Origin of the sequence: Pseudomonas sp. ADAK7 (assembly GCF_012935675.1) — a bacterium.
In the GTDB taxonomy this organism is placed as follows: Bacteria; Pseudomonadota; Gammaproteobacteria; order Pseudomonadales; family Pseudomonadaceae; genus Aquipseudomonas.
This window is the reverse complement of sequence record NZ_CP052861.1, coordinates 6752469-6810139: the sequence shown is the minus strand read 5'-3', so window position 1 is coordinate 6810139 and position 57671 is coordinate 6752469. Positions and strand designations below refer to the sequence as shown.

At 61.9% G+C, this 57671-nt stretch carries 45 protein-coding genes and 3 pseudogenes (2 of these 48 cut by a window edge); 26 read left to right on the top strand and 22 right to left on the bottom strand.

Translation table 11 applies throughout. The features are described from left to right. Positions 1-691, bottom strand: partial view of a sulfite exporter TauE/SafE family protein gene (locus HKK53_RS31100; protein ID WP_169373924.1) — the 5' portion only. Its footprint begins 95 nt before the window's first position; the window shows 691 of its 786 coding nt (coding positions 1-691); it begins with the start codon at positions 689-691; the stop codon falls past the left edge of the window. Between the two features lie 217 nt (positions 692-908). Beyond that, entirely contained in the window at positions 909-1646 is a 738-nt protein-coding gene (locus HKK53_RS31095) for a hypothetical protein (RefSeq protein WP_169373923.1), read from the bottom strand. Positions 1647-1884: 238 nt separating this feature from the next. Between HKK53_RS31095 and HKK53_RS31090 the strand changes: the two genes are divergently transcribed. The 3 genes from HKK53_RS31090 to HKK53_RS31080 all read left to right on the top strand — a co-directional run bounded on the left by HKK53_RS31090 (position 1885) and on the right by HKK53_RS31080 (position 4642). Beyond that, entirely contained in the window at positions 1885-3033 is a 1149-nt protein-coding gene (locus HKK53_RS31090; protein WP_169373922.1) for an aldose epimerase family protein, read from the top strand. Positions 3034-3320: 287 nt separating this feature from the next. Further along, positions 3321-4142, top strand: coding sequence for an aldo/keto reductase (locus HKK53_RS31085; RefSeq protein WP_169373921.1), 822 nt, complete (start codon positions 3321-3323; stop codon positions 4140-4142). Positions 4143-4171: 29 nt separating this feature from the next. After that, on the top strand, positions 4172-4642 hold the full coding sequence (locus tag HKK53_RS31080) for a DUF1810 domain-containing protein (RefSeq protein WP_169373920.1): 471 nt from the start codon (positions 4172-4174) through the stop codon (positions 4640-4642). Here HKK53_RS31080 and HKK53_RS31075 read toward each other — a convergent pair. Continuing rightward, positions 4607-6967, bottom strand: a complete 2361-nt coding sequence (locus tag HKK53_RS31075) for a DNA polymerase II (protein ID WP_169373919.1) — start codon at positions 6965-6967, stop codon at positions 4607-4609. The two genes, HKK53_RS31080 and HKK53_RS31075, sit on opposite strands and share 36 nt — an antisense overlap. 218 nt (positions 6968-7185) lie before the next feature. On the opposite strand from HKK53_RS31075, the gene HKK53_RS31070 reads away from it, so the two are divergent. Continuing rightward, positions 7186-7626 carry a CBS domain-containing protein gene (locus HKK53_RS31070; RefSeq protein WP_169373918.1) on the top strand — a complete coding sequence of 147 codons (441 nt, stop codon included), beginning with the start codon at positions 7186-7188 and terminating at the stop codon, positions 7624-7626. A gap of 49 nt (positions 7627-7675) precedes the next feature. Here HKK53_RS31070 and HKK53_RS31065 read toward each other — a convergent pair whose 3' ends face one another. Beyond that, a complete protein-coding gene (locus tag HKK53_RS31065) occupies positions 7676-8299 on the bottom strand; it encodes a glutathione S-transferase N-terminal domain-containing protein (protein WP_169373917.1) in 624 nt (207 codons plus the stop codon). 147 nt (positions 8300-8446) lie between these two features. Here HKK53_RS31065 and HKK53_RS31060 point away from each other — a divergent pair, with 147 nt between their 5' ends. The 13 genes from HKK53_RS31060 (at position 8447) to HKK53_RS31000 (ending at position 23557) form a co-directional block, all read left to right on the top strand. Then, positions 8447-9241, top strand: coding sequence for a DUF4349 domain-containing protein (locus HKK53_RS31060; protein WP_169373916.1), 795 nt, complete (start codon positions 8447-8449; stop codon positions 9239-9241). A 14-nt stretch (positions 9242-9255) separates the two neighbouring features. Then, positions 9256-9855, top strand: coding sequence for a GNAT family N-acetyltransferase (locus HKK53_RS31055; protein WP_169373915.1), 600 nt, complete (start codon positions 9256-9258; stop codon positions 9853-9855). A 1148-nt stretch (positions 9856-11003) separates the two neighbouring features. Further along, positions 11004-11813: a TonB family protein gene (locus tag HKK53_RS31050; protein ID WP_169373914.1), complete on the top strand. Its 810-nt coding sequence runs from the start codon at positions 11004-11006 to the stop codon at positions 11811-11813. 50 nt (positions 11814-11863) lie between these two features. Continuing rightward, the gene (locus HKK53_RS31045; protein WP_169373913.1) at positions 11864-12571 is read left to right on the top strand and encodes a MotA/TolQ/ExbB proton channel family protein; all 708 of its coding nucleotides are present in this window, start codon (positions 11864-11866) and stop codon (positions 12569-12571) included. Beyond that, on the top strand, positions 12571-12972 hold the full coding sequence (locus HKK53_RS31040) for an ExbD/TolR family protein (RefSeq protein WP_169373912.1): 402 nt from the start codon (positions 12571-12573) through the stop codon (positions 12970-12972). Before HKK53_RS31045 ends, HKK53_RS31040 begins: the two co-directional genes overlap by 1 nt. 208 nt (positions 12973-13180) lie before the next feature. Then, positions 13181-15904 (top strand): TonB-dependent receptor, encoded by a 2724-nt coding sequence (locus HKK53_RS31035; protein ID WP_169373911.1) that lies wholly within the window; start codon positions 13181-13183, stop codon positions 15902-15904. 113 nt (positions 15905-16017) lie between these two features. Beyond that, positions 16018-17889 carry an extracellular solute-binding protein gene (locus tag HKK53_RS31030; RefSeq protein WP_169373910.1) on the top strand — a complete coding sequence of 624 codons (1872 nt, stop codon included), beginning with the start codon at positions 16018-16020 and terminating at the stop codon, positions 17887-17889. A 1-nt stretch (position 17890) separates the two neighbouring features. Beyond that, on the top strand, positions 17891-18958 hold the full coding sequence (locus HKK53_RS31025; protein ID WP_169373909.1) for a microcin C ABC transporter permease YejB: 1068 nt from the start codon (positions 17891-17893) through the stop codon (positions 18956-18958). Further along, positions 18958-19980, top strand: coding sequence for an ABC transporter permease (locus HKK53_RS31020; protein ID WP_169373908.1), 1023 nt, complete (start codon positions 18958-18960; stop codon positions 19978-19980). The genes HKK53_RS31025 and HKK53_RS31020 overlap by 1 nt, the downstream gene beginning before the upstream one ends. 1 nt (position 19981) lies before the next feature. Continuing rightward, on the top strand, positions 19982-21586 hold the full coding sequence (locus tag HKK53_RS31015; protein ID WP_169373907.1) for an ABC transporter ATP-binding protein: 1605 nt from the start codon (positions 19982-19984) through the stop codon (positions 21584-21586). A 109-nt stretch (positions 21587-21695) separates the two neighbouring features. After that, positions 21696-22217: a DUF3455 domain-containing protein gene (locus HKK53_RS31010; protein WP_169373906.1), complete on the top strand. Its 522-nt coding sequence runs from the start codon at positions 21696-21698 to the stop codon at positions 22215-22217. 105 nt (positions 22218-22322) lie between these two features. Continuing rightward, positions 22323-22853 carry a sigma-70 family RNA polymerase sigma factor gene (locus tag HKK53_RS31005; RefSeq protein ID WP_169373905.1) on the top strand — a complete coding sequence of 177 codons (531 nt, stop codon included), beginning with the start codon at positions 22323-22325 and terminating at the stop codon, positions 22851-22853. After that, positions 22850-23557: an anti-sigma factor gene (locus tag HKK53_RS31000; RefSeq protein ID WP_169373904.1), complete on the top strand. Its 708-nt coding sequence runs from the start codon at positions 22850-22852 to the stop codon at positions 23555-23557. The genes HKK53_RS31005 and HKK53_RS31000 overlap by 4 nt, the downstream gene beginning before the upstream one ends. Before the next feature lie 5 nt (positions 23558-23562). Here HKK53_RS31000 and HKK53_RS30995 read toward each other — a convergent pair. Together HKK53_RS30995 and HKK53_RS30990 are read right to left on the bottom strand one after the other, a co-directional pair. Continuing rightward, positions 23563-24032: pseudogene (locus tag HKK53_RS30995) on the bottom strand (isochorismatase family cysteine hydrolase); the annotation flags it as partial. Positions 24033-24053: 21 nt separating this feature from the next. After that, positions 24054-24191, bottom strand: a complete 138-nt coding sequence (locus tag HKK53_RS30990) for a hypothetical protein (protein ID WP_169373903.1) — start codon at positions 24189-24191, stop codon at positions 24054-24056. Here HKK53_RS30990 and HKK53_RS30985 point away from each other — a divergent pair. Further along, a complete protein-coding gene (locus HKK53_RS30985) occupies positions 24190-24552 on the top strand; it encodes a hypothetical protein (RefSeq protein ID WP_169373902.1) in 363 nt (120 codons plus the stop codon). The two genes, HKK53_RS30990 and HKK53_RS30985, sit on opposite strands and share 2 nt — an antisense overlap. A gap of 79 nt (positions 24553-24631) precedes the next feature. Here the strand turns inward: HKK53_RS30985 and HKK53_RS30980 are convergent, their stop codons facing one another. Next, positions 24632-25723, bottom strand: a complete 1092-nt coding sequence (locus HKK53_RS30980; protein ID WP_169373901.1) for a DUF1615 domain-containing protein — start codon at positions 25721-25723, stop codon at positions 24632-24634. A 387-nt stretch (positions 25724-26110) separates the two neighbouring features. Here HKK53_RS30980 and HKK53_RS30975 point away from each other — a divergent pair, with 387 nt between their 5' ends. Both HKK53_RS30975 and HKK53_RS30970 read left to right on the top strand, forming a co-directional pair. Next, positions 26111-28309, top strand: a complete 2199-nt coding sequence (locus HKK53_RS30975) for a TonB-dependent receptor (RefSeq protein ID WP_169373900.1) — start codon at positions 26111-26113, stop codon at positions 28307-28309. Positions 28310-28403: 94 nt separating this feature from the next. Continuing rightward, a complete protein-coding gene (locus HKK53_RS30970; protein WP_169373899.1) occupies positions 28404-29927 on the top strand; it encodes an FAD-dependent oxidoreductase in 1524 nt (507 codons plus the stop codon). An 82-nt stretch (positions 29928-30009) separates the two neighbouring features. Here the strand turns inward: HKK53_RS30970 and hemB are convergent, their stop codons facing one another. The 3 genes from hemB to HKK53_RS30955 all read right to left on the bottom strand — a co-directional run bounded on the left by hemB (position 30010) and on the right by HKK53_RS30955 (position 32666). Then, entirely contained in the window at positions 30010-30984 is a 975-nt protein-coding gene (gene hemB, locus HKK53_RS30965; RefSeq protein WP_169373898.1) for a porphobilinogen synthase, read from the bottom strand. Positions 30985-31101: 117 nt separating this feature from the next. Beyond that, complete coding sequence (locus HKK53_RS30960) at positions 31102-31944, bottom strand: PhzF family phenazine biosynthesis protein (protein WP_169373897.1); 843 nt, start codon at positions 31942-31944, stop codon at positions 31102-31104. A 23-nt stretch (positions 31945-31967) separates the two neighbouring features. Then, positions 31968-32666 carry a glutathione binding-like protein gene (locus HKK53_RS30955; RefSeq protein WP_169373896.1) on the bottom strand — a complete coding sequence of 233 codons (699 nt, stop codon included), beginning with the start codon at positions 32664-32666 and terminating at the stop codon, positions 31968-31970. A 305-nt stretch (positions 32667-32971) separates the two neighbouring features. Between HKK53_RS30955 and HKK53_RS30950 the strand changes: the two genes are divergently transcribed. Both HKK53_RS30950 and HKK53_RS30945 read left to right on the top strand, forming a co-directional pair. After that, positions 32972-33646 carry a histidine phosphatase family protein gene (locus tag HKK53_RS30950; RefSeq protein WP_169373895.1) on the top strand — a complete coding sequence of 225 codons (675 nt, stop codon included), beginning with the start codon at positions 32972-32974 and terminating at the stop codon, positions 33644-33646. Positions 33647-33738: 92 nt separating this feature from the next. Continuing rightward, positions 33739-34794, top strand: coding sequence for a permease (locus HKK53_RS30945; RefSeq protein ID WP_169373894.1), 1056 nt, complete (start codon positions 33739-33741; stop codon positions 34792-34794). Between the two features lie 111 nt (positions 34795-34905). On the opposite strand, the gene mnmH is transcribed toward HKK53_RS30945, so the two are convergent. The 3 genes from mnmH to HKK53_RS30930 all read right to left on the bottom strand — a co-directional run bounded on the left by mnmH (position 34906) and on the right by HKK53_RS30930 (position 47863). Next, positions 34906-36009 carry a tRNA 2-selenouridine(34) synthase MnmH gene (gene mnmH, locus HKK53_RS30940; protein WP_169373893.1) on the bottom strand — a complete coding sequence of 368 codons (1104 nt, stop codon included), beginning with the start codon at positions 36007-36009 and terminating at the stop codon, positions 34906-34908. Continuing rightward, the gene (gene selD, locus HKK53_RS30935; RefSeq protein ID WP_169373892.1) at positions 36009-37043 is read right to left on the bottom strand and encodes a selenide, water dikinase SelD; all 1035 of its coding nucleotides are present in this window, start codon (positions 37041-37043) and stop codon (positions 36009-36011) included. The genes mnmH and selD overlap by 1 nt, the downstream gene beginning before the upstream one ends. Positions 37044-37411: 368 nt before the next feature. Further along, positions 37412-47863, bottom strand: a complete 10452-nt coding sequence (locus HKK53_RS30930) for an autotransporter-associated beta strand repeat-containing protein (protein ID WP_442962297.1) — start codon at positions 47861-47863, stop codon at positions 37412-37414. 516 nt (positions 47864-48379) lie between these two features. Between HKK53_RS30930 and HKK53_RS30925 the strand changes: the two genes are divergently transcribed. Together HKK53_RS30925 and HKK53_RS30920 are read left to right on the top strand one after the other, a co-directional pair. Beyond that, complete coding sequence (locus HKK53_RS30925) at positions 48380-49336, top strand: nucleoside-specific channel-forming protein Tsx (RefSeq protein WP_169373890.1); 957 nt, start codon at positions 48380-48382, stop codon at positions 49334-49336. 9 nt (positions 49337-49345) lie between these two features. Beyond that, positions 49346-50380, top strand: coding sequence for a purine-nucleoside phosphorylase (locus HKK53_RS30920; protein WP_169373889.1), 1035 nt, complete (start codon positions 49346-49348; stop codon positions 50378-50380). A 94-nt stretch (positions 50381-50474) separates the two neighbouring features. Here HKK53_RS30920 and HKK53_RS30915 read toward each other — a convergent pair whose 3' ends face one another. From HKK53_RS30915 to HKK53_RS30905, 3 genes are all read right to left on the bottom strand, one after another. Beyond that, on the bottom strand, positions 50475-51431 hold the full coding sequence (locus tag HKK53_RS30915; protein WP_169373888.1) for a quinone oxidoreductase family protein: 957 nt from the start codon (positions 51429-51431) through the stop codon (positions 50475-50477). Positions 51432-51463: 32 nt separating this feature from the next. Beyond that, positions 51464-51637 carry a DUF1427 family protein gene (locus HKK53_RS30910; RefSeq protein ID WP_133840606.1) on the bottom strand — a complete coding sequence of 58 codons (174 nt, stop codon included), beginning with the start codon at positions 51635-51637 and terminating at the stop codon, positions 51464-51466. Between the two features lie 130 nt (positions 51638-51767). After that, positions 51768-52538: an AraC family transcriptional regulator gene (locus tag HKK53_RS30905; RefSeq protein ID WP_169373887.1), complete on the bottom strand. Its 771-nt coding sequence runs from the start codon at positions 52536-52538 to the stop codon at positions 51768-51770. A 145-nt stretch (positions 52539-52683) separates the two neighbouring features. Between HKK53_RS30905 and HKK53_RS30900 the strand changes: the two genes are divergently transcribed. After that, complete coding sequence (locus HKK53_RS30900; protein ID WP_133840608.1) at positions 52684-52911, top strand: DUF6555 family protein; 228 nt, start codon at positions 52684-52686, stop codon at positions 52909-52911. Positions 52912-52987: 76 nt separating this feature from the next. Here HKK53_RS30900 and HKK53_RS30895 read toward each other — a convergent pair whose 3' ends face one another. The 3 genes from HKK53_RS30895 to HKK53_RS30885 form a co-directional block, all read right to left on the bottom strand. Further along, positions 52988-53152 carry a metallothionein gene (locus HKK53_RS30895; protein WP_169373886.1) on the bottom strand — a complete coding sequence of 55 codons (165 nt, stop codon included), beginning with the start codon at positions 53150-53152 and terminating at the stop codon, positions 52988-52990. A 244-nt stretch (positions 53153-53396) separates the two neighbouring features. Then, positions 53397-53852 carry a DMT family transporter gene (locus HKK53_RS30890; protein WP_169373885.1) on the bottom strand — a complete coding sequence of 152 codons (456 nt, stop codon included), beginning with the start codon at positions 53850-53852 and terminating at the stop codon, positions 53397-53399. A gap of 2 nt (positions 53853-53854) precedes the next feature. Beyond that, positions 53855-54349 (bottom strand): DMT family transporter, encoded by a 495-nt coding sequence (locus HKK53_RS30885; RefSeq protein WP_169373884.1) that lies wholly within the window; start codon positions 54347-54349, stop codon positions 53855-53857. 112 nt (positions 54350-54461) lie between these two features. On the opposite strand from HKK53_RS30885, the gene HKK53_RS30880 reads away from it, so the two are divergent. Further along, positions 54462-55397 (top strand): LysR family transcriptional regulator, encoded by a 936-nt coding sequence (locus tag HKK53_RS30880; protein ID WP_169373883.1) that lies wholly within the window; start codon positions 54462-54464, stop codon positions 55395-55397. Positions 55398-55553: 156 nt separating this feature from the next. On the opposite strand, the pseudogene HKK53_RS33145 reads toward HKK53_RS30880, so the two are convergent. The 3 genes and pseudogenes from HKK53_RS33145 to HKK53_RS30870 form a co-directional block, all read right to left on the bottom strand. After that, positions 55554-56066: pseudogene (locus HKK53_RS33145) on the bottom strand (methyl-accepting chemotaxis protein); the annotation flags it as partial. 393 nt (positions 56067-56459) lie between these two features. Beyond that, positions 56460-57230 (bottom strand): annotated as a pseudogene (locus HKK53_RS33140) (cache domain-containing protein); the annotation flags it as partial. Positions 57231-57363: 133 nt separating this feature from the next. Continuing rightward, positions 57364-57671: the end of a Na+/H+ antiporter family protein gene (locus HKK53_RS30870; RefSeq protein ID WP_169374322.1), read on the bottom strand. It continues 1009 nt past the right edge of the window; 308 of the gene's 1317 nt are visible here — the last part of the coding sequence; its start codon lies beyond the right edge, outside the window; its stop codon occupies positions 57364-57366.

Genomic DNA, 57671 nt, shown 5'->3' with positions numbered 1-57671 from the left:
GCCAGATCCCCGGCAGCGAACCGATCAGCAGGAAACCCAGCACATGCCAGTCCATGTTGCCCATGCTCGCATGGCCCAGGCCAGCGACCAGGGTCAGGGGCACGGCGTGGGCGATTTCGGTGCCGACCAGACGGCGGGTCGGCAGCAGTGGATAGAGGATAAACAACGCCACCGTGCCCAGGGCGCCGGCGCCGATGGACGTCAGGGCGACCATGGTGCCGAGGATCAGGCCGGTGATGACGGTCAGCACGTTGAGGCGCGTGCCGCTGGGGTTGTAGTTGCCACCGGCGCGTTTGTGGGCGAAGTCGAGCAGGCGCTTCTTGAAGAAAATCGCCAGGGCCGTGGCGAACAGCACGAAGCCCAGGGCCTGCTTGATGATCGCGTTCATCGCCTCAGGCGCAGTGTGCAAACTGCTGAGGAACCACAGCGTCATGGCTACCGCCGGCACGCTACCGAGGGTCAGCCAACCGGTAATCGCCCAATCGATGTTCTTGTTCTTGCGGTGCACCAGCACGCCGCTGGATTTGGTGATGGCCGCGTACAGTAAGTCCGTGCCCACCGCCGTCGCCGGGTTGACGCCAAACCACAACAGGATCGGCGTCATCAGCGAACCGCCGCCCACGCCGGTCATCCCGACGATAAAGCCCACCACCAACCCAGCAACGACTAACCCGAAATTACCGAAATCCATTAACACGCCCACAAAAACCGCATGAAAAATCTGGCCCGCAGCATAGCGATTTTTCTTATAACCACTTATATCGATACGGTCTATCGTTATGCCCAAGACACCGCATTCCTGTAGGAGCGAAGCTTGCTCGCGAAGAGGCCGGCACGTCCAACATCTCTGTTGCCTGACACACCGTCTTCGCGAGCAAGCTTCGCTCCCACAGGGGAGATCCGGGGGTTTACTGGACGGGGAGGAAATTGAGGAACAGCAGGCTCTGCGCGTAATTCAACCCAATGCGCCGATAGCGCTCATCCAGCATCTGCGTCAGCAAATCCAGCCTCGCCACAATCTTGCCGAACTCCACGGCGAAACTCAGGTTGCTGCCCTCCTCCGAAATCTCATTGGAGAACAGCAAGGGCTCGCCATTCTTGTTTTGCCGTTGGCTGAGAATCCACGTGGCTTTCTCGATGTTGCGCGCGGCGTTGCTGACGAACACCGGGTTGATCGCATCGGTCATGTAGAACTCCAGCCGATTGCCATGGGCGGTGACCAGCATGCTGCCGATGGCATAGATGAAGGCGCCGACCCGATCCCCGAGAAACTCCGGGCTCATGGCGTAGCTCAGCGCCGCCAGGTCTTTCTTGCCGCCCAGGGTGGGCAGCGGTTGCTGCATTTCGATGGCCTCGCGCACTTGCTTTTCGGCGGTGCGGGCATCGAGGAAGCCGGATTTTTTCAGCTCCTGGGGATTGCGCAGGTACAGCTTGCTCATCAGCAGGTACAGACTTTCCAGGTTGTCGTGCATCGCCAACGTGGCCATGCGGTCGACGCTGGTCTGGAGGAATTCCTGGGGTTTGCCTTCGCGGAACTGGCTGACGATGTCGCTGCCCTGCTGCTGGCTGCAACCGCTGGCGAACAGCAACGTCAGGCACGCCAGCAGGCGAATTCGGGTTTGAAACGGGGATGACACTCGAGCCATGGGTTCTTGGGCTGACACATTCCTGTGCGGCGGGAGTCGCCGCAGCCTGGCCATGGATAGAGCCGGTTAATCCGAAAAAGTGCAGTGCTGACGGTGCTCGACCGATCACCGGCACCGGGACCTCCTTCATTTAGTCCGACTTTATTCTGGAATAAATCGACTAATAGACTATAAATCTTCTTCCGATCTATATTTAGTATGACTACTTACCAAAACAACAAAAAAAGGAAGATCAACCATGCTTCAATCCCGCTACCTGCTCTCCGGCCTCGGACTGTCCCTGATGATCGCCACCCTTCCCGCCCACGCTGCCGGCCTGTCCAGCGAACACAAAGCCTTCGGCAAAACCAATGACGGCACGCCCGTCGAGCAATACATCCTGCGCAACAGCCATGGCCTGCAAGCCACGGTCATTACCTACGGCGCTACCTTGCAGTCGCTGAAGGTGCCGGACAAGAACGGCAAGGCTGAAGACATCGTCCTCGGTTTCGATGACGTCCAGGGCTATCAGGCTGGCACCGCGTACTTCGGCGCGACCATTGGCCGCTACGGCAATCGCCTGGCCGGTGGCGCGTTCAAACTGGATGGCAAAAGCTACCAGGTGCCGAAGAACGACGGCCCCAATTCCCTGCACGGTGGCACCCAGGGCTTCGACAAGCATGTGTGGAAAGCGCAGCCGAGCAAAGGCAAGGATTCGGTGGGCGTAACCCTGACGTACCTGTCGAAGGACGGTGAAATGGGTTTCCCTGGCAACATGAAAACCGAGGTCACCTACAGCCTCACCGAGAACAATGAACTGCGCATCGAATACAAGGCCAGCACCGACAAACCCACGGTGCTGAATCTGACCAACCACAGCTATTTCAACCTCGCCGGCGCCGGCAATGGCGACGTGCTGCAACAGCTCGCCACCCTGCACGCCAGTCATTACACGCCAATCGATGGCACGTTGATCCCCACCGGTGAACTGGCACCGGTGGCCGGTACGCCGATGGACTTCACCCAACCGACCGCCATCGGGCAAAACATCAAGGCCGATCACCCTCAGTTGAAATTCGCCGAGCCGAAACAGGGTGGCTTCGACTTCAACTGGGCGCTGGATGCCAAGGGTGACGTGAGCAAAACCGCTGCCGATGTCAGCGATCCGCAGTCCGGCCGGCGCTTGCAGCTCTACACCAGCGAGCCGGGCGTGCAGTTCTACACCAGCAACTTCCTCGACGGCACCGTCAAGGGCAAGGCTGGCAAGGTTTACTCGCATTGGGGCGCGTTCACCCTGGAAACCCAGCACTATCCCGACTCGCCGAACCAGGCGAACTTCCCGAGCACGCGGCTGGATCCGGGCAAGACCTACACCCAGCACACCGTGTTCAAGTTCTCCACCAAATAAAACACTTCCCCTGTAGCAGCTGCCGAGGCACGAGGCTGCGTTCGGCTGCGATGCAGTCGTGAAATCAGGCGGCGCGGTGTTTCAGGAAGACCGCGTACTCAGGTTTTACGACTGCTTCGCAGCCGAACGCAGCCTCGTGCCTCGGCAGCTGCTACAAGCGAACGCAGCCTCGTGCCTCGGCAGCTGCTACAAGCTGCGATCTTCTGATTTTGGCCATCATTTGAACCCCGCACGCTATCCTGCTGCCCAAAAGGAACACAGATCGCATTTCACACAGGAGGTTTTTCATGCGAACCCTTGAACTGGCCGGCGTTCAGGTACCGATCATCGGCCAGGGCACCTGGCGCATGGGCGAGGATCGCTCGGCGCATCGCAATGAAGTCGCGGCCCTGCGCCAGGGCATCGAGCTGGGCATGACCCTGATCGACACCGCCGAAATGTACGCCGAGGGCGGCGCCGAAGAGGTGGTGGGTGAAGCCATCGCCGGGCTGCGCGACCAGGTCTTCCTGGTGAGCAAGGTTTACCCGCACAACGCCAGCCGCAAAGGCATCCCCCAGGCTTGCGAGCGCAGCCTGCGGCGCTTGAACACCGATTACATCGATTTGTACCTGCTGCACTGGCGCGGCCAATACCCTCTGGAAGAAACCGTCGAAGCCTTCGAACGCCTGCGCGAAGAGGGCAAGATCGGGCGCTGGGGTGTGTCCAATTTCGACGTCGACGACCTGCAGGAACTCGCCGCCCCAGCCTGCGCGACCAATCAGGTGTTGTACAACCTGGAGGAGCGCGGCATCGAATTCGACCTGCTGCCTTGGTGCGAACAACAGCAAATGCCGGTCATGGCCTACTGTCCCATCGGTCAAGGTGGGCATATGCTGGTCAACTCGACGCTCAAGCAGGTGGCCGCCCGTCACGAGGCGACACCGGCTCAGGTAGCACTGGCATGGATACTGCGTCAGCACAGTGTCATTGCCATTCCCAAAGCGGTCCGACCCGAGCACGTGACGCTCAATGCGCAAGCCGCGCAGTTGCAGCTGGAAGCTACGGATCTGGAGGCGCTGGACCAAGCGTTTCGTGCGCCACAACGTAAGCAGCGATTGGCCATGGTCTGAGCCATCGCGCCCTGTCAGAGGGCTTCGGAATGAGAAGCACCGATCCGCTCGACGCGTTCAATCTGCCCCGCTTTGTCCAGGCACAGGACCCGGTGTTCGAAAGAGTTCAAGAGGAACTGCGCGCCGGCAAGAAGCGCCGGCACTGGATGTGGTTCATTTTTCCGCAGATTGGCGGGCTGGGTGGCAGCGAGATGTCGCGTTACTTCGCCATTCGTTCCGCCGAAGAAGCGGCGGCGTACCTCAATCACCCTCTGCTGGGTCCACGCCTGCGCGCCTGCACCCAGTTGGTGTTGAACCTGGAAAACCGCTCGATCGCCGAAATCTTCGGCCACCCCGATGACCTCAAGTTTCACTCTTCCATGACCCTGTTTGCCCAGATCGCCCCCGAGGGCAGCCTGTTCCATCAAGCGCTGGAGCGCTATTTCCACGGCATACAGGATGACTGGACGCTGTCGCTGCTGGACTTAAAACAAGCCAAGCTGCCCACCGATCAGGGTTGAGAAGTCGTCATCGACAAAGGGCAGGATCGCGTCGGCCACCGGTTGCAGTTGCCGTGTCACATAGTGGTCGTAGTCGATGGGCGCACTGCGGATCTCCAGCGGTTCGGGCCCGGCGACGGTGATCACGTAACTGATCCAGCCGCCATTCTGGTATTGCCGCGGACGCCCCTGCTCATCGTTATAGGCGTCGGCCATCCGCGCCGCCCGCACATGCGGCGGCACGTTGCGCTCATAGTCGTCGAGGGTGCGACGCAGGCGCTTGCGGTAGACCAGGCGCTCGTCGAACTCACCGGCCAGGGTCTTGCGCACGTAATCGCGGACATAGTCCTGATACGGCTGGCGATGGAAGATCCGCGTATACAACTCCTGCTGAAATTGCCGGGCCAGCAACGACCAGTCGGTGCGCACGGTCTCCAGGCCTTTGTAGATCATTTCGTCGGTGCCGTCGGCGCGGGTGACCAGCCCGGCGTAGCGCTTCTTGCTGCCCTCCTCTGCCCCACGAATGGTCGGCATCAGGAAGCGTTTGTAGTGGGTTTCGAACTGCAACTCCAGCGCACTTTCCAGGCCGTATTCTTGCTTTACATGCTCGCGCCACCACTGATTGACGTGATCCACCAAGGCGCGGCCGATTTGCGCCGCTTCTTGCTGGCCGTGGGCGCGGCGCAGCCAGACGAAGGTCGAGTCGGTGTCACCGTAAATCACCGCGTGGCCCTGGGCTTCGATCAACTGCCGGGTGCGCAGCATGATCTCGTGGCCACGCAAGGTAATCGACGAGGCCAGCCGCGTATCGAAGAACCGGCAACCACTGGAACCGAGCACGCCGTAGAAGGCGTTCATGATGATTTTCAGGGCTTGGGACAGCGGCGCGTTGTGTTCACGCTTGGCGGTTTCGCGCCCTTCGGCGACCCGGGCGACGATGGCCGGCAGGCAATGCCTTGTGCGGGAAAACCGGGCGCCGCGAAAACCTGGCACTGATTCGCTGTCATCCGGATGTTTGAGGCCTTCGATCAAGCCCACCGGGTCAATGAGGAAGGTGCGGATGATCGATGGATAAAGACTCTTGTAGTCGAGCACCAGCACTGACTCGTACAAACCCGGTTGCGAGTCCATCACGAATCCGCCGGGGCTGGCCTCGGGTGGCTTGCCGCCGAGGTTCGGCGCGACGAAGCCCTGGCGGTGCATCAGCGGCATATACAAATGGGTGAACGCCGCCACCGAGCCGCCGCTGCGGTCCGCCGGCAACCCGGTGACGCTGGCCCGTTCCAGCAGGAAGGTCAGCAACTCGGTCTTGGCGAAGATCCGCGTGACCAGTTCGCAGTCCTTGAGGTTGTAGGTGGCCAGCGCCGGTTTGTCCTCGGCGAACATGCGGTTGATTTCGTCCATGCGCTGGTACGGCGTGCTGATCGCCTTGCCTTCGCCGAGCAGGGTTTGCGCGACGTTTTCCAGGCTGAACGAAGGGAAACTCCAGGTCGCCGAACGCAGGGATTCGATGCCGTCGATGATCAAGCGCCCGGCGGCCGCGGCGAAGTAATGGTTACGGCTGCCGTGTTCGCGCCACTGCATTTCTTCGCCGCCACGCCCCAGCTTCAGCGGCACCGCGAGGCGCCGGGCGTGTTCGTGCAGCACTCGCAGGTCGAACTGCACAACGTTCCAGCCAATGATCGCGTCGGGGTCGTGGCGGGCGAACCAGTCGTTGAGTTTTTTCAGCAGCAGGGTTCGGCTGTCGCAGTATTCGAGCTGGAAATCCACCGCGCTAGCGTCACCGTTGGGCGGGCCGAGCATGTACACCTGACGCTCGCCGCAGCCTTCCAGGGCGATGGAATACAGTTCGCCCTGGGCGGTGGTTTCGATGTCGAGGGAGACCAGGCGCAAATTCGGCCGGTAGCCGGGAGCCGGTTTCATTTGCGCGTCGAGCAGCAAACCGTCGGCGCTGGGCGTGCCGCCGAATTGCACGGGGGCGGTGATGAAGCGTTCCATCATGTAGCGCTCGGGCGGGCGCACGTCGCCTTCGAACATCTCGACGCCGGCCTTGCGCAGCGCGGTTTCCAGGCGCATCAACTGACCGTGTTGCTGACAGTAGAGGCCGAGCACCGGGCGATGTTCGAAGTCGAGCAGGGCCAGGGGCCGCAGTTCGACGTTCTTTTCTCCACGCAGCACGGTTTCGGCCTGCTCGCGCTGCTCGGCCGGGATGAAGGCTACCGACGGCTGATGAGGCAGGCGGATGCGCCGGGGACCGGCATCGGTCGCCAGCCAGAACTCGACTTCCGTGCCGGCCGGGGTGTCGCGCCAATGCCGGGTCAGGACGAAGCCCTGCTGTAAATCCACCACTGCAACCTCGAAACTGATTCAGAGGGGGATTCTACGCGTGATTGACGACCGATAGCCCCCTCGCCACTAGTCAGTTTTCGTGCGGTGACACGAGGATTACCGAAGAAAAACCAGCAAATGGCGCTTTTTGCGTGTTATCTGCCGCTTTCTGCCTTGCCCTGCGCGTCTGCGTCTACGATTCTTCAAGAACAACGACAACACCTAGAGAAGCTGCCATGAAAACCGTCGCCCAACTGCTCAAGTTAAAGGCCCAGCAAAATCAGGAAGTCCACACCATTGCGCCGCATCAAATGGTGCTCGAAGCGCTGATGGTCATGGCCGCGAAGAACGTCGGCGCGTTGCCGGTGCTGAGGAATGGCGAGGTCGTCGGCATCATCAGCGAACGTGACTATGCGCGCAAACTGGTGCTCAAGGGCCGCTCCTCGGTCGGCACGCCGGTCGAAGACATCATGGTCTCGCCAGTGATCACCGTGGACACTCACCAAACCGTCGAAACCTGCATGGGCATCATGTCCGACAAACGCCTGCGCCACTTGCCGGTGGTGGAAAACGGCCAGTTGATCGGTTTGCTGTCGATCGGCGACCTGGTCAAGGAAGCGATTGCCGAACAGGCGGAATTGATTCGCCAGTTGGAGCAGTACATTCGCGGGGAATAATGTTCCCCCCGTAGGAGCAAAGCTTGCTCCTACGGGGGTTGCGGTAGATTCAGGTAGGCCAATGCCGGGCGAAGACTGGCGCCAGCGTCGGATGCCGATCAATACGCATCAACCAGGCGAAAAAACCCGGCCGTGCATGGCGCAAATGTTCCCGAGTCCCGGCCCAGCGCGTCACTACCGCCGCCAGCACATCCAGCGCGCCGGGCGTCTCATCGTTCAGGTACAGCTCACCGGAAAACTGATCGGCAAACACTTCCCAACTCCAGTGCAGCCGGGCGCGGGCGCCGGCCATGAGGTTTTCCCTCGACGACTCGTCGGCCCCGGCCAGCCAGCGCTCGGGGTAATCGATGATGCCGATGGCCGCATAACAATTGCTGACGATGTACACCAGGCCGCGAATCGCCTGATCCCGTTCTGCCGGGTCATCCGGCAGCAGGCCCGACGAGGGAAACGTCAGCCCCAGGTGAATCAGGATCGCCGCGCTCTCGGTGAGGATGCTGCCATCGGGCAGCTCCAGGGTCGGAATTTGCTTGAGCGGGTTGAGTTTTTCCAGCGCATGAGTGGCCTCGGCCGCGGCGGCCACGTCGATGAAGCGATAAGGGATCGCGCAGAGTTCGAGGGCCGCTTCGATGGCCGCCGCGCCGGAATTCTGATGTCCGTAAAGCTGATACATGTCGCGCCCTCCCGGCGAACAAACAGTCAGTCGGTAGACGGCTGGCCACGGGCGCATGTTCCCTGCCATTTGACCCATTGAAGCAGGTAAGATGCGCACCCCGGGACGCACTGTTGACGTCCCGCTGCACACTTCAAGGGAAAGAACATGCGCCAACCGGATGGCAAACCTGCCTCAATGCCTCGCGTCTATTGGTTTGTACTGGCCTGCCTGGCCCTGAGCGGCTGCTCGCCGAGCGAACGGTCGTCATCGGCCAGTCTAGCCGGTGAACAGGGACGCGGCGGCGCGATGCTCGCCTATGAGCATGATGTGCAATTCATGCTGCCACAAGCGCAAATCGTGCCGCGCCTGCAAGCCACCCGCGAGGCCTGCGAAACCGCTCGTTTCGGTGCCTGTAACGTGTTGCGCATCGAGCAAGGCGCCGGCCGCGCCGAGATCACCTTGCGCATCGCCCCTGCCGGCGTCGAGCCGTTGGTCGCCATGGCTGCCGAGGGCGGCGAAATGGGCCAGCGGATCACCAGCGCCGAAGACCTGGCCGATGCCGTGGACGACACCCGCCGCCGTCAGGAACGGCTCAAGGCCCAGCAACAGCGCCTGGACCAACTGGCCAGCCGCAAAGACATCAGCGTCACCGACCTGATCGCCCTGAGCAAGGAACAGGCCGGCATCGAGAACGACCTGCAAGCCCTGGCCCAGGTTGCCGCCGGGCATCAGCGCCGACTCGACACCAACCGAGTCACGCTATCGTTCCAGCCGACTGGCGCCAGCAGCCGCTCGTCGCACCTGAGCGAGGCGTTCAGCAACGTGCTGGATAACCTGGCCGATGGCGCCGTCGATGCATTGGAGAAAGGCAGTTATGCCTTGCCGTTCCTGATCCTCGCCTTCCCGCTGGTGATGCTGTGGGTGTGGCTGTGGCGCAAATTTGTGCGTCGTCGCGTGTGAGCCGGGAGTCGAAAATGTCCGAATTATCAACTCCAACCTGTTCGGTGGCCGGTCTCGGCGTCCGCAAACTGACCCTGGAAGATGCCCCGCTTCTGTACGCATTTTTCGAGGCTAACCCAGACTACTTTATGCTCGTGGAAGGTGGACCGGCCACCCTCGAACAGGCGGAAGAGGAATTGCTCGGCGAGCTGCCGCCAGGCTGGAACTACAGCGAAAACTGGATGCTGGGCTATCAACCCGCCGGCGCGCCGTTGGTGGCAGTGCTGCAATTCGTAACGGACTTGGTGGCGCCGAAGTTGTGGCACATCGGCAGGTTACTCGTGGCCACAGATCTGCACGACTCCGGCATCGCGCAGGCGCTCTATCACGACTTTGAAACCTGGGCCCGCTCACAGGGCGCCGACTGGTTGCGCGTGTGTGAAGTGCATAACAACCCCCGAGACGGGCACTTTTGGCGTGAACAGGGTTTCAAGCACGTTCGAACGAACGAAGGCGTACAGGTGGGCTGGCTGATCCATACCGCGGACATCCTGTTCAAACCGTTGAATGGCGGCACGCTTGAACAGTATTTGGCGGTGATCGAACAGAATCATCCCAACCAAAGCGATTTCTGACGCTCTTTGTGTAGGTAGCAGCTGTCGAGCACCGCGAGGCAGCTGCTACGGGCACAGGGCGTTGGGCACCCTTGTAGAAAATTTCTTACCTGTGTATCAGCGTTGGCACGTCTTTTCCATGCACCCGCTGCTTGCGAATACCTAACCTCGCAAAACAGCGCTTGCGGTGCTCACCCCGCACCAAGAGCAATCATTGGACGCTATCCGCGTTCTTATAAGGTGCGATGCCGAACCAGAAGTTCGTGCGTCCAGGCTGGCAATAAGGAAATCACAGCGTGAATCTTCAAACGTCATCAAGGCCTGTCCTGGCCAACCGCTCCAGCGTTATGCCGCGTTTCCCTCTCAGTACTCTTCGCGATTACTTTATTACCTGAATTGCGTCACCGCGCTCCTTGTTTGGCGATTGCACTCGCCGACAGGGCAGTGCTAATTATTTTTTAAATATTACATACCTGGCAAGTTAATGATCGATCGCTGGATATTGTCCGACAATAACTTGCCCGAACCATTTACATACCGCCGTCGCGCTTAAAAGTTAGTTTTAATAAACGCACCAAAAGTGTCCCTGCGCGTTTAACTCATGTTGCTGGCAGCTACCGATTTCATTTGGACAAAAACGAGGAATAGCCCGGTGACCCGCTAAAACACTGACACGCACCAAATCAAACCGTCGCGCACCATTGCGTGCATTGACGCACAGGCCCGCAGCCGCTCTGTTCCGCTGATTAACGGAACATGGCGACCGGCAACACTCGCCCCTGAAAAAGCACAGCTTTTAGAGGTGAACGGCCAGGCTTTGTCAGCAATAAGCGAGTCACCTCGTAAAACTTATATAAATGCGACATGGGTAACGTTGCTGAAATAATCGTCCAACCGGACAGCAATATTTGGCACAGCGGTTGCTATGTAACGAACATGAGACAGCGTCGATACATTAGCCGCCTCACCCAATAAGAGATCAATCAGGGAAATGATAATGAACAGACGAAGTCGATGGCGCTGAGCCAGTAATCTGCGCAAACCGTTTCAATAGATAGTCCAACTATCGGCTTGCGCACACCCTTGAAAAGGTTGAAATAAAACACTCGAACATTGCACCAATGTTCGCACGGCACCTTATTGCCCTTCATCTACCCGAGGGAGCTTTAATGAACGATGCGGTAAAGCACAGAACCCTGCCGGGGCCGTTACGGGATGATCCGATCTTGCCGGCATCGGGCAGTCTTCCCTATAAAAGCAACACCTCGAAACCCGGTGGGTTGAGCAAGCAACAGGTGCTGTTGCTGGTGGCGGTATCAGCGCTGATACATGGCGGTGCCTGGTGGTTTTTCCAGCAGGCCAAGGCCGAACCGCTGCCCACGCCTCCCGAAATTCCAGAGATGACCGTCGAGCTCACCAGCCCGACGCCTCCCGCGCCGCCGACCCCGGAACCGCCGCCTCCGCCGCCTGAACCCGAGCAGCCGGTGGAGGATGAGGATGCGCTCAAGCCGCCGCCCAAACCGGTGGAGAAACCCAAGCCCATCGAAAAACCGAAACCGGTGGAAAAGCCCAAACCGGTGAAAAAAGTCGAGCCGCCGAAAGCCCCACCCGCCCCCGCTCAACCGGCAGCACCCGCCGCTCCTTCGACGCCGAGCGCGCCACCGGCACCCGCCGCCGCCCCCGGCCCGGTGAAAGAGTCGGCCGCCGTTTCCGGCCTCGCCAGCCTCGGTAACCCGCCGCCGCAATACCCGTCCCTGGCGTTGCGCCGGAGCTGGGAAGGCACCGTTGTACTGCGTATTCAGGTGCTGGCCAACGGACGTGCCGGCGCGGTGACGGTGACCAAATCCAGCGGCAAGCCCCAACTGGACGAGGCAGCGGTCGCGGCGGTGAAAGCCTGGAAGTTTATCCCGGCCAAACGCGGCGACACGCCCATCGACGGCTTCGCTACCCAAACCATCGACTTCAAATTGCCCCAGTAACGGCGCAACGAACTGAACTCATAACCGATTAATGCAAGCGAGGTGTAGCCATGAACGATTCACTCTCTTCGATGATTGTCCCCGGCGTGCTCTGGGGCCTGGTGCTGTTTTCCGTGGTCAGCTGGGCGATTTTGCTGGTCAAGTCCGCGCAATACCTGCGGCAGAAATCCCAGAACAAACAGTTCAGCAAAGCCTTCTGGGGCGCGCCGGATCTGCTCACCGCCGCCGAGCACGCCAGCCAATACCCGGGCTCTTTGGCGCGGATCGCCAGCAGCGGTTTTGAAGCCTTGCTGGTCGACGAATCGCCGCGTACCACCCAGCAACTGGCCCACACCATCAACCGCTCTGACCGTCTGGAACGCAACCTGCGCCAGCAGATCCAGAAGGAACGCCGCTCCCTGGAAAACGGCCAGGCGATTCTCGCCAGTATTGGCAGCACCGCGCCGTTCATTGGTTTGTTCGGCACCGTATGGGGGATTATGGAAGCCCTGCAAAGCATCGGTGCCAGCGGTTCCGCCAGCCTGGAAACCGTGGCCGGGCCCATCGGTCACGCGCTGATCGCCACCGGCGTCGGCATCGCCGTCGCGGTGCCGGCGGTGCTGATTTACAACTTCTTCCTGCGCCGCTTGAAACTCGCCTCGGCGGACATGGATGACTTCGCCCACGACTTCGACGCCCTCGCCTCGCGCAGCGCGTTTTCCATCACTCGCCAGGCCATCGCCAGCAAAACCACAGCCGCCGTGCGGGAGGCCAGCTAATGTCCTTTTCCACTCAAGACAGCGATGAAGTGCTCAGCGAAATGAACGTCACGCCGCTGGTGGACGTGATGCTCGTGCTGCTGGTGGTGTTCATCGTCACCGCGCCGCTGATGACCAACGCGATCAAGGTCAACTTGCCGAAAACCGATGCCGTGGCCCCCGCCGAAAAGAAAGACCCGGTGGTGGTCAGCGTCGATCAGGACGGCAAGTTTTACCTGGCCAAGACCGAGGTCGCGCCCGAGTCCCTGGAGGCCAGCCTCAAGGAGGTCAAGGCCAAGGACAGCGAGGTCCGCGTGCAGTTGCAGGCCGACTCCGCGGTCAATTACGGCCAGGTGGCCAAAGCCATGGCCTCGATCGAGCGCTCGGGCATTACCAAGATATCGGTGATGACCACCCGCTGAGTCCGGTGCCGGGCGTGCAGTGAGGGTGTCGCCCGGCACCGTTCGTTGATTCCCGTCGCAATCAGCCGACCGAAAAAACGCACCGCGTCTTCGGAGGGGATCGGCTTGCTTGAAGAAAGTGGTTTTCCGCGCGCGGTACCACCGATGCCGGAGCAATGAGGGCTCACAAGGCCATTTCGATAAACGTCTAATAAAGTCGGAAATAACCATGCTGATGAACACTCCGCGTTTCACGCTCAAGCCGTTGGTGGCGATGATTCAACGTCACCGTTTTGTTCCGTTGTACCTGGTGGCCATGGGGATGAGCGCCGGGTCGTTGCATGCCGCAGAGGCCGGCACCGAGGACGACAGCAGTAAAGTCGTCCCGGCCGCCGTGGCACCGGCCACCACGCAGCTGCAACGGGTGGAAGTGACGGGCTCGGCGATTCGCCGGGTCGATGCGGAAACGGCGGTGCCGATTACCGTGCTACGCGCCGATGACTTGCGCAAACAAGGCGTGAGCACCACTGCCGAGTTGCTGCAACGGGTCACGGGCAGTCAGTCGGTAATCAATAGTTCCAGCTCGGTCGGTTCGGGCAGTGGCGGCGCGTCCTATGCCGACATGCGCGGCATCGGTGCGAACAAGACGCTGATCCTGCTCAACGGCCGACGCCTGGCGAACAACGCCCTGTCCGGCACCAACACCTCCAATGGCGCCGGGGTCGATCTGAACCTGATCCCCTTCGCGGCCATCGACCGGGTGGAGGTCCTGCGCGACGGCGCCTCGGCCCTTTACGGCACGGACGCCATCGGCGGCGTGATCAACTTCATCACCAAAAAAGCCATGACCGACGGCCAGTTGACCTTCGGCGGCGAAACCCCGACCCACGACGGCGGCGGCAACAGCAAGGACATGAGCGCCAGTTGGGGCTTCGGCGATCTGGAGCAGGATCGCTTCAATGTGCTCGGGGTGTTCAACTACAACAAGCAGGAAAACCTGCAAGCCAAGGACCGCAGCTTCGCCACCTCTTACCGGCCTGAACGTGGCCTGGATCAAACGTCCGGCACCGCATTCCCCGGTAACTACAGCCAGGGTGACAACGCCACCAACCCGTTGGCCAACAGCAACTGCAACGGCCCCAATCTGGTGTCGCGCCAAGGCGTGTGCCGCTTCGCGACGTCTTCCTACATCGACCTGATTCCGCAAACCGAGAAGACCTCGTTCTTCGGCAAGGCCACCGGCAAACTGGCGGACGATCACAACGTCAACCTCGAATATTTCTGGGCCCGCAACAACAACGCGACCGCCGTCGCGCCGGCGCCATTGACCGGCCAGACGCTCGACTCATCGTCGCCCTACTACCCGGGCAACGGCATCACCCCCGGGCCAACCGACTTCACCCTCGACCCGACGCAACCGGTCGACGTGAACTGGCGCGAAACGGCCGCAGGGGCTCGGGAATCCAAGGATCAGAACACCGCCCAGCGCTTCATCCTGAGCTTCGACGGCCTGGTCGGCGGCTGGGATTACAACGCGGGCGCCTCGTACAACCAGAACAAAGTCATCTCCAGCGTCACCAGCGGTTATGTCAGCGACTCGGCGATGACCGCCGGCCTGGCCAGCGGCCTGCTCAACCCGTTCGGCCCGCAAAGCAGCGCCGGGCAGGAATACATCGACCAAGCGATGTACCACGGACCGTATACCTCGGCGGTCGGTCGGGTGGTCGGCTTCGACGGTCGGGTCAGCCGCGAAATCGGTGACTGGTTTGGCGCGGGGCCTTCCGGCCTGGCGCTCGGTGGTGAATACCGCAAGGAAAAATTCCACCAGGACTACGAACAATTCGTCGACGATATTTCCAGCCTCGGTGCCGACTCGGCCGCCAGCGTTTCCGGCGATCGCAGCGTGAAAGCGGCATATGCCGAAATCAACGTGCCGGTGCTCGACAGCCTTGAACTGTCCGCCGCCGTGCGTCACGACAAATACAGCGATTTTGGCAGCACCACCAACCCGAAATACTCGTTCCGTTATCAGCCACTCAAGGAACTGGTGGTCCGTGGCGCCTACAGCGAAGGCTTCCGCGCACCGTCGTTGTACGAGTTGTACGCCCCGCAAAGCCTCTCCTTCACCCAGGCCAACTACAACGACCCGGTCCTGTGTACCGGCGGTGTGTTGCAAGCGGGCGGCAACGCCGGTCGCGACTGTGGCCAGCAGTTCCTCGCCAAGGGCGGCGGCAACCAGAGCCTGGCCCCGGAAAAGGCGCGTAACGTGACGTTGGGCTTTGTCTATCAACCGGTCCGTGACCTGTCGGTGGGCCTCGACTTCTGGTGGATTCACATCTCCAACCAGATCCAGCCATTCCCTGAATCCACCGTGTTTGATCAATCCGGCGCCTACACCGACCGCTTCGTGCGCAACGCCGACGGTTCACTGGACTACATCGTGACCGGCAATGCCAACCTGGGCATCGTCAAGACCAGCGGTGTCGACGTGTCCCTCGACTATCGCTTCCCGAACACACCCTATGGTCAGTTCGGTCTGGGGCTGCAAGGCACCTATGTCGACCGCTATGACTTCCAGAGCACCATCAAAGGCCCGTACACCGACAAGGTCGGCGACTTCCAAGGCGATGGCGTGATTGCGCGCTGGAAGCATGCCTTGAGCGGCACCTGGACCCTGGGCGCGGCACGTGCCTCGTTGGTCAACCGCTTCACCACCGGCTACAACGACTATGACCGCACCACCTATGACCGCGTCGCTTCGTATTCGCTGTGGGACCTGTCGGCCGGTTACACCTTCAACAAGGTGCTGGACCTCGACGCCGGGGTGAAGAACGTGTTCGACCGCGATCCGCCGTTCACCAACCAGGCCTACACCTTCCAGAGCGGTTATGACCCGCGTTACGCCGACCCGATGGGCCGCACGCTGTTCGCACGCATGACGTACCACTTCTGAGTCAGGGTCGGGGGAGCGCAATACTCCGGCCTTCCCCGACCTCATTGCGAATTCGCGCCCCACGGTGGTCCCGCCGGCCGCCGTGGGTTTTTCAGGCTTTGAGGAAAGATTTCATGACATTCACGCGCAACGTGGCGGGTCTGCTGCTCGGTGCCGCCCTGCTCTGCAACGCGGCGTCCGCGCTGGCCGCCGGCAGCTACGCGATGACGGTGTACGGCGAGCAGCCGAAGTACCCGGCCAATTTCCAGCATTTCGATTTCGTCGATCCCAAAGCACCCAAGGGTGGATCGCTCAGCCGCGCGTCCATGGAGATCGGCCAGTACAACTACATCACGCCGTACGCCGACCAGGGCATTTCGGTGGTGCAGGTCAACGATTGGGTGTACGCGCCCCTGGCCTTTCGCTCACTGGACGAGCCCTACACGGTCTACGGCCTTGTAGCCCAGCAAATGGAACGCGACCCTGACGGCCTGTGGGTGCGTTTCATCCTCAACCCAAAGGCCCGTTTCGCCGACAACACGCCGATCACTGCCGAGGACGTGCGCTACACCTTCGAGTTGCTGATGACCAAGGGCAGCCTGAGTTATCGCCAGCAATACGCCGACGTCCAGGACGTGGTGATCGAAGGCCCGGAAACGGTTCGCTTCAACTTCAAGAACAACCTCAACCGCACACTCGCGCTGGATCTGGCGACGATGCGCGTGGTGCCCGAGCATTGGTGGAAAACCCGAGACTTCGCCAACGGCGGCGGTTTCGAGCCACCGCTGGGCAGCGGCCCGTACACGGTCAGCAAGGTTGACGCCGGGCGCAGCATCAGTTTTGCCCGCGACCCAAACTGGTGGGGCAAGGACCTGCCGGTCAGCCGCGGGCTGTACAACTTCGACAGCCTGACGGTGAATTTTTACGGCGACACCGATGTCGCCCGCCAGCTGTTGCAGGCCGGCGCATTCGATTACAACCGCGAGTTCTCGTCGTCCGGTTATGTGGTCGGTTACGACAGCCCGGCCCTACGCGACGGTCGTTTGCAGCAGTCGATCCTCGCCCCGGCCAAACCCACCGCCGCCCAAGGCTTTGTGTTCAACCTGCAAAACCCGATCTTCCAGGACCGCCGCGTGCGCCAGGCCCTGACCCTGCTGTGGGATTTCGAGTGGACCAACAAGCAGATGATGCGCGGCTTCTACGTGCGTCAGAACAGCTATTGGCCGAAAAGTGAAATGGCCGCCACCGAACTGCCCGATGCCCGGGAACTGGCGATTCTCGAACCCTTGCGCGGACAGGTCCCGGACGAAGTGTTCACCCAGGTTTATCAGGCGCCGAAAACCGATGGCAGCGGCTACATCCGTGACAAGCAATTGCAGGCCCTTCAGCTGTTGGCCGAGGCCGGATGGACACCAAAAAACAATCATCTGGTGAACGCCGCCGGCGTGCCGTTGGAATTCACCTTCCTCGACGGCCAGGGCGGTTTCGACCGCATGTTGCTGCCGTTCAAGCGAACCCTGGCGCAGATCGGCATCACCCTGAACCTGCGACGCATCGATTCGGCGCAGTACGTCAACCGCCTCAACGCCCGGGACTACGACATGATCGTCACCAGTTTTCCACGCAGCGGCGACCCCATCGTCTCCCCCGGTCGCGAGCTCTACAGCCTCTACGCCTCGCAAAGTGCGACCCAGGTCGGCAGTTCAAATTCCATGGTGCTGGCCAACCCGGCGGTGGATCGGCTGATCGATGGCCTGGTCCAGTCCAACTCCCGGGACGACATGGTGCATTACGCCCGCGCCCTCGACCGAGTGCTGCAATGGGGTTACTACATGATTCCCAACTACTACTCCAAAGGCACGCCGACGGTGTATCAAAACCGTTTCGGCATGCCTGCGACTCAACCGGCGTTCGACGAAGGCCTGAATACGTGGTGGGAAGTGGCCGCCAAACCTTTGGATAACCAACAGATGAGCGCCCTGCGCCAACTCGCAGGGGTGCAGTGACATGTGGCGCTATATGAGTCGTCGCTTGCTGCTGATCATCCCGACATTGCTGTGCATTCTGGTGGTCAACTTTTTGATCGTGCAGGCCGCGCCTGGCGGTCCGGTGGAACAGGCCATCGCCCGCTTGCAAGGCTTTGGCGGCAATGTCATGGGTGGCAGCGGCGGCGAGCTGTCCGCCGTCGGTGGTGCCGGGCGCAGCAGCCGTGGCCTCGACCCGGCACTGATCGAGGAGATCAAGCACCACTACGGTTTTGACAAACCGATACACGAACGCCTGTGGCTGATGCTCAAGAACTACGCGCAACTGGACCTGGGCAACAGCTTCTTTCGCGGGGCCAAGGTCACCGACCTGATCCTGCAAAAACTGCCGACATCGATCTCCCTCGGGCTCTGGGCAACCCTGATCACCTACCTGATTTCGATTCCCCTGGGGGTGCGCAAAGCGATCAGGAATGGCAGCGCGTTCGACGTCTGGACCAGCACCGCGATCATCATCGGCTACGCGATGCCCGCGTTTCTGTTTGCGATTCTGCTGATCGTGGTGTTTGCCGGCGGCAGCTACGTCAACTGGTTCCCGGTGCAAGGACTGGTCTCGGACAACTTCGACAGCCTCAGCCCCTTGGGCAAGGTCGGCGATTACCTGTGGCACCTGGTGTTGCCGGTGACGGCGTTGGTGATCGGCGGCTTCGCCACACTGACGATCCTGACTAAAAACAGTTTCCTCAACGAGATCAGCCGCCAATACGTGATTACGGCGCGAGCCAAGGGATTGACCGAGCGCCGCGTGTTGTACGGCCATGTGTTTCGCAACGCGATGCTGCTGGTGGTGGCCGGGATCCCTCAGGCGTTGATCGAGGTTTTTTTCGCCGGTTCGTTGTTGATTGAAACCATCTTCAACCTCGATGGCCTCGGGCGCATGAGCTACGAAGCCGCCGTGTCCCGGGACTACCCGGTGGTGTTCGGCGCGCTGTTTCTGTTCACCCTGTTCGGGCTGCTGATCAAGCTGATCGGCGACCTCTGCTACACCCTGCTCGACCCGCGCATCGACTTCTCCGCGAGGACTGCCTGATGTTCAAATTGTCTCCTTTGGGCAAACGGCGTATCGCGCACTTCAAGGCCAACCGCCGTGGGCGCTGGTCGTTGTGGCTGTTTATCGGTCTGTGCCTGGTGTGCCTGGGCGGCGAGTTGATTGCCAACGACAAGCCATTGATCGTGCATTACCACGGCGCCTGGTACTTCCCGATCATCGAGGACTACGACGAAATCACCTTCGGCGGCGAGCTGCCGTTCCAGCCGGATTACGCCAGTGCCTACGTGCACAAGCTGATCGAAGGCCAGGGTGGCTGGATGCTGTTTCCACCGATTCCGTTCAGCTACGACACGGTCAACTATGACCTGACCGAACCGGCCCCCAGTCCGCCGTCCGCCAGCAACTGGCTGGGCACTGATGACCAGGCCCGGGACGTGTTGGCGCGGGTGATTTTCGGCACACGGATTTCGATTCTGTTTGCCTTGGTATTGACCGCCATCAGTGCGGTGGTCGGCATCGGCGCCGGGGCGTTGCAGGGTTATTACGGCGGGTGGGTCGATCTGATCGGCCAGCGATTGTTGGAGATTTGGTCGGGGTTGCCAGTGCTGTACCTGCTGATCATCTTGTCGGGTTTCGTCTCGCCGAGCTTCTGGTGGTTGCTGGGGATCATGGCGTTGTTTTCCTGGCTGGCGCTGGTGGACGTGGTGCGCGCCGAGTTCTTGCGCGGCCGCAGCCTGGAATACGTGAAAGCTGCGCGGGCCCTGGGCCTGACCGACAGCGAACTGATGCGCCGGCACATCCTGCCCAACGCCATGACCTCGACCCTGACCTATCTGCCGTTCATTTTGACCGGTGCCATCGCCACCCTTACCGCGCTGGATTTTCTCGGCTTCGGCATGCCGGCCGGCACCGCGTCCCTGGGCGAGTTGATCGGCCAGGCCAAGCGCAATTTGCAAGCGCCGTGGCTGGGGCTGACGGCGTTTTTTGCCTTGGCGCTGATTCTTTCATTGCTGGTGTTTATCGGTGAGGCCTGCCGCGATGCGTTTGATCCAAGGAACTGAGATGAACGACAACCTGATCGAAATCCGCAACCTGCGCATCGCCTTCGGCGACCGTGAAGTGGTGCATGGGCTGGACCTGGATATCCGTCGCGGCGAATGCCTGGCGCTGGTGGGTGAATCGGGCTCGGGCAAGTCGGTGACGGCGCACTCGATCCTGCGGCTGCTGCCAGGTAAATCCGTCGCCACCTCGGGCAGCATTCGCTACAACGGCGTGGATCTGGTGCACGCCAGCGAAGCGCAATTGCGTGGCTTGCGCGGTAACCGCATCGCAATGATTTTCCAGGAGCCGATGACCTCGCTGAACCCATTGCACACCGTGGAAAAACAAGTCAACGAAGTGCTGGAAATCCACAAGGGCTTGAAGGGCCGCGCCGCTCGGGCACGGACGCTGGAGTTGCTGGAACTGGTGGGCATTCGCGAGCCGCACAAACGGCTCAAGGCCTACCCGCATCAGTTGTCCGGCGGCCAGCGCCAGCGGGTCATGATTGCCATGGCGTTGGCCAACGAGCCGGAACTGCTGATCGCCGATGAACCAACCACCGCGCTGGATGTGACGGTGCAGCAGAAGATTCTGGAGCTGCTGATCGAGTTGCAGCAACGCCTGGGCATGTCGTTGTTGCTGATCAGCCATGACCTGAATCTGGTGCGGCGGATTGCCCAGCGAGTGTGCGTGATGCGCGAGGGTGAAATCGTCGAGCAGGCGGATTGCGAAACGCTGTTTCGGGCGCCGCAACATCCCTACAGCCGCTTGTTGATCGAAGCCGAGCCGACCGGGGCGCCGGTGCCCAGCGAGTACAACCATAACCTGCTGGAAGTGGACAACCTCAAGGTCTGGTTTCCCCTGCCCAAAGCCTTGTTCAGCCGCACGCAGGAGTACATCAAAGCGGTGGACGGTGTCAGCTTGAGCCTGCATCGCGGCAAGACGCTGGGCATCGTCGGTGAGTCGGGGTCGGGAAAATCCACCCTCGGCCAAGCGATATTGCGCCTGGTGGAGTCCGAGGGTGGCATCCGCTTCGGCAACAAGGAGTTGAGCATCCTCAATCAACGGCTGATGCGGCCGTTGCGCCGGCAGATGCAAGTGGTGTTTCAGGACCCGTTCGGCAGCCTGAGCCCGCGTATGTCGGTGGAGCAAATCATCGCCGAAGGGTTACTGACCCATGGCATCGGCACAGCGGCGGACCGTGAAGCAGCGGTGATCCGGGTGTTGAAGGAAGTCGGCCTCGATCCGCAAAGCCGTCATCGCTATCCGCATGAGTTTTCCGGTGGCCAGCGCCAGCGTATTTCCATCGCCCGGGCACTGGTGCTGGAACCGGCGCTGATCCTGCTGGATGAACCGACCTCGGCACTGGATCGCACGGTGCAAAAGCAAGTGGTGGCATTGCTGCGTGAATTGCAGATTCGGCATGGGCTGACGTATTTGTTCATCAGCCATGACCTGGCGGTGGTGCATGCCCTGGCCCATGACTTGATCGTGGTCAAGGACGGCAAAGTGGTGGAGCAAGGCTCGTCGCGGGAGATTTTTTCGGCACCGCAGCATCCGTATACCCAGGAGTTGCTCGCTGCATCGGGGCTGGCCAAGACACATGAACCATTGGCTTTGGCCTAGGCGCCGATTTTATTTTCGCGACGCTGCATCCAAATCTCTGCGTGGTGGGTAGTACCTGTAGCAGCCCCTTGAGCTGCCGAGCGGTTTACTCATTTATGGAGAGATGTTCATGAACGCCAAACAGCTGCTGTGCCTTGCCGGTGTGTTCGCCGCCATCCCTGTTGCCTTCGCCCAAGCCGAGTTGCCGGACAGTGTCAAAGTCCCGGCCGGGCATAAGGTCGCGATGGAAACCACCGGGGTCGGCGAGATTACCTATGAGTGTCGGGACAAGGCCAATGCGGTGGGCCAGACCGAATGGATTTTTGTCGGCCCCAAAGCGGTGCTCAACGATCGCAGCGGCAAGCAGGTCGGCACCTATTTCGGCCCGCCCGCCACCTGGCAAGCCAAGGACGGGTCCAAGGTGACTGGCACGCAATTGGCGGTCGCGCCGTCGAGCCCGGGTAACCTGCCCTATCAACTGGTCAAGGCCAACCCGGCCGAAGGCAAAGGCGCCATGAGCGGCGTGAGTTACATCCAGCGCGTGGCCCTCAAGGGCGGCGTGGCGCCGAGTGCCGAATGCACCGCGGCGAACAAGGGCAAGCAAGAAGTGGTGAAATATCAGGCGGACTATATTTTCTGGGCAGCCAGTTAAGGCCCTATTGGGTCGGCGCCGGTTTCGACTGGCGCCGGCGCATCTCGGGATTGTTTGCTAGATTGAATCCAGCGTGCCCCACGCTCTCACCGACGGCTGAGCACAGTGTCCTTGCCCGAACCCTCTTTCGATTACGAAGCCCATCTGGCCGCCTGCGGGCGTGGCGAGCGTCAGGCCCTGCAGGATTTATATGTGCAGGAAAGCCCACGTCTTTTAGGCGTGGCCAAACGTCTGGTGGGCGATACGGCGTTGGCCGAGGACATCGTCCACGATGCGTTTATCAAGATCTGGTCCGCCGCCAAGGGTTTCGATCCGGCGCGGGGTTCGGCGCGGGGCTGGATGTTCAGCATCACCCGGCACCTGGCGCTCAATGTCATTCGTGACCATCGCCGCGAGACACCCATGACCGAGGACAACGAGCTCGCCCTCCACAACCCTTTTGAATCGCTGGACCACGCTGGGCGCATTCATCGCTGCCTGGAACAACTGGAACCCGAGCGACGCAGCTGCATCCTGCACGCTTACGTCGACGGCTATACCCACGCGCAAATCTCACAAAGGCTCGGCTCCCCGCTGGGCACCGTGAAAGCCTGGATCAAACGCAGCCTGACGGCCTTGCGGGAGTGCATGGGATGACCGCCCGACCTGTGAATGAAACCCCGGAAGAACGGGACGAACTGGCCAGCGAATATGTGTTGGGCACGCTGTCGGCGGAGCGGCGCAATGAGGTTCAACAACGCCTGGGCGATGAACCTCAGTTGCAAGCAGCCGTGGACGCCTGGGAGCGTCGATTGCTGGGCCTGACCGATCTGGTCGAGCCGCACGCACCCTCCCCGCACCTGTGGCGGCGCATCGAGCGCAGCGTCAATGACTTGAGCCGGCCAGCGGCGGCGACGGCTTTCTGGTGGAACCTGCTGCCGCTGTGGCGCGGGCTCGCCGGGGCCGGTTTAGCCGCCAGTCTGGTGCTTGGCGCATTGCTGCTGACCCAGGCCACGGTCAAACCGACGTATTTGGTGGTGCTTGTCGCTCCGCAGGACAAGGCGCCGGGCTGGGTGATCCAGGCCAGCAACCCGAGGGAAATCCAGCTGATCCCCCTGAGCGTCATCGAGGTCCCGGCCGACAAGGCGTTGGAGTTCTGGACCAAGGCTGACGGCTGGCAAGGCCCGGTGTCGCTGGGGCTGGTGAAACCGGGGCAAACCCTGTCGGTGCCGCTGGATAAACTGCCGCCCCTGCAACCCAACCAACTCTTCGAGCTGACGCTTGAAGGAGCGAACGGCTCACCGATCGGCAAGCCCACCGGGCCGATTCAGTTCATCGGGCGCGCGGTGAAAGTCATCTGAGCAGCTCACCCCAGCACTGCGACCCACTCTGCTGTCGTGACAATCGAATGGGCATACGTCGGCCCGTTGATCTCATGGGCGGCGTGCATCGCTTCGGCGCTGAACGCCGCGGTGGTGTCTCGCACCAGGGTGACGTGGTAACCCAGCTCGGAAGCGAATTTTCCAGTGGTTCGATGCAGGTGTTGGCGAGCATCCCCACGATCACCACCCTGTCGATCCCGTGTTGTTTGAGCAGGTACTCCAGGTCGGTGTTGGCAAAACCGCTGCCGCCCCAGTGCTCCTTGACGATCACGTCACCGGCCTCGGGCTGGAAATCCGGGTGCCACTCCCCGCCCCAAGTGCCGACGGCAAAGACCTGGGCGTGGCTGGCGCCTTGCTGATAGGGGCTGGGGTGTTTCCAGCACGCCAGTTCATTGGGCTCGGCGCGGTGGTGCGGCACGTAAAAAACCTGGATGCCGGCCTTGCGCGCCGCCCGGGCCTGCCGACGACCGTCCCATCACACCGCAAGGGGTACTGCTTGCCAACCATCATTACTGTCGATGTTCACCATCACATCAATGAAGTTCTCATAAAAAATCCCCGGCGTAACATCCGCTCCATACCAACCAATAAACACCCCGGAGCACACGATCATGAAACGCCAAATCCTTCTCAGCATCGCTTTCTCGGTTTTTGCAGTTAACGCTTTTGCCGCTTCCTCTGCTCACCAGGCTGTCGCTGAAGGCGGCTCGGATCGATTGATTGAAAGCCGTGTGGCTGAGGGGGGGTCGGATCGTCTGCAACAGAATCGTGTTGCCGAAGGTGGCTCGGATCGTTTGATCCAGAATCGTGTTGCCGAAGGTGGTTCCGATCGTTTGATCCAGAATCGTGTTGCTGAAGGTGGTTCCGATCGTTTGATCCAGAATCGTGTTGCCGAAGGTGGCTCGGATCGTCTGCAACAGAATCGCGTCGCTGAAGGTGGTTCCGATCGCCTGATCCAGAACCGCGTTGCCTGAATGAATGGCGTTACAGCGGTACTCAACGAAAAACCCGGCCTTATCCGCCGGGTTTTTTTATGCCTGCGATCTTTTGATCTTATTTCCCCTTCGCCATACACCGCTGATACCGCTCATCAACCCGCTTGGCAAACCACGCAGTGGTGAGTTTGCGGGTGATCTTCGGGCTTTCCAGCACAATCCCCGGCAACACAGCACGCGGTAACGTCCGGCCTTCGGCCTTGTCCGCAAGGGCGAAGACCTCCTGATAGAGCCGCGTCTCCTCGAATTCCAGGGTTTTACCTTTCTCCAGTTGATCGCGGATGGTCGGATTGCGCATGCCCAAGCGCTTGCCGAGGGTGCGCACCGCCAGTTCCGTGGTGCCGGGCATGATCGAGTCGTAGCGGATCAAATCACCGTCCAGCGCCAATGGAATGCCCGACGCACGGCTCAGGGCATTTTGAAACGCGGCATTGCGGCTGGCGTACCACCCGGCATTGAAATCAGCAAAGCGATACAGCGGCTGGGTGTAGCTCACCGGATAACCGAGCAAATGGGCAATGCCGAAGTACATACCGCCGCGACGGCTGAACACTTCATGTCGAATTGTGCCTTGCACCGGGTACGGATAGTCGCGCGCTTGTTGCTCGGCGAATTCGATGCTGACCTGCATCGGCCCGGCGGTGTGCACCGGATTGAAACCGCCGAACAGGGTGCGGCCCATCGGCACCATGCTGATGAAATCGTCGAAAATCGCGCTGAGTTCTTTTTCGCTGCGGGCGGCGTTGAGGCGGTCGCTGTAACTTTTGCCGTTGGACGAACGGACCTGTAACGCACCGCTGACCAACAGGCTGGGGATATGCACCTTGGCGGCGCGGCGGTCGATCTCGTCCCTGGCGATCTTGCCCAGGCCCGGCACCGGCGGGTCGACCCGGAAGGTCGATTCCTGCTCGGTCACGGCCAGGACTGCGCAGAGGTTTTGCGTGGTCGGCGAAATGTCCTGGGCGGCAAACGCGGCGTAAATGTCCGTTGCCCAGCCCTCGCGGTCGACAGTCTTGGCCGGCAACAGGCGCACGATCTGCGCCTTGACCTCGGCAGGCTTGCGGGGCGGTGCTTCCTGGGATTGCCGGGTGCCGCAACCGGCCAGGACCAGTAAGGCTGCGAGGCTGATGATCAATCGGTGGGCGTGCATGTTGCTCCATGAAATCCGTTTAAGCCGGGTTAACCATACGATCAATGGTGGGGCGCAGGCTATGACTCTCACCCTTCCACACTGTTCCGTAGTAGCAGCTGTCGAGCACCGCGAGGCAGCGTCCGGCGGCGCAGCCGTCGTAAAATCAGCCAACACGGTGTGTCAGGTAAACCGCGTGCGCAGGGTTTGCGACGGCTTCGCCGCCGGACGCTGCCTCGCGGTGCTCGACAGCTGCTACAGAGCGCCTTGTGCTGGTCGCTGATAACAAACTTATTGCAGGGCGTTACTGAGAAAACATATCATTTGCGCCTGGAGTCGTATTTGCGCAAGGAGTTCCGCGCGCCGTTATCTCTTTCTCTCATCGGCGGCGCGCCGTCAGGATCGAACATGCTCACTCCTCCCTTTCGCCCGGCTCTTCTTGCCTTGTTTTGCGCCCTGTCCGCCACCGCCCATGCCGCCACCTCTGAAAATGACAGTAAGGCATTGGTGCTGGACGATGTGAACGTCAACGCCCAGGCCCCGACAGCGGCGAGCGCCCTGCCCCCGGTGTTCGCCGGCGGTCAGGTGGCGCGCGGCGGCCAATTGGGTGTACTGGGCAACCAGGACATGATGGACGTGCCGTTCACCATGGCCGCCTACACCGAACAACTGATCCAGGACCAACAGGCCGAAGACGTCGCCGACGTATTGCTCAACGATTCCTCGGTGCGCCAGGCTTCCGGTTTTTCCAACCAGGCGCAGATCTTCATGATCCGCGGCTTGCCACTGACCGGCGACGATATTTCCTACAACGGCCTGTACGGCGTGCTGCCACGGCAGATCATTTCCACCGACGCCCTGGAGCGCGTGGAAGTGTTCAAAGGCCCGAACGCCTTTATCAACGGCGTGACCCCGACCGGCTCCGGCATCGGCGGCGGCGTCAACCTGCAACCCAAGCGCGCCGGTGACGTGCCAACACGCCGCTTCACCACCGACATCAATGACGAAGGCCGCGTCGGTCAGCACCTGGACCTCGGCCAACGCTTTGGTGAAGACAACCGTTTCGGCGCCCGGGTCAACCTGGCCCAGCGCGAAGGCGACACCGGCATCGACCACGAAAACCAGCGTTCGAAACTGTTCTCCATCGGCCTCGATTATCGCGGTGACGCCCTGCGTATTTCCGGTGATTTCGCCTACCAGAAAGAACGCGTCAACGGTGGCCGCAACACCGTGAACCTTGGCACGGCCACGCACATTCCGGATGCGCCATCGGCGGACACCAACTACGCGCCGAAGTGGGGTTACACCGACATCGAAGACACCTTCGGCATGTTGCGCGCCGAGTACGACCTGAACGACAACTGGACGGCCTACGCCGCGGGCGGCGCCAAGCACACCCGCGAAGTCGGGCGCTACAACTCGACCACGCTGGTGGGCAACAGCGGCGCCTCGACCACCACCGGCTCGTTCATCCCCCACGACGAAGACAACACCAGCGTCATGGCCGGCCTCAACGGCCGATTCGCCACCGGCCCGGTCACCCATAAACTCAATTTCGGCCTGGCCGGGATCTGGACCGAGCAGCGCAGCGCCTACGATTTCGACCTGACCAAATACGCCAACAACATCTACCATCCGGTGGAAACGCCCTCGCCGGTCGGCAACTTCTCGGGCGGCGACCTGAGCGACCCGGGCATCGTCGGCAAGACCTTCACCCGCAGCGCCGCCGTGTCGGACACCCTTGGCTTCTTCGATGACCGGCTGTTGCTGACCGTCGGCCTGCGTCGCCAGCAATTGGTGATGCAAGGCTACGGCTACGCGCCTTACGGTTCCGGCAGCCGCACCTCTTCCTATGACGAATCGATCACCACACCGGTCTACGGCCTCGTCTTCAAGCCGTGGGAGCATGTGTCGTTCTACGCCAACCGCATCGAAGGCCTGGCGAAAGGCCCGATCTCGCCGCTCACCTCCGGCAGCCGCGTCGTCACCAATGGCAACGAGGCGTTCGCCCCGGCCCGTTCCAAGCAAATCGAAGCCGGCGTCAAGGTCGACATGGGCACCTACGGCGCCAGTCTGGGCGTGTATCGCATCGAACAACCGAGCGATGGTTACTCGGTGATCACCAGCGCGACCACGGCGGAGTTTGTGCGCCAGGGTGAACAGATCAACAAAGGCGTCGAACTCAACGTCTTCGGCGAACCGATCGAAGGCCTGCGCCTGATCAGTGGTCTGACCCTGATGGACACCGAACTGAAGAACACCCAGAACGGCGCTACCGACGGCAACCGTGCCATCGGCGTACCGACCTTCCAGTTCAACGCTGGCGTGGATTGGGACGTGCCGGGCCTGCAAGGCGTCGCGCTGAACGCGCGGATGCTGCGCACCGGCGGCCAATACGCCGACGCGGCGAACAACCTCAGCCTGCCGACCTGGAACCGTTTCGATGCCGGCGCCCGCTATGGTTTCAAAGTCGACCAGAAAGACATCACCCTGCGTCTGAACATCGAAAACCTGGCCAACGAGAAGTACTGGGAATCGGCCCAGGCCGGCTACTTGACCCAGGGCGAGCCACGGGTGGCGAAGTTGTCCGGCACCATCGACTTCTAAGCACCGCCGCTCAACGAAAAGGCCCCGCAGCTTTGCCGCTGCGGGGCCTTTTTTATTTGCCATACTGTTTCCATACATCATGGAGAACAGGCCCATGAACCGTAGCGACGTGTTGATCATCGGCGCCGGCCCCACCGGCCTGGTGCTGGCGCTGTGGCTGAGCAAACTCGGCATCCACGTGCGCATCATCGACAAAACCCTGGCCCCCGGCACCACCTCGCGGGCCCTGGCGGTGCAGGCGCGAACCCTGGAGTTGTATCGCCAGCTCGACCTCGCCGATGCCATCGTGCAAAACGGCCACCGAGTGGCGGCGGCGAATTTTTGGGTCAAGGGCGAACCCGTGGCGCACCTGCCGTTGACCCGGATCGGCGAGGGCCTGACGCCCTACGCGTTCCTCGAAATCTTTCCCCAGGACGAACACGAACAACTGCTGATCGAACGCCTCGAAACCTTCGGCGTCCGCGTGGAACGCAAGACCGAACTGGAGAGTTTCAGCGAAACCGGCGACGGCATTACCGCGCAATTACGCCTGCCCGATGGCCAGCAGGAAACCTGCCAAGCCTGTTACATCGCTGGTTGCGACGGCGCGCGTTCGATTGTGCGCAAAACCCTGGACAGCGGTTTTCCCGGCGGTACCTACCAGCAGATTTTCTACGTCGCCGACGTGCAGGCCAGTGGCCCGGCGTTCAATGGCGAACTGCATGTGGACCTCGATGAAGCGGACTTCCTCGCCGTATTTCCACTGGCCAGCGAAGGTCACGCGCGGCTGATCGGCACTGTGCGTGATGAACGTGCCGAACACGCCGAAACCCTCAAATTCGAAGACGTCAGCAGTCGGGCTATCGAGCATTTGAAAGTGCAGGTCGAACAGGTCAACTGGTTCTCGACCTACCGCGTGCATCACCGGGTGGCGGAGTTCTTTCGCAGCGGTCGTGCGTTTTTGCTCGGCGACGCGGCCCATGTCCACAGCCCGGCGGGCGGCCAGGGCATGAACACCGGGATTGGCGACGCGATCAACCTGGCCTGGAAACTGGCCGCCGTGCTGACCGGCGCCGCCACTGCCAAATTGCTCGACAGCTACGAAACCGAACGCATGGCCTTCGCCCGGCGCCTGGTGTCCACCACCGACCGGGTGTTCAGCTTCGTGACCGCCGAGGGCAAAGTCGCGGATCTGCTGCGCACGCGGCTGGCGCCGTTCCTGATCCCCAAACTGGCCACGTTCGGACCGGAGTTCCTGTTTCGCACGGTCTCGCAAATCACCCTCAACTATCGCGGCATGCCCCTGAGCGAAGGCGTGACCGGGCACGTCCACGGCGGCGACCGCCTGCCCTGGGCCCACGATGGCGAAGGTGATAACTACGAATCCCTGAAAAACCTGACGTGGCAGGTGCATGTGTACGGCGACACCAGCGACGAAATGATCGCGTGGTGCATCGAACATCATTTGCCCTTGCACGTATTCGACTGGCGGCCGGCGTTTGATGCCGCGGGGTTGGCGCGTAACGGGTTTTATCTGTTGCGGCCGGACACTTATGTGGCGATTGCCGATAACAGCGCGGACCCGAAGGTGATCGAGCGGTATTTTCGGGATCACGGGATTCGGCTGTTTTTTGGTTGAACCGTCAAAAGATCGCAGCGCCTGCAGGGTGTACACCCTCCCAATGAAGGAGCTGCCGAAGGCTGCGATCTTTTGATCTTGATCAGATCCCGGCCAGGGCCAGGTCCATCGCGAAGTAGGTAAAGATCAGGTCCGCACCGGCCCGCTTGATCGCCCCCAGACTCTCACGCACCACCCGATCTTCATCAATCGCCCCCGCCTGGGCGGCAAACTTGATCATCGCGTACTCGCCACTGACCTGATAGGCCGACAACGGCAACCGCGAAACCTCGCGGATATCGCGGATGATGTCCAGGTAGGCGCCGGCCGGTTTGACCATCAGCGCGTCGGCGCCTTCCTGTTCGTCAAGCAGCGATTCGCGCACGGCTTCGCGGCGGTTCATCGGGTTCATCTGGTAGCTTTTACGGTCGCCTTTCAAGGCACTGCCTCCGGCTTCACGGAACGGGCCGTAGAGCGCCGAGGCGAATTTGGTCGAGTAGGCCATGATCGCGGTCTGGGTGAAACCGGCTTCGTCCAGCGCCCGGCGAATCGCCTGGACCTGGCCGTCCATCGCCGCCGACGGGGCGATCACGTCGGCGCCGGCACGGGCCGCCGCCACGGCTTGTTTGCCGAGGTTGATCAGGGTCTGGTCGTTGTCGACTTCGTGGTTATGCACCACGCCACAGTGGCCGTGGTCGGTGTACTCGCAGAAGCAGGTGTCGGACATCACAATCATCTCGGGCACCGCGTCCTTGGCGATCCGCGACATCCGCGAGACCAGGCCATTGTCGCTCCAGGTGTCGCTGCCGCTGCTGTCCAGGTGATGGGATACGCCGAAGGTCATCACCGACTTGATCCCGGCACGGGCGTAACGCTCGATCTCGCCGGCCAGTTTCGACTCGGGAATGCGCATCACGCCGGGCATGCTTTTGATTGGCACGAAATCGTCGATTTCTTCCTCGACGAAAATCGGCAGCACCAGGTCGTTGAGGCTGAACTCGGTTTCCTGGAACAGGCTGCGCAGGCTCGCATTGCGGCGCAGACGGCGTGGACGTGCTTCGGGGAACTGGCTGGACATGGGTTTTCCTGAGACAAAAGTCGTAGGGGGCGAAGCTTATGCCCTGTGCGGCGCAGGACACAAACGTCAGGTGAGGAACAAACCTTTACCGGGTTGGCAATAATCCGCGTTTTGCTCCTACAGCGTCAGGGTTCCGTCGATGCACGTCACCACGGCACCGCCGATCCAGATCTCGTCACCGACCTGATCCACCTGAATCCGCCCGGCGCGGCCCATGGTCAAGCCCTGGCTAACCACATAAGACGCCGGCGCCAGCCCTTCGCTGAGCAGCCATTGGGCGATCCCTGCGTTGAGGCTGCCGGTGGCCGGGTCTTCCGGCATGCCGTCGCCGGAGATGAACGCGCGCACTTCGAACTGCGCATCATCGCCATCACGCTCGGGGTGCCACGGTGCGATCACCCCGACGGCCAGGCCGAGCATTTGCGAATGATCCGGCTGCACATCGAGCACCTGCTGTCGATCCTCGACCATCACCGCCAGCCACCCGGCACCGTTATCAACCCATTGCGCCCGAACGATGGCCCCCGCCGCCAACTCCAGTCCGAGCCGGACTCGCTCCATCACATCGGCCTCTACCGGCCCGGTCCTGAGCAGCGGTGGCGCCAAAAACGCCAATTCCGCGCCTTGCCGGCGCACCCGCACCAGCCCGACGCCGCACTCCTGAATGATCTCCTCACCCTTGGGCACGCCACCGGCCTCAAGCCAGGCGTGACAGGTGCCCAGGGTCGGGTGACCGGCGAAGGGAAGCTCTTTCAGGGTGGTGAAAATCCGCACCCGGTAGTCGGCCCGCGGGTCCCGGGGTTCGAGCACGAACGTGGTTTCGCTGAGATTGGTCCAGCTCGCGAACGCCGCCAGGCGCTCATCGCTGAGTTCGTCAGCGCCGAACACCACGGCCAGCGGGTTGCCTTTGAGCGGCGTGCGGCTGAAGACATCGACTTGCTTGAAGGGGAATGAACGCATGACCTTCCTTGGTTTTGAAGAGCTTACTTGGGAATTTCCAGCCCGCGCATCACCGCCGGCCGCGCCAGGAAGCGCTCCAGTACCCGCGTAATGTTCGGGAAGTTCTTGATACCCACCAGATCACCGGCCTCATAGAAGCCGATCAGGTTGCGTATCCATGGAAACGTCGCGATGTCGGCGATGGTGTAGCGCTCGCCCATGATCCAGTCGCGTCCTTCCAGGCGTTTATCGAGCACGTTGAGCAGGCGCTTGCTTTCCTCGACATAGCGTTCAAGAGGCCGTTTGTCCTCGTAGTCCTTGCCGCCGAATTTGTTGAAGAAACCGACCTGGCCGAAGATCGGCCCGATACCGCCCATCTGAAACATGAGCCACTGGATCGTCTCGTAGCGCGCCGCCGATTCCTGGGCCAGCAGTTGGCCACTTTTGTCGGCGAGGTAGATCAGGATCGCCCCGGACTCGAACAACGGCAGTGGCTGATCCCCTGGCCCGTGAGGGTCGATGATCGCCGGGATCTTGTTGTTGGGGTTCAGCGACATGAACTCTGGCGACAATTGATCGTTGGTCTCGAAGCCCACGCGGTGCGGCTCGTACGGCAGGCCGATCTCTTCAAGCATGATCGAGACCTTGACGCCATTGGGGGTCGGCAAGGAGTAGAGCTGGATCCACTCGGGGTACTGGGCCGGCCATTTTTGGTGGATCGGGAACGCAGAGAGATCGGTCATGGGGTGATCCGCGCAGACATTGGAGCGCTGATCATAATGGAGGACCGGCCGATCCGGCATACGCAATCGTGCCGACGTCCATAAATCCGCAACATCCTGTCGATAACCTTCGGCCAACCCATTGAAGGTTGCGGCTAAAGTGCTGCGAACCCGCCGTTATCGAACCAATGGGCTTCAGAGGACTCTGAGCATTGCCCTTTATGGAAACAGATCGGCTCAACGACATGGAAAACACCCGCTGCTGGGAGCGCGCGGTGTAAAGGTTTGTCAGCCTTAATCGAATGCGCTGAAGATCCCTTTATTCAATGATGAACCTTTCGAAATTCGTCCAACGCTTCAAACATCGCGCGTATATCGTTCTGCCCTCGTTATTGGCAGCCAGCGCGCTGTTCCTGTCGCTTGAGTCCAGCGAAAGCCGCGCCCAACCGGCAGACGGCACCCAGACGCTGGTCTTCCTGCGCCACGCCGAAAAACCCGACGGCGGCCTCGGCCAGCTCAATTGCCAGGGCTTGAACCGGGCGATCAACCTGTCCACCTTGCTTCCGGAAAAATTCGGCAAGGCCGATTACGTGTTTGCCGCCAACCCGACGCGCAATGTCGAGGAAGGCGAACTGGACAATTCCTACAGCTACATCCGCCCCCTGATGACCATCAGCCCCAGCGCGATCAAGCTCGGCCTGCCGGTGAACATCGAATACTCGGCCAACGACACCAGCGATCTGGCGGATGAATTACTCCACGACAAGTATCACAACTCAACCATCTACACCGCCTGGTCCCACGGCTATCTGCCGGAGCTGATCAACAAGGTCGCTGGCGACGCGCTCGGCAAGAAACAGAACATCACCGAAGACTGGGAGTCCAGCGACTACGATTCGCTGTACGTGCTGACCCTGACCTGGCACAACGGCAAGGCCAGCCTGGTGAGCCACTCTTATAAACAAGGGCTGGATAACGGCTCACAGAACTGTCCTACATAAGAGGTCGGCTGCGTCCCACGCACTGTCGGGGCCACGTTGACGCAGAGGCTGGGCTATCATGAGCCCATCTCTTCTTTGTCCGGAACCTCGCCATGTCGCTCTCATCCGCAGCAGTCCCTTCCCGGGGCTGGTCGTTCTGGTGGAAACCCGCCCTGTTCCTGCTGATCGCCTGCGTCGGGCTTTACTACGTCAAGTGGTCGCCCTACTACCTCAAGGCCTTCGTCGCTGCTGACAACCACAGCATCGGCGCCTCAATCATCAATGACCAACTGTCCGATCCCCTGAGCGCCGCCCTGGCGTATGCCAAGGTGTATTTCCTGGCGATCTGGAAAGCCGCGGTGCTGGCGGTGATCCTCGGTTCCCTGCTGCAAGTGCTGATTCCGCGCGACTGGCTGCTGCGCCTGTTCGGCCGCGCCGGTTTTGCCTCTACCCTGCGCGGTGGATTGTTCGCCCTGCCCGGCATGATGTGCTCGTGCTGCGCCGCCCCGGTAGCCGCTGGCATGCGTCGGCAGAATGTGTCGGTGGGTGCGGCGCTGGCCTTCTGGATCGGCAACCCGGTGCTCAACCCGGCCACCCTGGTGTTCATGGGCTTCGTGCTCGGCTGGGGGTTCACGGCGTTGCGCCTGGTGGCGGGCATCGTGCTGGTATTCGGTGTGTCGCTGGTGGCCCAGCGGATCGCCGGCCCGGAGACCTTGCCTGAAGCCGCCGTCGAGGCCGTGGTCGATGCCAGCGAAACCAACACGCAACCGTTCCTGACCCGCTGGGGCCGGACGATCTGGCAACTGTTCTGGAGCACCATCCCGATCTACATGCTGGCCGTGCTGGTGCTGGGTGCGGTGCGGGTCTGGGTGTTTCCGCACATCGATGGCGCCATGGCCAACAGCCTGTTGTGGCTGGTGCCGCTGGCGATCATCGGTACGCTGTTCGTGATTCCGACCGCCGCCGAAATCCCCATCGTGCAAACCATGATGACCCTGGGCATGGGCACCGCCCCGGCCGTTGCGCTACTGATGACCCTGCCGAGCATCAGCCTGCCGTCGCTGCTGATGCTGCGCAAGGATTTCGATACGCGGGTACTGGTGAGCGTGGCGCTGATGACCATGGGGATCGGGGTGGTCAGCGGGTTGATCGGGGCTGCGTTGCTATAGAGATTTGGCGTCTGTGAGGACGCCTTCGCGGGCAAGCCTCGCTCCTACAGGATGTGGAAATATCCTGTAGGAGCGAGGCTTGCCCGCGAAAGGGCCCGCAAATCCACCGCATCACTCCCGTCGGGTAACCCGCTCCCGCAGATAGTCAAACACCGCCTCCCGCTCCCCGGCAAACTCGATCCGCGCGCCCTTCTTCTCGCGCTGAAACGCATACATCGGGTCGTAATACTCGCTAAGCAACCCTTCGATCCAGCCCCGGTGCAAGTCCACCGCGCCACTGCGCGCCTGCTCAGCCAAGGCATCTTCCATCAACAGCAACATCCGCCGATGACGTTCCCCGCCCAGGCGCTTCTGCACATTGTTCAGACTCTCCAGCAAGCGCTCGGAAAACAGCGCAAAGCCTTCCTCGCCATGCACGCCGATGAACTCGGCACACAGGTCCACCACGTAATCACGCAGGATCCGCTCGACGCGCCCTTCCAGGCTGTCTTCCAGCCAGACCATCGGAAATTGCTGCATGCCCTGATACAACGGCAGCGGCAAGGCACAACTGCCGACCGCGCGGCTCTCGTCTTCCAGCACGAATTGTTCGATGCCACGGGCGCGCTTTTTCAGCACATCCACCGCCAGACGGTTTTCAAAGTCGATGTTGGAAGGTTGGCCGGTGGCGCGTTTGCCGAAGCTGGAACCCCGGTGATTGGCGTAGCCTTCCAGGTCCAGCCCATTGTTCAACTGCGTCAGCACTTCGGTTTTACCGGTGCCAGTCATGCCGCCGAGCAAGACGAAATCGCACTCGGCCACGGCGTTATCCACGGTGTCCAGCAAAAAGGTGCGCATGGCCTTGTAGCCACCGCCGACCCGCGGATAGTCGATGCCCGCCTCGTCCTTGAGCCACTGCTGGACGATCTGCGAACGCAAGCCGCCGCGAAAACAATACAAATATCCGTCTGGATGAGCCCGGGCAAAATCTGCCCAGGCCTGAATGCGTTCGGCCTTGATCTCGCCGGATACCAATTGATGCCCCAGGGTGATGGCCGCTTGTTGGCCGTGTTGCTTGTAGCACGTGCCGATTCGTTGCCGCTCGTGGTCATTCATCAGCGGCAGGTTGATCACACCGGGGAACGAGCCTTTTAGGAACTCGACCGGCGCGCGGGCATCCATCATCGGCCGGTCGTTGAGAAAGAGGTCGCGGTAATCGGTGCAGTCGATAGACATCAAAACACCTCGACCGCGTTGGTCTGTCGCTCAACCAGTTCGCCGATTGGCTCAAGGCTCAGGCCCAGCTCGGCGGCGACCGCGAGGAACTGTTCGTTACCCTCGGGCGTGACCGCAATCAACAGGCCACCGCTGGTTTGCGGATCGCACAGCACGCGTTTGTGCAGCTCTTGCAGGCGCCCGAGTTTGCTGGCGTAGCTGTCGAAGTTGCGCAAGGTGCCACCAGGCACACAGCCCTGTTCGAGGTAATACTCGACGCCCGCCAGACGCGGCACGCGGTCGTATTCGATGCGCGCGGTCACGTTGCTGCCATCGGCCATTTCCACCAGGTGCCCCAGCAAGCCGAAACCGGTGACGTCGGTCATCGCGGTGACGCCGTCGAGTTTGCCGAATCGGCTGCCGGGCTTGTTCAGGGTGCACATCCAGTCCCGGGCCAGGCCGATGTCGGCGTGGCGCAACTTGCCCTTCTTCTCGGCGGTGGTGAGGATGCCGATGCCCAAGGGTTTGGTCAGGTACAACAGGCAACCGGCGGTGGCGGTGTCGTTGCGTTTCATATGGCGTTTTTGCACCAGACCGGTGACGGCCAGGCCGAAGATCGGCTCCGGGGCGTCGATGGAATGCCCGCCGGCCAGGGGGATGCCCGCCTCGTCGCAGATCGAACGGCCGCCGCGTATCACTTCCCGGGCGACTTCCGGGGCCAGCACATTGACCGGCCAGCCGAGGATCGCAATCGCCATCAACGGATCGCCGCCCATGGCGTAGATGTCGCTGATCGCATTGGTGGCGGCGATGCGGCCGAAGTCGAACGGATCGTCGACAATCGGCATGAAGAAGTCGGTGGTCGAGACCACGCCGCGCTCATCGTCGATGGCATACACCGCCGCGTCATCACGCGAGGCGTTACCGACCCAGAGCTTGGGATCGAGGTTCTGCGCGCCGCTGCCGGCCAGAATCACTTCCAGGACCTGGGGCGAAATTTTGCAACCGCATCCTGCGCCGTGGCTGTATTGGGTCAGGCGAATCGGCTCGCTCATGGTGTGCACCTCGTAGAATCAATGCGGGCGATTCTAGCAGACGATCGTTCCCATGCTCTGCGTGGAAATGCAGCCCGGGACGCTCTGCGCCCTATCAATACCGCAGGCAAAAAAAACCGCCCTTGCGGACGGCTAATACACTTCGACCATGATCCTCGCCTAATTCAAGACCCGAACGCGGAGCGTCCGTTGAGGCATTCCCACGCAGAGCGTGGGAACGATCACCGCCCTTGCGGACGGCTAATACACTTCGACCATGATCCTCGCTTAATTCAAGACCCGAACGCGGAGCGTCCGTTGAGGCATTCCCACGCAGAGCGTGGGAACGATCACCGCCCTTGCGGACGGCTAATACACTTCTACCGCGATCAGAAACCGAGGGTGAAGCTGACGGTCATCGCGTGATCCTCGTTTTTGCTCGCGAGCTGCCCCGAATAGCCAAGACCGAGTTTGCCGGTCTTGCTGACCTGGAAGTCCACGCCGGCTTCCAGCATCGCGCTGTCCTTGGCAATCGGTACCCCTTGAGTGCTGAACGAGGCACCGCCATCAATGAAGCTCAGGTCAGCATCCGGTTTGGTGTCGCCGAAGGCATGGCGCCAGCCGATGGCCGCACGCGGGGTGAATTGCCCGCCGTTGGCCAGGGTGATGACTTTGCCGGCACGCAGGCCCAGGGTGGAGAAGGTGATGTCCTGGCTGGAATCAGCCTTCAGGCGCCCTACTCCGCCTTTTTCATGCACGGTGTCGCTGTCGTAGTTGACGTAAGCCAGGCCGGCGAACGGTTCCAGCGCCAGGCCGGCCGCTTCGACGGTGTAGCCCACTTCACCGAATACCTGGGCACTGCGGGCGTCGTAGTCACCTTCCAACCGGTCGTTGTAGCCGCCGACGCTGACGTCGCGCTTGGTTTCAATGTCGTGCCAGCTGTAAGCGGCGCCCAGGCGTACGGCCAAGGCGTCGAACTGCGAGTTGAGGTACGCGGCCAGGTGGTAGCTGTCGACTGTGGCGTCAGAACGACGGTCATGGGCGTCCAGGTCGCTGCGGGTGTAACCGGCGGCCATCCCGGCACGCCATTGATCGTCGATCTGTTTGTCGGTGCCGAGCATGAAGCCGCTGAGGTTGCGATCCAGCTTGGCGGTGTTGCTGTTGCCATCCATCTCGCCCCAGGCACCGAGTGCGCGCATCCAGCCGACCATTTCGCCGTGGCAGCCGCCACTGGTCAGGCGATTTTCGCTAGGTGCCAAGGCACGGCGCGGATCGTCTGGCCCACTGCAGGACGGTTGGCGCATACGGTCGTTGACGGCGTCGCGGATGTAGCGCGAGTCCTCGAGGATCGCGCTGGCGGTGCTGGCGTGAATCTCCCCGGACAAGCTGTCGAATGCCGCGCGGGCGCCGCCCGTGCTCAGGTTGATGATTTCGTTCTGCAATGCCGCACCGGCCAGGCCATTGCGGCTCAATGCCGAAGCCACGCCGCGCTGATTGCCGGTTGCCGCTACGTCGGCGAAGGAGGTCTGGTTGCGACTGACGGCCAGATCGACTTCGTTGGCGCGGTAGATCAGCGCGGTATCGAGGAACGCGGTATCCGGCAGATCGGCAGCGCTGAACGTTCCGTTGACACCGCCGTCCGCCGTAATCAGCGCATAAGTGGTGTTGCCGGTGAACGGCACCAGGTTGTTCACCACCAGGCCGCCATCGAGGGTCGCGGTGCCACCCACCACCAACGGAGTGATGGTCGGCGAGGTGAGCGTCAGCGCCAGCAGACCGTCCGGGGCGTTGGCCAGGTTGCCCGTCACTCTCAGGATCTCGCCGTTCGCACCGGACGAGAACACCCCATGGTTGATCACCCCACCAACGCTGCCGTTACCGGTCAGGGCGGCGCCATTGAACACGGTGACCTGCCCGGCCAGCGTCGCCGGTGGATCACCGACGATCAACAGGCCCTGCTCGACTTCAACGGTGCCACTGAACGGATGATCACCCTCTAACAGCAGCGATCCGGCGCCTTGCTTGACCACATCACCGGTACCGCTGAGTACGCCGTTGAAGAACCCGTTGTTGGCCTGGGCAAACATCACCCGCGCATTGTTGAGGATGCGACCCTGCAAGCTGGTGGTGTTACCGACCAGCGTACCGCCGCTGACGGTGGTGCCGCCGCTGTAGGTGTTGGCGCCACTGAGTACCAGGATGCCGGAATCGAGTTTCTCGATCCCGCCCGTGCCCACCAGGGGTGCCGAGATTTCGCTGGTCACGCCGCCGTTGATCCGAACGGCGGCCAGGCTGCCATCGGCTGCGTTGGTCGGAGACAGACTGCCGTCCGTCCCGGCAACCAGGCGATACCCGCTGTCGAGGACCTGCAACCCGGTGAAGCCCTGGTTACCGACCACCGTCACCGTGCCGCCCTGCCCGCCAAATATCGCGAACCGACGAGCCGAACCCTGGCTTTCCGTACCACCGGCATTCGTCCAGTTGGTGCCCGAGCCCCAGATACCATCACCGCCGCTGATCGTCCCGTCAGCGTTGGTCTTGCCACCGTTCCAGAACTGCGCTTCACCGGCGCTGCCTTGCACCAGCAGATTAACCTGATTGGCCAGCGCGGTTTGCAGGGTCAGGCTGGCCGGCAATACACCACCGGGCAGCGTGCCGTAGGCCAGGCCATTGTCAGTCAGGTCGCCGCCGTAGCGGAACAGTTGATAGACGCCGGTGCCGAAGCCGCCGGCATCGCTGACGTTCAGTGTGCCGTCGAGGGTCAGGTTGCCGGCGACGTTGACCACATTGGTGGAACTGGTCGCTGAGCCGAGACTGAAGTCCAGGTTTGTGCCCGAAGACAAGGTAAGGGCGCCGAACGACAACGGCGTAACGCTGCCACCGCCAACCAGGGTCGCGCCGCTGGCCAGTTGTACCGCACCAGTGAGTTGGCCAGTGCCACCGATTTTTGCCCCGCTCGCTACGTTCACATTCGCGCTGTTGAGCGTGCCGTTGACCAGCAACGAGCCAGCCTGGACGTTGGTGTCGCCCGTGAGGCCGTTGGTGCCGGTGAGCAGCAAATCGCCGCTGCCGTTTTTGGTCAGCGTGCCGCTGCCTGTGAGGTTACCGGTGTAGCTGCCGTTGCTGGTTTGCTCGAAGGTCAGTGCCGCGTTGTTAAGGATCGCGCCTTGCAGGCTGGCAGTGTTGCCGCTGGTGCTGCCGCCGTTCAGGGTGGTGCCGCCGCTGTAAGTATTGGTGCCGTTGAGCAACAACGCGCCGTTGCCGTTTTTCACCAGGCTGCCGGTGCCAATAATGACGCCACTGAGGGTGGTGTCCTGGGTGCCGGCCAGGGTCAACTGCCCGCCGAGGTTGATCGCGTTAGCCAGTTGCAGGGCCGCGGCGCTGTCCAGTTGCGCGCTGCCACCGACGCTGAGTGCGCCGGTGCCGATGGCGCTGTTATTGCCGAGGACCAGGGATCCGGCGTTCAACTGCGTGCCACCGGCGTAGGTGTTACTGCCATTGAGGGTCAGGCTGGAAGCGCCGTTCTTGATCAGGCTGCCGGTGCCGCTGACGACACCCCCGAGGGTCAACGCGTTGGAGCCGGCGACGCTCATGCCACCGTTCAATACCACTGCGTTCGCGAGGCTGACGGCAGCGTTGCTGTCCAGCGTGGTGCCGTTGGCGGCAGTCAGTACGCCACTGCCCAGTGCCGCGTTATTGCCCGCCACCAGGGTGCCGCCGTTCAGCGCAGTGCCGCCGGTGTAACCGTTGACGCCGTTGAGCACCAGGGTGCCGGTGTCGTATTTGCCCAGAGTGCCGGCGCCGTTGATTGCCACGCCGAGGGTCGCGGTGTTGTTCGGATCGACGCGTAAGGTCGCGTTGCCCAAGCCACCGTTGACCAGGTTCAGTGCGCCCGCCGTGCCGTTAACCAGGCTGTAGCCGTCGGTGACGAACTGCATGCCAGTGATGCTTTGCGTGCCGTTGACCGTGACCGTGCCCGCCGTGCCTTGGAATACCGCAAAGCTGTTGGCCCAGCCCAGATTGACGGTGCCATCGACATTGGTCCAGTTGGTGTTGCCACTGCCCCAGGTGCCGCTGCCGCCATCGATTGCACCGTTGCCTACCGCTTGCGTGCCATCCCAGAACTGTACGGTGGTGTTGGGTGCGGTGACCAGCAGGTTGACCTGATTGCCTACGGCGGTCTGCACTTGCAGATCACCCGGCGCTACGCTGCCCGGCACGCTGCCAACCAGCAGACCGTTATCGGTCAAGGCGCCGGTGTAGTTGATGATGCGATACACACCGCTGCCGAAGCCGCCGATATCGCTCACGTTCAAGTTGCCGTCGAGGGTCAGGTTGCCGCCGACATTGATCAGCGCATTACCGCCACCGGACACCGGCACACCGAGCCCGACGTCAAGGTTGGAGTTGCCGCTCAAGGCCAGCGAACCCACCGATAAAGTGCTGCCGGTGGCCAGTGCGACGTGACCGCCATCGGCGACGTTCACTGCGCCAAGGAGGCTACCGCTGCCGGCCAATGTGCCGCCGCCGTTGACCGCGACATTGGCGCTGGCCAGGGAACCGCTGACATTCAGGGTGCCGCCGTTGACGCTGGTGTCGCCCGTCAGGCTGTTGATGCCAGTGAGGGTGAACGTGCCGCTGCCGAGTTTGTCGAGCAAACCGCTGCCATCGAGCACACCGTCAAAGGTGCTGCTGACATTGCCGCCGCCGAGGCTTAGCGTGTTGCCTGCGCCGACCTGCGCCGTGCCGCTGCCGGTCAGGCTGGCGAGGCTGCCGGAAGCACCGAGGTTGAGGCTGGTGCCCGCCCCCAGATTGACTCCGGCGTTGTTGCCCAGGGCCGTGGCGCTGGTAGTGCTCAAGCTGCCGCCGAGGACGTTGAAGGTGCCGCTGAAGGTGTTGTTGCCGCTGAGGGTCAGGTCCGCCGCGCCGTTTTTGCTCAGGCTTCCGGCACCGGCGACGATGCCGGACAGGGTCAGGTTATTGACACCGGCTACGTTCAGCGCGGCGTTGACGTTGACGTTGTTGGCGACGCTGAGCGCCGAGCTGTTATCCAGTGTCGAAGCGCCGGCGACGGTCAATGCGCCAGTGCCCAGCGCCGTGGCGTTGCCGAGGGTCAGGGTGCCGGCGTTGAGGGTCGTATCGCCCTGATAGACGTTGACGCCGTTAAGGGTCAGGTTGGCCGCGCCATTCTTGCTCAGGCCGCCGGCACCACTGATCACACCGCCGAGGGTCAGGTCATTGCTGCCGCCCACCGCCACGCTGGCATTCAGGCCAACGTTGTTGGCCAGGCTCAGCACCGTGTTGTTATCCAGCGTCGAAGCGCCACTCACGGTCAGGTTGCCCAGGCCCAGGCCCGAGGCATTGCCGACTGTCAGGGTCCCGGCGTTCAGGTCGACACCGCCGAGGAAGCCGTTGGTGCCATTGAGCACCAGGTTGGCCGCGCCGGTTTTGCTCAGGCTACCGGCACCGTTGACGGCACCGGCGAGGGTCAGGTCAGCGGTGCCGGCGACGGTGAGGTTGCCTGCCAGGTTGATCACGTTGCCGACGGTCACCGCTGTCGCGGCGTCCAGGGTGGTGGCGTTGGCGGCGTTCAGCGCACCGGCACCGAGTGCCGCGTCGGAGGCCAGCACCACGCCACCGGAAAGCAGGCTCACCGGGCCGAGGAAGCTGTTATTGCCGCCGAGGGTCAGGTTGGCCCCGCCCGCCTTGACCAGCCCCCCGACGCCACTGATCGCGCCGTTGAGGGTCAGGGCATTGCTGCCACCGATATTCAGGTTACTCGCCAGATCGACGGCATTGCCCAGGGTGACGGCGGCGTTGCTGTCCAGAGTGGTGCCCGAAGCGGTGGTCAGCACACCGCTGCCCAGCGCCGTGTTGTTGCCCACGACGAGTGTGCCGCCATTAAGCAAAGTGCCGCCGGTGTAACTGTTGGCACCGTTGAGCACCAGGGTGCCGCTGTCGAGTTTGGCCAGGGTGCCAGCGCCGTCGATGGCGACGCTGATGGTCGCCGTGGAGCCCGGATCAACCCGGATCGCCGTGTTGCCGCTGGTGCCATTCACGGCGGTCAGTTTCCCCGCCGCGCCGGTCAGCACGTTATAGCCGTCAGTGACGAACTGCATGCCGGTGAAGGCCTGCGGACCGAGCACTGTCACGTTACCCGCCGTGCCTTGGAAGATTGCAAAGTCGCTGGCCCAGGTCTGATTGGTCAAGCCATCGACCGAGGTCCAGTTGGTGCTGCCGGCACTCCAGGTGCCGTTGCCGCCGTCCACCGAACCGTTTGGAATGGTCTGGCTGCCGTCCCAGAAACGCAGGTTCGCGTTAGGCGCGGTCACCAGCAGGTTGATCTGGTTACCGACCGATGTTTGCAGCGCCAGGTCCGCCAGGCTGTAGCCAATCGGGGTCGCACCGACGTTCATGCCCAGGTTCAGCAGGCTGCCGGTGTAGTTGATCAGGCGATACACGCCAACACCGAAACCACCGGCGTCGCTGACGTTGAGCAGGCCGTCCAGGGTCAGGTTGCCGCCGATGTTCAGCAGCGAATTGGTGGACGGTGTGCCGAGGGCGACGTCCATGTTGGAGGTGCTGTTCAGGGCCAGCGAACCGACCGACAAGGTGTTGCCGCTGCTCAAGCCCAGGTGACCGCCGTTGTTCACGTTCAACGTGCCCAGCACCGAACCGGTGCCGGTCAGGGTCGCGCCACTGTTGACGTTGACGTTGGCACTGCCCAGGGAACCGCTGAGGTCCAGGGTGCCGCCGTTGACTGCGGTGTCGCCGGTAAGACCGTTGATACCGGTGAGGTTGAGGGTGCCGGTGCCGACTTTAGTCAAGCTACCAGGACCGGCCAGGCCACCGTCAAAAGTGCTGGTGGTATTGACGCCACCCACTGACAACGTGTTGCCCGAACCGATCAGCACATCGCCGCTGCCGTTGAGGCCGGCAAGGCTGGCATCGGTGCCGAGGTTGAGGCTGGCGCCGGCACTGATGTTGGCGCCAGAGGTGTTGCCCAATGCGCCGGTGCTGGCGGCGGTGACGCTGCCGGACAGAATGTTCAACGCCCCGGTGAAGCTGTTGTTGCCACTCAAGGTCAGGTCAGACAGGCCGTTTTTATTCAGCGCACCGGCGCCATCGATGACGCCACCGAGGTTCAGGTTGTTGTTGCCGGCCACGTTCAGGTCGGCATTCAGGGTCACGGCGTTGGCCACGGTGAAGGCTGCGCTGTTGTCCAGGGTCGAAGTGCCGCCGACGATCAGCGCGCCAGTGCCTAGCGCCGCGCCGCTGCCCAAGGTCAGGCTGCCGGCATTCAGGGTGGTGTTGCCCTGGTAGGTGTTGACGCCATTGAGGGTCAGGTTGGACGCGCCGTTCTTGATCAACTGGTTGGTGCCGCTGACGACGCCGCCCAATGTCAGGTTCGAGGTGCCGCCGACGGTCAGGTCGGCATTCAGCGCTACGTTGTTGCCCAGGCTGGCCGGGGCGTTGCTGTCCAGAGTCGCCGCGCCGGCAACGATCAAACCACCAAGGCCGAGTGCCGAGCCGTTGCCGACGGTCAGGGTGCCGGCGTTCAACGTGGTGCCGCCGAGGAAGCCGTTGGCACCGCTGAGCACCAGATTGCCGGTACCGTTTTTCACCAGGCTGCCCGCGCCGTTGACCAGCCCGGTCAGGGTCAGGTCGGCCGTGCCGCCGACGTTAAAGGCACCGGCCAGGTTCACCTGGTTGCTCAGGCTCACGGCGGTGTTGCTGTCCAGCGTGGTGTTGGCCGCCGCGTTCAAAGCACCGGCGCCCAAGGCGCCGCTGGCACCGACGATCAGCGTGCCGTTGTTCAGCGCCGTGGAGCCGAGGTAGTTGTTGGCGTGATTGAGGGTCAGGTCGGCCGCGCCGTTTTTGATCAAGCCGCCGATACCGCTGACGGCACCGTTGAGGATCAGCGCGTTGGTGCCGCCGAGGGTCAGGTTGCCGCCCAGGTTGACTGCGTTGGCCAGGGTGGTGGCGGTGCTGGTGTCGAGGGTGGTGCCGCCCGACGCGTTCAACGCGCCACTACCGATTGCGGTATTCGAACCGACGATCAGGGTGCCGGCGTTTAGCGCCGTGGTGCCGGAATAGGTGTTGGCGCCGTTCAGGGTCAGGCTGGACGCGCCGGTTTTGATCAGCCCGCCCAGACCGCCGATGACGCCGCCGAGGGTCAGGGCATTGGCACCGCCGGTGGTCAGGTTGGCGTTGAGGTTGATCGCGTTGTTCAGGGCCAGGGCCGAGCTGCCGGTGAGCGTGCTCGCGCCGCCTACGGTCAGGGCACCGGTGCTCAGTGCATCGACATTACCGACGGTGATGCTGCCAGCATTCAGCGTGGTGCCACCCTGGAAGGTGTTGACGCCGTTCAGCGCCAGGTTCGCCGCGCCGTTCTTGATCAACTGGTTGGTGCCGCTGACCACGCCGTCGAGGGTCAGTTGGTTAGTGCCGCCGACACTCAGGTCGGCGTTCAGCGCGATGTTGTTGGCGATGGCGACACCGGCGCTACTGTCCAGCGTCGAAGAACCGGCCACTGTCAGCACACCGCCGCTCAAGGCATTGGCGTTGCCCACGGTCAGGGTGCCCGCGTTCAAGGTGGTGTTGCCGAGGAAAGTGTTGGCGCCGTTGAGGGTCAGGTTGGCCGCGCCGTTCTTGATCAGCCCACCCGTGCCGCCGACCACGCCGCCGAGGGTCAGGTTGGCGGTGCCGCCGAGGGTCAGGTCACCGGTGGTGTTCACCGCGTTGGCCACTGCGACGGTGGAGCTGGCATCCAGCGTGGTGCCCGCCGCCGTGTTCAAGGTGCCCAGGCCCAGCGCCGTGTTGGAGCCGAGAATCAGGGTGCCTGCGTTCAGTGTGGTGTTGCCGGCGTAACCGTTGTTGCCGCTGAGGTTCAGGGCGGCGCTGCCGTTCTTGATCAATCCGCCCGCGCCATTGATGGCGCCGGTCAGGCCCAGCGCCTGGGTGCCACCGAGGGTCAGGTCGCCGCCGAGGTTGACCGCGTTGGCCAGCGTCACTGCAAGGTTGGTGTCCAGGGAAGTACCGGCCGCCGCGTTCAACGCGCCGGTGCCCAGCCCGGTGTTCGAGGCCAAAACCAGTGCCCCGGCGTTCAGCGAGGTCGGGCCCTGGTAGGTGTTGTTGCCGGTCAGGGTCAGGGTCGACAAGCCATTTTTGATCAAGCCGCTGGTGCCGGAAACCAGGCCATTGAGGGTCAGGTTGTTGCTGCCGACGACGGTCAGGTTGCCGTTCAGCGCCACCGAATTATTCAGGGTCACACCGGTGGTGGTGTTGAGGCTCGCCGCCGCGTTGACGTTCAGCGAGCCGCTGCCGAGCGCATTGTTGTTGGCCAGGCTCAGGGTCCCGGCGTTGAGGTCGGTGCTGCCGGTGTAACCAGCGTTGTTGCCGGTCAGCGCCAGGGTGCCGCTGCCGTTTTTCGAAATACCGCCCGCGCCACTGATCAGCCCGGCCAGGGTCAGACTGCCGACACCGGAAGTGCCGATGGCGCTGTTGAGCACAATGTTGTTGTTCAGGGTAATGGTGCCCGGCGCCTGCAAGACGGTGGAACCGCCGAACGTCACCGTGCCGGTGCTGAACGCCTGGTTATTGCCCAGTTGCACCGAGCCGCCGTTGAGGGTGGTGGCGCCCAAATAGGTGTTGGCACCGTTGAGAATCAATTGGCCGGTGCCGTTCTTGGTGATGCCGCCGCTGCCGCTGATCACGTTGCCGACGGTGATGGCATTGGTGCCCTGCAGCAGCAAGCCAGCAGCGCCCACGTTGATCAAGTTGCTCAACGTCAAGCCGCCAGTGCTGGCCTGCAAGCCGCCGCCATTGACGGTCAGGACGCCGCTGCCGAAGGTCGCGCTGTTGTTGAACTGGGCGATACCGCCATTGAGCGTGGTGCTGCCGCTGACCAGCGGTCCTTGCAGCGTCCAGGTGCCGCTGTTGATCGTCAGGTTGTTGAAGTTGACGTAGTTGGCGCTCGAAACAGTGCCGACCCCGGAGGTGCCGCCGCCGATGCCGATCGGGTTTTGCAGGATCAGCGAGTTGATACCGCCAGCGCCGCCGTCGATCTGGCCGGTCGGGGCGAAGGTCAGGTTGACGCCGATCAACCCGCCCAGCGCCAGGCCGATGCCGCCGCCGGCAGAGATGGTCGAACCGGTGATCGCAGTGAAGGTGTTGGTGCTGCCGTCGCCCATCGACACGCCACCGCTGATGGTGCCGGAGTTGACGAAGGTGTTGCCGCTGCCCGAAGTCTCGAAGGCCATCCGGCCGTTGATGGTGCCGGCGTTGATCACGTTGACCTGGGCGCCGCCGCGCGCCGCGACGACCGGGGTGTCGGCGGAGAACAGCGTCAGGTTCAACAAGTTCGTCGAACCGATCGTGCCGTTGTTGACGATGTTGGTGCTGCCGCCGGCGCTGTTATTGAGGTTCAACGCCATGCCGTTGAGGCTGACCAGATTGACGCCGAGCAAGTCGCCGGTGCCGCGGATAATGCCGGTGGCGGCGTTGGTGATGTTCATCACCGAGGCGCCGGCGTTGCCGATCACCGCGCCCGCGCTCAGTGCTGTCACCGCGCCCAATAACGCAGGGTCAATCAACCCCGAGTTGTTCAGCGTAATGTTGTTGCCCGTGAGGTTCAGCACCTGCCCGCCGAGGGTGGCGTTCAGTTGTGCGGCGGAGCCGACGTTGACCGTCAGGTCATTCACCGCGCTGGAAAAGGTATTGAGAAACAGCGGCAGCGAGGGCACGCCGCTACAGGTCACCGTACCGCCCGCCGCCGGGCTGCCGGGCGTACAGGCGGCCATGGCTTGAGGGCTGATGATGCCGACAAACACGCCAACCATACCGAGACGAACAGCGAGAAAAAGAGGGGAAACGCGGAAAATCGGGGCGATGACGGATCTCAAGTCCACGGGCAGTTCCTTTACGTGGTTAACCATTCTTCCTTGAAAGGCGTGCTACAGGGCCACCCTGGCCGTGAATCCAACGACACGCAAATCAAAGTACGACGCTGTACGAAACAGTTACATTCTCGACACACGTTAGTTGATGCCCGGTGATGGGGCAGAAATCCTCATGGCTCAATTAGCATTAATACTTTGGTGCGCGAGCGGTCTGCCCTGCGGATTTGCGGCGGTCTCGTCCGGCGCGCGCGCCTACGGGGATCGCGGATACCCGGGGTAAATCGTTAGCTGATCGAGAGGACAGAAAAAACCTCGATTTCTTCGAGTTTTCATGGAATTGAAACAATTGGTATGAGATGTGCAAACGTTTGCGAGTCGCCGATAACGGCATTTTCGCTACCTAACCGCGCAAGCCCGAAAAACCGGGCCTTCGATCCGCACGAAAAGGGACTTTTAATGCATCGCACGTCCAGCCGCGTGACTTGCTCGCGCTCGTTTGCTGTTTCCTTGCTACTGGCCAGCGTTACAGGACTACTCAGCAGCACCGTTTTGGCGCAACCCGTCCTCCCCGAGGAGTCAGCCCAGGGCGAAGCCCTTAGCCCGGAAGCCAACCCGCCGAAACAAGGCGCGTACCTGTCGGACTGGTTCAACCAGGACCTGACGGTCATCGGCAGCAAGGACATCAGCTTCGGCCCGCAACCCTCTGACGATGTGTACCTGGAATACGAGTACTTCGGGCGCAAGGGGCCGTTCGAGTTGTATGGCTACGTCGATATCCCGAAAATCTTCGACATCGGCAACAGCCATGACAAAGGCGCGTGGGACCACGGCTCGCCGCTGTTCATGGAGCACGAACCGCGGATCTCCATCGACTACCTGGCCGGCCGCAGCCTGGCCGTCGGGCCGTTCAAGGAATGGTATGTGGCGTTCGACTGGATCTACGACCACGGCAGCAACACCCGCAACCGCGCCAACACGCTGTACAGCGGTTTGGGCACCGACATCGACACCCACTCGCGGGTCAACCTGTCGGCGAACTTCTATGGTCGCTACCAGTGGGAAAACTATGGGGCGAGCAACGAATATTCCTGGGACGGCTACCGCGCCCAGTTGAAATACATCGTGCCCATCAGCAGCTTCAGCAATGGTGCGTCGCTGACCTACATCGGCTTCACCAACTTCGACTTCGGCTCGGACCTGCACAAGGACAACCCGGCCCGCACCGCCAACGCCACCGTGGCCACCAACGTGTTGCTGTACTCGTTTACTCATCTGCGTTTCACCCTGGTCGGCCGTTACTTCCACAACGGCGGCAACTGGGACGACGGCAGCGAGTTGAATTTCGGCGACGGTGATTTCCGCGCCCGCTCCAACGGCTGGGGTTACTACGCCGGCATCGGTTATCAATTCTAAGGAGATCTTATGAAAGCAATGACGCGTTTGTCCCTGTCCGTCGCCGTGGCCTGCGGCACCCTGCTCGCTTCCACCGCGTGGGCTCGTGAAGCACCGATCCAGCCAAAAGTGATGCTGATCACCATGTTCGCTCCCGAGGCGCAGAATTGGATCGAGCGCCTGGAACTCAAACAGGAAGTCCGCGTACCGGGCCTGTCCGCCGAGTACCCGACGATTCGTTGTAACGCGCAGCAGGTGTGCCTGATGGTCACCGGCATGGGCCAGACCAATGCCGCGGCATCGACCCTGGCCTTGGCGCTGTCGCCGAAATTCGACCTGCGCAAAAGTTATTTCCTGATCGCCGGGATCGCCGGCATCAGCCCCAAACACGGGACCATCGGCACCGCCGCGTGGGCGCATTACCTGGTGGAGTTCGGCACGCAGTGGGAGATCGATTCCCGAGACGCTCCGAAAGACTGGCCGACCGGCTACATCGGCATCAACACCCAAGGCCCGAACCAAAAACCACCGCTGGACTACAAGACTGAAGTCTTCGAGCTCAATCCGAAATTGCAGGCCAAGGCGTTTGCCCTGTCGCACAAAGTTGAATTGAGTGAGAGCAAGGAATCGGCGGCGTGGCGTCTGAAGTACCCGTCGGCCCCGGCCAATCTGGCGCCGGTAGTAACGAAGTGCGACACGTTGGCGGGCAACACCTGGTTCTCCGGCACGCGTCTGAGCGAGCGCGCCGAGGTCTGGACCAAATTGCTGACGGACAACAAAGGCGAGTACTGCACGACCCAGCAGGAAGACAACTCCACGTACGAAGCACTGTTGCGGGCCAGTCGTGAGGGCTTGGTGGATGTGCAGCGCCTGGCGGTGGTGCGCGCCGGTTCCGACTTTGACCGGCCGGCACCGGGTCAGAGTGAAGTGGATAACTTGCTCAAATACGCGGACCAGGGCGGGTTTGTGCCGGCGCTGGAGAACCTCTATCGCACCGGGAATCCGTTGGTGCAGGAGATTTTGCAGCACTGGTCGGCTTGGGAGAAAGGGGTGCCTGAGGCCTGAGTTCGGCCGGAGGACGCCTTCGCGGGCAAGCCTCGCTCCTACAGGTAGCGAGGCTTGCCCGCGAAGGGGCCCGACCATTCAACACCTCTATCGGTTACGGCAACAAAATCACCTTGTCACCACTGCCCTGATTCACCTCGGCATAACGCTCCACGCCTTGCGCCAACGACGATTCCACCAACCCCTGCGGCAACGGCAACAAATCCTGATCGAAGAACTGGCCAAACTGATCCAGCATCGCAGCACAGGCTTGAACGCCGTAGAGCAGCGAATTGATCCCCACCACCGACCCACCCTTGCGATACAACGCCAGCGCCGGCAATTGCACATGGCCGTCCACCGGTGCGGCAATGATCGCAATGCGGCCGAACGGCGCCAGCGCCGCAACCGAAGCCGGCAGCCAGAACCCCGTAGTGTCGAAGATCACGTCCGCGCCACCGGCATACACGGCATTCACTTGGGAGCCGAGGTCTTCGGGCTTGTCCAGTTGCAGGGTCTGATAACCCTGGGCCTGCAATTCCTCGACCTGCTCCACCCGCCGCGCCGCCGCCAGCACCTGAGCGCCACGCACCTTGGCCAGCGCCAGCGCCGCACTGCCCACCGCCCCGCCACCGATCACCAGCAAGCGTGTGCCCGCCGTCACCAGGCTACGTTCCAACGCATCCCAAGCCGTGGTGTAGGGCACGCCGAGGCTGGCGGCCTGGGCGAAACTCAGGTGCGTCGGTTTCAGCGCCACGCCGTTGGCCGGCAACTTGACGAATTGCGCATGGGAGCCGTCGGCGAAAAAGCCCAGTTCACGGCCGGTGCCCCAGACCTCCTGACCGATCAACGCTTGCGGCCCTTCCACCACCACCCCGGCGAAATCCCGACCGGGAATCCGTGGCAAGGTGGTGTAGGGAAAACGCCCGAGCACGTTCTTCACATCGCTGGGGTTGAGGCCGGCAGCCTTGATCTGCACCAGCACTTCACCATCGCCGGCCACAGGGGTGGGGACCTCGACGTAGCGCAGGGCCGAGAGATCGCCGGTCTTGTCGAATTGCAAAGCTTTCATGGGGGAAGCGTCCATTGAAGGGATGAAGGGTTTCAGGCGAACCAGCCGGCAATCAACTGCCGGCCCATGGGCCACAACTGCTCACCGGCGAGCATGCCCAACAACCCCACCAGCGCGATGGCTGGAGGTGCCGGGGAACGAAAATCCAGCGCGCCGTAAAGCAGACCGACGCCGAGGCCGATGGCCAGCGAAATGAGGTAGTTCATGACAGACTCCGTGGCACAGGGGGTATGCGCAGAGTCTAGGGAAAGGCGACAAAACCAATCGGCCAAGGGCTTCTGAATTTCGGCCAAACACTCACCAACACCACAATTCCCTACAGGGTTAGTGTTCGCCTTACCGATTCGCGTTGAATTGCGAAGGCGCGACACCGAGTTCCCGGCGGAACATATCGCTGAAGCTGCTCGGCGAGTAACCCAGCTCCCGGGCGATCGCGCTGACCGGCACGCCCTGGATCAACTCCGCCACCGCCGTCGCCAGTTGCACCTGGCGTCGCCACTCGGCGAAGCCCATGCCCAATCCATCCTTGAACAACCGCGCCAGGGTGCGCACGCTGGCCCCGGCGTTTTCGGCGTGTTGTTCAAACGCGATGTCCAGGGACGGCGCGGCCATGACCGCCTGGCACAGGTTCAACAAACGTCGATCAGAATCGTCCGGCAGCGGGATTTTCAGCATCGAGCGTTTGGCCCGCTTGAGCTCCAGCAAGGCCAGGCCAACCAGCGCCTCGTAATACTCCGGCGCACCGTCGTCGCCCTGCTCCACCAGGCCGACGATCAATTCACGCAGCAGCCCGCCGACCTCGATCACCTGCACGCTGTCATCCAGGGTCGCCGCCAGCGCCGGTCGCAAGTAGATGTTGCGCATCTGCAAGTCCGACACCACGCGAATCCCATGGGGCACGCCGGGCGGCAACCACACCGCCCGTTGCGGCGGAACCACCAGGGCTTCGTGCGGCGTTTCGACCCACATCACCCCGCTCATGGCATACAACAATTGGCCCCAGACGTGCTCATGAGGCTCGATAAACAAGCCACGCGGGTAAGTCCGCGCCAGCGGTTGCACGGGCACATCGGTGTCAGTCAGGTCGGGCGGTGCGGCGAGGGCCATGGGCAGCGTTCATTGACGTTGGCGGAAGTCGCCATGGTAACGAGGCGTCTGGCGCGCCGCCAGTGACACCGCCGTCTGACAATCCGAGTGAATTTTCAGCGCCGCCCGCGATCCCTCTATTACCACAGGGAGGAATACGGGCTTTATGAACAACGCAAAACTCTTCGTCATTGAATACACCCTTCATGGCGTCCCCAAGTCTTTCATTATCCGCCAGGACAAGATGGACAACGCGGAGGCTTGGCATTGGGCAAGTTGCGACGCCGGGGTCGGGCGAATACCCCGATTCGGCCGTGAAAAGGTGCAAAAGACCAGCAAACCGCTGGCGGAGAAATTCGGCGTCGAGAACGTCAAATGGCGACCGGCGAGCTAATTTTCATAAGGAGGACAAGGAACGTCTAAAACAAAAAATGGAGCCCCAGTGGCTCCACTTTTTTTGCGGCGAACGGTCATCCGTGGGCACATTTGCAACCCTTGCCGGTACATTCTTCACCGCCTGCATGGTGCTTGGCGCAGGCTTCGCAGCAATAGTGCTTGCCGTGGCGCGCGATGGGATGTTGGCCCAGCTTGCAGGAACATTTTGGGCAGTCGCAGATACTTTCACTGTCGATCATGGGGGCGGACTCCACTGTTATGGTCGTCCGGTGCGACGGATGCGCACCGTATTAACCAGTGTAGGAGCTTGAACGCCAAATGAAGGTCTGTAGCAGCTGCCGAGCCTGCGAGGCTGCGTTCGGCCGCGAAGCGGTCGTAGAATCAAGCACCATGGTGGGTCAGGAAAACCGCGTACACAGGATTGGCGAAGCCTGCGTCCTCGAACGCAGCCTCGCAGGCTCGGCAGTTGCTACGGGATCGGTATCAAGCGGAAGTTCGGGTACTGCTGCGATACATGAACACCAACGCCAACGCCAGGCACACCATCGCCAGGATCCGGCTCCCCGACAATTCAATCGCCGGGTTGCCGAGCCAGCCGAAGTTGTCGATCAACATGCCCATGCCCAGTTGCCCGATGATCACCGCCACGGTCGCCACCGCCGTGCCGACTCGGGGCACCGCGCCGACCATGACCATCATGTACACCACGCCGAACAGCGCGCCGCTGAGTTGCCATTTCGGCACGTCCAGCAGGCTCACGGCGTGGGCCGGTTCGAAAAACAGGATCAGCAAGCCGCTGACCACCGCGCCGACGACAAAGGTCAGCAAACTGCTGCGCAGCACACCGACGGTTTCACCCAATCGCCCATTGATCGCTGCCTGGACACTCAACACCGCGCCAGCCGCCACGACCACCGCCAACAAAATAATCAGATTCATCATCAACCCCGAGCGATCAGAACAAGTGCCGCGACAATCAGCAGCAACGCCAGCCAACGTTCACCGTTGACCTTTTTGCGAGTGGCGCCGAACCAGCCAAAGTGGTCGATCAGCACACTCTTGCCGACCTGCCCCGACAGGATCGCGATCATGGTCATGGCGACGCCGATGTGCGGCGTGGCCAGGGTCAGCACCACCACGTAGATCGGGCCGAGAAAACCGCCGATCAACTGCCAGCGCGGCAACTCACTGAGCGCCGGCCCTTGCTGCGGGCCACTGAACAGCAACAGCAGAAACAGAATCGCCGAGCCGACGCCGAAGATACTCAGGGTCGCCCACAAGTGCCCGACCTGAACCCCGAGCGGCCCGAGCAAACCGGCCTCCACGGACAGGCCCATGCCGGCCAGGATGACCAGGGGCAGCAGCAACAGCCGCAACCCAGGTTTGGTGGCGGGCGTTGCGACAACTGCAACGTCGTCGATTGAAGAAGACTGCATAAGGAAAACCCATTCAAGGAAACAATGGCGCGCATTATCGGCTGGCGGTGCTTTGCGATAAATGGGAGCATCCGGACAACACTTTTGCGCAACTCGCACAGCAGGTATACACATGCACGGCCTCAACGAGCTGGGATTCAAGGCACTTCGGCTGTTTGTCGCGGTGCTCGACCACGGCAGTTTTTCCGAAGTCGCCCGCCGCGAGGGCCTGGCGCCCTCTTCGATTTCCCGGCAGATCCAGTTGATGGAACAAGCGCTGAATCAGCAGTTGCTCTATCGCCACACGCGCGCGGTCACGCCGACCGAAGCCGGACGCATGCTCGGGCATCACGCGCGACTGGTGTTGGTGCAACTGGAGGAAGCCGAACAAGCCTTGCAGGAACAGCAAAGCGAACCCAGCGGCCTGGTGCGGATCAATGCGCCGGTGGTGTTTGGCCAACGGCATTTGACGCCGTGGCTGGGGCAACTCTGTGAGCGTTATCCGAAGTTGCAACTGGATATTCAGCAGACCGACAGCTATGTCGACCCGCTGCAGGAAGGCGCCGACCTGCTGTTTCGCATCGGCCCGCTGCACGATTCGAGCATGCAGGCGCGGATCCTCGCGCCCCATCGCTTCCAAGTGGCCGCCAGCCCCGCGTATTTAGAGCGCCATGGCATCCCGCACCACCCCGACGACCTCGCCGCCCATCAATGCCTGGCTTACAAAGGCGTGACCGGGCAGCAGCGCTGGTTTTTTCGTCAAGGTCAGCAGGACTGGACACCCTACACGGTGAAAGGACCGATCACCGGCAACCACGCCGACACCCTCACCCAAGCCGCCGAACAGGGGCTGGGGCTGGTGATGTTTCCGTCGTGGCTGATCGGCGAAGCGGTGCGCGCGGGGACGCTGGTGCCGGTGCTAAAGGACTATCAGGTGTCCAATAGCCTTGAGCCGCAGCAGATTGCCGTGCTGTGGCCGGGGAGCCGACGGTTGTCGGTGAAGGTGCGCACGGTGATTGATTTTTATATGGAGTGTTTTGGGACCGTGCCGTATTGGGACAGGCCATAGGTGCCTTTGTAGCAGCTGGCGTAGCCTGCGTTCGGCTGCGAAGCAGTCGCGAAATCAGACAGCGCGGTGGGTCAGGTAAACCGCGAGCATAGGGTTTACGCCTGCTTCGCAGCCGAACGCAGGCTGCGCCAGCTGCTACAGGGAGTGCGTCGCGGTCTAGATGCGGAACTGGCCGACCAGCTTACCGAGACGCTGACCGAGGTCCGCCAAGCTGCGGGACGTCTGCGCCCCCAACTGGGTTTCATCCGCCACGCTGTCCACCGCCACCGCGATCTGATGCACGCTGCGGTTGATCTCTTCCGCCACGGCCGTCTGCTCTTCCGCCGCGCTGGCGATCTGCGCGTTCATCGAATTGATGGTGCCGATCAACTGCGCCATGGTGTCCAGCGAAGCCCCCGCTTCGTTGGCCTGGGCCGAGGTACCGTCGCCGGCCTCACTGGAACGGCGCATCGCTTCCACCGCCGACTGGGTGCCGGCCTGCAAGCGGTCGATCATGCCCTGGATTTCCTGGGTACTGATTTGCGTGCGACTGGCCAACGCTCGTACTTCGTCCGCCACCACCGCAAAACCACGACCGGCCTCACCGGCGCGGGCGGCTTCGATGGCCGCGTTCAGGGCCAGCAGGTTGGTCTGCTCGGCAATCGAGCGGATCACCCCGAGCACGCTGACAATCGACGACACGTCTTTTTGCAGACTGTCGAGGGACACGCCGCTGGTGCGAATGTCATCCACCAACGCATGAATCTTGACGATGCTGCCGGCCACCACACGCTTGGCAGCCTGGCCTTCAGCATCGGTCTGCTGGGCGGCGACCGCAGCGTTTTGCGCGCTCTTGGCCACTTCCTGGGCGGCGGCGGACATCTCGTTGATCGCCGTGGCGACCTGGTCAGTCTCGTGACGCTGACGCTCCATCGCCTGATCCGAGCGCTGGGCTTGATCCGACACCTGATTCACCAGCCCGGTCAGTTGCGAAGTCATTTCGGTGATCTGCCGCACCAGGCCGTGGATCTTGTCGACGAAGCGGTTGAACGAGCCGGCCAGTTGCCCGAGTTCGTCCTCGCTGGTGATGGTCAGGCGCCGAGTCAGGTCGCCCTCGCCCGCTGCGATGTCATCGAGGTTGGCTTTCATCAGGTTCAGTGGCCGCAGAATCGCGTTGGCCAGCAGCATCCCCGCAGCAGCGATCACCAGCAACACGATGACCGCAATCCCGACGATGCTCAGCACCACGCCTTCCATCCGTTCGGTGACCTTGGCCTGGACCAGCGCCACCTGGGCTTCGATGCCATCGAGATTGACCGAAGTGCCGACCGCCATGTCCCACTTCGGCAGGTATTCGGTGTAGCCGAGCTTGGGCACCAGCACCTGGCTGTTGCCGGGCAGCGGCGAGCTGTATTGCAAATAGTGGGTGCCGTCCTTCGCGACTTTCACCAGGTCGCGGTTGACGTAGACGCCGTTCGGGTCGCGGTTGTCCTTGAAGCTCTGGCCCACGCCTTCGGGGCTGTTGGCCTTGAACAGGCGCACAGTGTTGGAGTCGTAGCCGAAGAAGTAGCCGTCCTTGCCGTAGCTGATGCTAGACAGCAACTTGACCACTTGCGCCCGCGCGGCGTCATCGCCAGGGGCGGCGGCGTCGTAAAGGGGTTTGATCGCGGTCATGGCCACGGCGACGTAACTTTGCAGGGTGGCCTTGGCGTCCTTGAGCAGGCTCTGGCGGGTGTCTTCGACCTCCTTGCGCGCCTGTTCCTGAAGAATGAACAGCGTGGTCAGGCTAATGACGAGGGCAAAGAGCAACACCGGGAGAACGGCAAGGGACAGGACTTTAGCCTTCAGGCTCATGCGCATGACGGTTCACTCTTTTGATTTTATTGGCGTGGTTAAAGGCTGTAACGGCAGGCCAGATCAAAAGTTGAATCATCGACTACAAGTCCCTTGTAGGAGCGGGCAAGCCTCGCTCCTACAGGGGGCGCGATCAGAGGACCATCGCCGCTACCCAGCCAAACGCCAGCAGCGGCAGGTTGTAATGCAGGAAGGTCGGGACCACCGTGTCCCAGATGTGGTGATGCTGGCCGTCGATGTTCAAGCCCGAGGTCGGGCCGAGGGTCGAGTCCGAGGCAGGGGAACCGGCGTCACCCAGGGCGCCGGCCGTGCCGACGATGCAGACGATCGCCATCGGGCTGAAACCCAATTGCACGCACAAAGGCACGAAGATCGCCGCGAGGATCGGCACGGTGGAAAACGACGAGCCGATGCCCATGGTAACCAGCAGGCCGACCAGCA

What these genes read in the sequence shown, in the direction of transcription:
- HKK53_RS31095 (WP_169373923.1), bottom strand. Translation starts at nt 1,646, where the DNA reads ATGGCTCGAGTGTCATCCCCGTTTCAAACCCGAATTCGCCTGCTGGCG.
- HKK53_RS31090 (WP_169373922.1), top strand. Translation starts at nt 1,885, where the DNA reads ATGCTTCAATCCCGCTACCTGCTCTCCGGCCTCGGACTGTCCCTGATG.
- HKK53_RS31085 (WP_169373921.1), top strand. Translation starts at nt 3,321, where the DNA reads ATGCGAACCCTTGAACTGGCCGGCGTTCAGGTACCGATCATCGGCCAG.
- HKK53_RS31080 (WP_169373920.1), top strand. Translation starts at nt 4,172, where the DNA reads ATGAGAAGCACCGATCCGCTCGACGCGTTCAATCTGCCCCGCTTTGTC.
- HKK53_RS31070 (WP_169373918.1), top strand. Translation starts at nt 7,186, where the DNA reads ATGAAAACCGTCGCCCAACTGCTCAAGTTAAAGGCCCAGCAAAATCAG.
- HKK53_RS31065 (WP_169373917.1), bottom strand. Translation starts at nt 8,299, where the DNA reads ATGTATCAGCTTTACGGACATCAGAATTCCGGCGCGGCGGCCATCGAA.
- HKK53_RS31060 (WP_169373916.1), top strand. Translation starts at nt 8,447, where the DNA reads ATGCGCCAACCGGATGGCAAACCTGCCTCAATGCCTCGCGTCTATTGG.
- HKK53_RS31055 (WP_169373915.1), top strand. Translation starts at nt 9,256, where the DNA reads ATGTCCGAATTATCAACTCCAACCTGTTCGGTGGCCGGTCTCGGCGTC.
- HKK53_RS31050 (WP_169373914.1), top strand. Translation starts at nt 11,004, where the DNA reads ATGAACGATGCGGTAAAGCACAGAACCCTGCCGGGGCCGTTACGGGAT.
- HKK53_RS31045 (WP_169373913.1), top strand. Translation starts at nt 11,864, where the DNA reads ATGAACGATTCACTCTCTTCGATGATTGTCCCCGGCGTGCTCTGGGGC.
- HKK53_RS31040 (WP_169373912.1), top strand. Translation starts at nt 12,571, where the DNA reads ATGTCCTTTTCCACTCAAGACAGCGATGAAGTGCTCAGCGAAATGAAC.
- HKK53_RS31035 (WP_169373911.1), top strand. Translation starts at nt 13,181, where the DNA reads ATGCTGATGAACACTCCGCGTTTCACGCTCAAGCCGTTGGTGGCGATG.
- HKK53_RS31030 (WP_169373910.1), top strand. Translation starts at nt 16,018, where the DNA reads ATGACATTCACGCGCAACGTGGCGGGTCTGCTGCTCGGTGCCGCCCTG.
- HKK53_RS31025 (WP_169373909.1), top strand. Translation starts at nt 17,891, where the DNA reads ATGTGGCGCTATATGAGTCGTCGCTTGCTGCTGATCATCCCGACATTG.
- HKK53_RS31020 (WP_169373908.1), top strand. Translation starts at nt 18,958, where the DNA reads ATGTTCAAATTGTCTCCTTTGGGCAAACGGCGTATCGCGCACTTCAAG.
- HKK53_RS31015 (WP_169373907.1), top strand. Translation starts at nt 19,982, where the DNA reads ATGAACGACAACCTGATCGAAATCCGCAACCTGCGCATCGCCTTCGGC.
- HKK53_RS31010 (WP_169373906.1), top strand. Translation starts at nt 21,696, where the DNA reads ATGAACGCCAAACAGCTGCTGTGCCTTGCCGGTGTGTTCGCCGCCATC.
- HKK53_RS31000 (WP_169373904.1), top strand. Translation starts at nt 22,850, where the DNA reads ATGACCGCCCGACCTGTGAATGAAACCCCGGAAGAACGGGACGAACTG.
- HKK53_RS30985 (WP_169373902.1), top strand. Translation starts at nt 24,190, where the DNA reads ATGAAACGCCAAATCCTTCTCAGCATCGCTTTCTCGGTTTTTGCAGTT.
- HKK53_RS30990 (WP_169373903.1), bottom strand. Translation starts at nt 24,191, where the DNA reads ATGATCGTGTGCTCCGGGGTGTTTATTGGTTGGTATGGAGCGGATGTT.
- HKK53_RS30980 (WP_169373901.1), bottom strand. Translation starts at nt 25,723, where the DNA reads ATGCACGCCCACCGATTGATCATCAGCCTCGCAGCCTTACTGGTCCTG.
- HKK53_RS30975 (WP_169373900.1), top strand. Translation starts at nt 26,111, where the DNA reads ATGCTCACTCCTCCCTTTCGCCCGGCTCTTCTTGCCTTGTTTTGCGCC.
- HKK53_RS30970 (WP_169373899.1), top strand. Translation starts at nt 28,404, where the DNA reads ATGAACCGTAGCGACGTGTTGATCATCGGCGCCGGCCCCACCGGCCTG.
- hemB (WP_169373898.1), bottom strand. Translation starts at nt 30,984, where the DNA reads ATGTCCAGCCAGTTCCCCGAAGCACGTCCACGCCGTCTGCGCCGCAAT.
- HKK53_RS30960 (WP_169373897.1), bottom strand. Translation starts at nt 31,944, where the DNA reads ATGCGTTCATTCCCCTTCAAGCAAGTCGATGTCTTCAGCCGCACGCCG.
- HKK53_RS30955 (WP_169373896.1), bottom strand. Translation starts at nt 32,666, where the DNA reads ATGACCGATCTCTCTGCGTTCCCGATCCACCAAAAATGGCCGGCCCAG.
- HKK53_RS30950 (WP_169373895.1), top strand. Translation starts at nt 32,972, where the DNA reads ATGATGAACCTTTCGAAATTCGTCCAACGCTTCAAACATCGCGCGTAT.
- HKK53_RS30945 (WP_169373894.1), top strand. Translation starts at nt 33,739, where the DNA reads ATGTCGCTCTCATCCGCAGCAGTCCCTTCCCGGGGCTGGTCGTTCTGG.
- mnmH (WP_169373893.1), bottom strand. Translation starts at nt 36,009, where the DNA reads ATGTCTATCGACTGCACCGATTACCGCGACCTCTTTCTCAACGACCGG.
- selD (WP_169373892.1), bottom strand. Translation starts at nt 37,043, where the DNA reads ATGAGCGAGCCGATTCGCCTGACCCAATACAGCCACGGCGCAGGATGC.
- HKK53_RS30930 (WP_442962297.1), bottom strand. Translation starts at nt 47,863, where the DNA reads ATGGTTGGCGTGTTTGTCGGCATCATCAGCCCTCAAGCCATGGCCGCC.
- HKK53_RS30925 (WP_169373890.1), top strand. Translation starts at nt 48,380, where the DNA reads ATGCATCGCACGTCCAGCCGCGTGACTTGCTCGCGCTCGTTTGCTGTT.
- HKK53_RS30920 (WP_169373889.1), top strand. Translation starts at nt 49,346, where the DNA reads ATGAAAGCAATGACGCGTTTGTCCCTGTCCGTCGCCGTGGCCTGCGGC.
- HKK53_RS30915 (WP_169373888.1), bottom strand. Translation starts at nt 51,431, where the DNA reads ATGAAAGCTTTGCAATTCGACAAGACCGGCGATCTCTCGGCCCTGCGC.
- HKK53_RS30910 (WP_133840606.1), bottom strand. Translation starts at nt 51,637, where the DNA reads ATGAACTACCTCATTTCGCTGGCCATCGGCCTCGGCGTCGGTCTGCTT.
- HKK53_RS30905 (WP_169373887.1), bottom strand. Translation starts at nt 52,538, where the DNA reads ATGGCCCTCGCCGCACCGCCCGACCTGACTGACACCGATGTGCCCGTG.
- HKK53_RS30900 (WP_133840608.1), top strand. Translation starts at nt 52,684, where the DNA reads ATGAACAACGCAAAACTCTTCGTCATTGAATACACCCTTCATGGCGTC.
- HKK53_RS30895 (WP_169373886.1), bottom strand. Translation starts at nt 53,152, where the DNA reads ATGATCGACAGTGAAAGTATCTGCGACTGCCCAAAATGTTCCTGCAAG.
- HKK53_RS30890 (WP_169373885.1), bottom strand. Translation starts at nt 53,852, where the DNA reads ATGAATCTGATTATTTTGTTGGCGGTGGTCGTGGCGGCTGGCGCGGTG.
- HKK53_RS30885 (WP_169373884.1), bottom strand. Translation starts at nt 54,349, where the DNA reads ATGCAGTCTTCTTCAATCGACGACGTTGCAGTTGTCGCAACGCCCGCC.
- HKK53_RS30880 (WP_169373883.1), top strand. Translation starts at nt 54,462, where the DNA reads ATGCACGGCCTCAACGAGCTGGGATTCAAGGCACTTCGGCTGTTTGTC.